39 protein-coding genes and 3 tRNA genes (1 of these 42 running past the window's edge) are annotated in these 42522 nt (G+C 61.6%); 27 read left to right on the plus strand and 15 right to left on the minus strand.

What is annotated here, in order from left to right; all coding sequences use genetic code 11:
- On the plus strand, nucleotides 1–107 hold the 3' portion of the coding sequence (locus tag B3C1_RS06570) for a PH domain-containing protein (RefSeq protein ID WP_008483719.1). 1309 nt of this gene lie to the left of the window's left edge; 107 of the gene's 1416 nt are visible here — the last part of the coding sequence; its start codon lies beyond the left edge, outside the window; the stop codon is at nucleotides 105–107.
- Here the strand turns inward: B3C1_RS06570 and B3C1_RS06575 are convergent.
- The 3 genes from B3C1_RS06575 to B3C1_RS06585 are packed head-to-tail and all read right to left on the minus strand — an operon-like array spanning nucleotide 104 to nucleotide 2703.
- Nucleotides 104–583 (minus strand): prolyl-tRNA synthetase associated domain-containing protein, encoded by a 480-nt coding sequence (locus B3C1_RS06575; protein ID WP_008483720.1) that lies wholly within the window; start codon nucleotides 581–583, stop codon nucleotides 104–106. The genes B3C1_RS06570 and B3C1_RS06575 overlap by 4 nt on opposite strands.
- A 48-nt stretch (nucleotides 584–631) precedes the next feature.
- A complete protein-coding gene (locus B3C1_RS06580; protein ID WP_008483721.1) occupies nucleotides 632–1390 on the minus strand; it encodes a slipin family protein in 759 nt (252 codons plus the stop codon).
- Nucleotides 1387–2703 carry an NfeD family protein gene (locus tag B3C1_RS06585; protein WP_237750977.1) on the minus strand — a complete coding sequence of 439 codons (1317 nt, stop codon included), beginning with the start codon at nucleotides 2701–2703 and terminating at the stop codon, nucleotides 1387–1389. The genes B3C1_RS06580 and B3C1_RS06585 overlap by 4 nt, the downstream gene beginning before the upstream one ends.
- 157 nt (nucleotides 2704–2860) lie before the next feature.
- Between B3C1_RS06585 and B3C1_RS06590 the strand changes: the two genes are divergently transcribed.
- The 7 genes from B3C1_RS06590 to B3C1_RS06620 all read left to right on the plus strand — a co-directional run bounded on the left by B3C1_RS06590 (nucleotide 2861) and on the right by B3C1_RS06620 (nucleotide 13677).
- Nucleotides 2861–3877 (plus strand): LacI family DNA-binding transcriptional regulator, encoded by a 1017-nt coding sequence (locus tag B3C1_RS06590; RefSeq protein WP_192813351.1) that lies wholly within the window; start codon nucleotides 2861–2863, stop codon nucleotides 3875–3877.
- A 179-nt stretch (nucleotides 3878–4056) separates the two neighbouring features.
- A complete protein-coding gene (locus tag B3C1_RS06595; RefSeq protein ID WP_008483724.1) occupies nucleotides 4057–6804 on the plus strand; it encodes a TonB-dependent receptor in 2748 nt (915 codons plus the stop codon).
- Nucleotides 6805–6854: 50 nt separating this feature from the next.
- Entirely contained in the window at nucleotides 6855–9278 is a 2424-nt protein-coding gene (locus B3C1_RS06600; protein ID WP_008483726.1) for a family 20 glycosylhydrolase, read from the plus strand.
- Between the two features lie 15 nt (nucleotides 9279–9293).
- On the plus strand, nucleotides 9294–10193 hold the full coding sequence (gene nagK / locus B3C1_RS06605) for an N-acetylglucosamine kinase (RefSeq protein WP_008483727.1): 900 nt from the start codon (nucleotides 9294–9296) through the stop codon (nucleotides 10191–10193).
- Complete coding sequence (gene nagB-II, locus B3C1_RS06610) at nucleotides 10190–11185, plus strand: glucosamine-6-phosphate deaminase NagB-II (RefSeq protein WP_008483728.1); 996 nt, start codon at nucleotides 10190–10192, stop codon at nucleotides 11183–11185. The genes nagK and nagB-II overlap by 4 nt, the downstream gene beginning before the upstream one ends.
- Nucleotides 11185–12315 (plus strand): N-acetylglucosamine-6-phosphate deacetylase, encoded by a 1131-nt coding sequence (nagA, locus tag B3C1_RS06615; protein ID WP_008483729.1) that lies wholly within the window; start codon nucleotides 11185–11187, stop codon nucleotides 12313–12315. Before nagB-II ends, nagA begins: the two co-directional genes overlap by 1 nt.
- A 57-nt stretch (nucleotides 12316–12372) precedes the next feature.
- Nucleotides 12373–13677 (plus strand): sugar MFS transporter, encoded by a 1305-nt coding sequence (locus tag B3C1_RS06620; RefSeq protein ID WP_237750978.1) that lies wholly within the window; start codon nucleotides 12373–12375, stop codon nucleotides 13675–13677.
- A gap of 177 nt (nucleotides 13678–13854) precedes the next feature.
- Here the strand turns inward: B3C1_RS06620 and B3C1_RS19315 are convergent, their stop codons facing one another.
- Entirely contained in the window at nucleotides 13855–16251 is a 2397-nt protein-coding gene (locus B3C1_RS19315) for a putative bifunctional diguanylate cyclase/phosphodiesterase (protein WP_008483731.1), read from the minus strand.
- 91 nt (nucleotides 16252–16342) lie between these two features.
- Here B3C1_RS19315 and B3C1_RS06630 point away from each other — a divergent pair, with 91 nt between their 5' ends.
- The 5 genes from B3C1_RS06630 (at nucleotide 16343) to B3C1_RS06650 (ending at nucleotide 18176) form a co-directional block, all read left to right on the plus strand.
- Nucleotides 16343–17362, plus strand: coding sequence for a methyltransferase (locus B3C1_RS06630; protein WP_035481353.1), 1020 nt, complete (start codon nucleotides 16343–16345; stop codon nucleotides 17360–17362).
- 47 nt (nucleotides 17363–17409) lie between these two features.
- Nucleotides 17410–17496 (plus strand) — tRNA-Leu (locus B3C1_RS06635).
- Between the two features lie 164 nt (nucleotides 17497–17660).
- Nucleotides 17661–17747: transfer RNA gene (locus B3C1_RS06640), tRNA-Leu, on the plus strand.
- Nucleotides 17748–17817: 70 nt separating this feature from the next.
- Nucleotides 17818–17904, plus strand: a tRNA-Leu gene (locus tag B3C1_RS06645).
- A 53-nt stretch (nucleotides 17905–17957) separates the two neighbouring features.
- A complete protein-coding gene (locus B3C1_RS06650; protein WP_008483733.1) occupies nucleotides 17958–18176 on the plus strand; it encodes a DUF1289 domain-containing protein in 219 nt (72 codons plus the stop codon).
- On the opposite strand, the gene B3C1_RS06655 is transcribed toward B3C1_RS06650, so the two are convergent.
- Nucleotides 18173–19555 (minus strand): PhoH family protein, encoded by a 1383-nt coding sequence (locus B3C1_RS06655; RefSeq protein WP_008483735.1) that lies wholly within the window; start codon nucleotides 19553–19555, stop codon nucleotides 18173–18175. The genes B3C1_RS06650 and B3C1_RS06655 overlap by 4 nt on opposite strands.
- Before the next feature lie 166 nt (nucleotides 19556–19721).
- Here B3C1_RS06655 and rapA point away from each other — a divergent pair, with 166 nt between their 5' ends.
- Both rapA and B3C1_RS06665 read left to right on the plus strand, forming a co-directional pair.
- Nucleotides 19722–22592: an RNA polymerase-associated protein RapA gene (gene rapA / locus B3C1_RS06660; protein ID WP_008483736.1), complete on the plus strand. Its 2871-nt coding sequence runs from the start codon at nucleotides 19722–19724 to the stop codon at nucleotides 22590–22592.
- Nucleotides 22593–22605: 13 nt separating this feature from the next.
- On the plus strand, nucleotides 22606–23100 hold the full coding sequence (locus B3C1_RS06665) for a hypothetical protein (RefSeq protein ID WP_008483737.1): 495 nt from the start codon (nucleotides 22606–22608) through the stop codon (nucleotides 23098–23100).
- Here the strand turns inward: B3C1_RS06665 and djlA are convergent.
- Genes djlA through B3C1_RS06680 form a run of 3 tightly spaced genes read right to left on the minus strand, consistent with a single transcriptional unit; the run spans nucleotide 23078 to nucleotide 25457 of the window.
- Nucleotides 23078–23875: a co-chaperone DjlA gene (gene djlA, locus B3C1_RS06670; RefSeq protein WP_008483738.1), complete on the minus strand. Its 798-nt coding sequence runs from the start codon at nucleotides 23873–23875 to the stop codon at nucleotides 23078–23080. The genes B3C1_RS06665 and djlA overlap by 23 nt on opposite strands.
- Nucleotides 23875–24528, minus strand: coding sequence for an N-acetylmuramate alpha-1-phosphate uridylyltransferase MurU (gene murU / locus B3C1_RS06675; protein ID WP_008483739.1), 654 nt, complete (start codon nucleotides 24526–24528; stop codon nucleotides 23875–23877). Before murU ends, djlA begins: the two co-directional genes overlap by 1 nt.
- Complete coding sequence (locus B3C1_RS06680; RefSeq protein ID WP_008483740.1) at nucleotides 24525–25457, minus strand: aminoglycoside phosphotransferase family protein; 933 nt, start codon at nucleotides 25455–25457, stop codon at nucleotides 24525–24527. The genes murU and B3C1_RS06680 overlap by 4 nt, the downstream gene beginning before the upstream one ends.
- Before the next feature lie 111 nt (nucleotides 25458–25568).
- Between B3C1_RS06680 and lptD the strand changes: the two genes are divergently transcribed.
- The 8 genes from lptD to B3C1_RS06720 all read left to right on the plus strand — a co-directional run bounded on the left by lptD (nucleotide 25569) and on the right by B3C1_RS06720 (nucleotide 34710).
- Nucleotides 25569–27827 carry an LPS assembly protein LptD gene (lptD, locus tag B3C1_RS06685; RefSeq protein WP_008483741.1) on the plus strand — a complete coding sequence of 753 codons (2259 nt, stop codon included), beginning with the start codon at nucleotides 25569–25571 and terminating at the stop codon, nucleotides 27825–27827.
- An 11-nt stretch (nucleotides 27828–27838) separates the two neighbouring features.
- On the plus strand, nucleotides 27839–29131 hold the full coding sequence (gene surA, locus B3C1_RS06690; RefSeq protein ID WP_008483742.1) for a peptidylprolyl isomerase SurA: 1293 nt from the start codon (nucleotides 27839–27841) through the stop codon (nucleotides 29129–29131).
- Nucleotides 29128–30105 carry a 4-hydroxythreonine-4-phosphate dehydrogenase PdxA gene (gene pdxA / locus B3C1_RS06695; RefSeq protein ID WP_008483743.1) on the plus strand — a complete coding sequence of 326 codons (978 nt, stop codon included), beginning with the start codon at nucleotides 29128–29130 and terminating at the stop codon, nucleotides 30103–30105. The genes surA and pdxA overlap by 4 nt, the downstream gene beginning before the upstream one ends.
- 4 nt (nucleotides 30106–30109) lie before the next feature.
- The gene (rsmA, locus tag B3C1_RS06700) at nucleotides 30110–30910 is read left to right on the plus strand and encodes a 16S rRNA (adenine(1518)-N(6)/adenine(1519)-N(6))-dimethyltransferase RsmA (protein WP_035481328.1); all 801 of its coding nucleotides are present in this window, start codon (nucleotides 30110–30112) and stop codon (nucleotides 30908–30910) included.
- Nucleotides 30910–31278 carry a Co2+/Mg2+ efflux protein ApaG gene (apaG, locus tag B3C1_RS06705; protein WP_008483747.1) on the plus strand — a complete coding sequence of 123 codons (369 nt, stop codon included), beginning with the start codon at nucleotides 30910–30912 and terminating at the stop codon, nucleotides 31276–31278. Before rsmA ends, apaG begins: the two co-directional genes overlap by 1 nt.
- Nucleotides 31278–32084 (plus strand): symmetrical bis(5'-nucleosyl)-tetraphosphatase, encoded by an 807-nt coding sequence (locus tag B3C1_RS06710; protein WP_008483748.1) that lies wholly within the window; start codon nucleotides 31278–31280, stop codon nucleotides 32082–32084. Before apaG ends, B3C1_RS06710 begins: the two co-directional genes overlap by 1 nt.
- Nucleotides 32085–32238: 154 nt before the next feature.
- On the plus strand, nucleotides 32239–34239 hold the full coding sequence (locus tag B3C1_RS06715; RefSeq protein WP_008483749.1) for a methyl-accepting chemotaxis protein: 2001 nt from the start codon (nucleotides 32239–32241) through the stop codon (nucleotides 34237–34239).
- Nucleotides 34240–34296: 57 nt separating this feature from the next.
- Nucleotides 34297–34710, plus strand: a complete 414-nt coding sequence (locus tag B3C1_RS06720) for a hypothetical protein (RefSeq protein ID WP_008483750.1) — start codon at nucleotides 34297–34299, stop codon at nucleotides 34708–34710.
- A 53-nt stretch (nucleotides 34711–34763) separates the two neighbouring features.
- Here B3C1_RS06720 and B3C1_RS06725 read toward each other — a convergent pair whose 3' ends face one another.
- The 5 genes from B3C1_RS06725 to rplU all read right to left on the minus strand — a co-directional run bounded on the left by B3C1_RS06725 (nucleotide 34764) and on the right by rplU (nucleotide 37639).
- Complete coding sequence (locus tag B3C1_RS06725) at nucleotides 34764–35150, minus strand: DUF3718 domain-containing protein (protein ID WP_008483751.1); 387 nt, start codon at nucleotides 35148–35150, stop codon at nucleotides 34764–34766.
- Nucleotides 35151–35241: 91 nt separating this feature from the next.
- A complete protein-coding gene (gene folA / locus B3C1_RS06730; RefSeq protein ID WP_008483752.1) occupies nucleotides 35242–35730 on the minus strand; it encodes a type 3 dihydrofolate reductase in 489 nt (162 codons plus the stop codon).
- Between the two features lie 68 nt (nucleotides 35731–35798).
- Nucleotides 35799–36965, minus strand: a complete 1167-nt coding sequence (cgtA, locus tag B3C1_RS06735) for an Obg family GTPase CgtA (RefSeq protein WP_008483753.1) — start codon at nucleotides 36963–36965, stop codon at nucleotides 35799–35801.
- Nucleotides 36966–37054: 89 nt separating this feature from the next.
- A complete protein-coding gene (gene rpmA / locus B3C1_RS06740; RefSeq protein WP_008483754.1) occupies nucleotides 37055–37312 on the minus strand; it encodes a 50S ribosomal protein L27 in 258 nt (85 codons plus the stop codon).
- Nucleotides 37313–37327: 15 nt separating this feature from the next.
- Nucleotides 37328–37639, minus strand: a complete 312-nt coding sequence (rplU, locus tag B3C1_RS06745; RefSeq protein ID WP_008483756.1) for a 50S ribosomal protein L21 — start codon at nucleotides 37637–37639, stop codon at nucleotides 37328–37330.
- 234 nt (nucleotides 37640–37873) lie between these two features.
- Between rplU and ispB the strand changes: the two genes are divergently transcribed.
- The 3 genes from ispB to B3C1_RS06760 all read left to right on the plus strand — a co-directional run bounded on the left by ispB (nucleotide 37874) and on the right by B3C1_RS06760 (nucleotide 40033).
- Nucleotides 37874–38842, plus strand: coding sequence for an octaprenyl diphosphate synthase (ispB, locus tag B3C1_RS06750; protein WP_008483757.1), 969 nt, complete (start codon nucleotides 37874–37876; stop codon nucleotides 38840–38842).
- A gap of 56 nt (nucleotides 38843–38898) precedes the next feature.
- Entirely contained in the window at nucleotides 38899–39588 is a 690-nt protein-coding gene (locus tag B3C1_RS06755) for a helix-turn-helix transcriptional regulator (RefSeq protein ID WP_035481359.1), read from the plus strand.
- A gap of 94 nt (nucleotides 39589–39682) precedes the next feature.
- Entirely contained in the window at nucleotides 39683–40033 is a 351-nt protein-coding gene (locus tag B3C1_RS06760) for a VOC family protein (protein ID WP_008483761.1), read from the plus strand.
- A gap of 40 nt (nucleotides 40034–40073) precedes the next feature.
- On the opposite strand, the gene mdh is transcribed toward B3C1_RS06760, so the two are convergent.
- Nucleotides 40074–41015: a malate dehydrogenase gene (mdh, locus tag B3C1_RS06765; protein WP_008483762.1), complete on the minus strand. Its 942-nt coding sequence runs from the start codon at nucleotides 41013–41015 to the stop codon at nucleotides 40074–40076.
- A gap of 120 nt (nucleotides 41016–41135) precedes the next feature.
- A complete protein-coding gene (locus B3C1_RS06770) occupies nucleotides 41136–41894 on the minus strand; it encodes a transporter substrate-binding domain-containing protein (protein WP_008483763.1) in 759 nt (252 codons plus the stop codon).
- Nucleotides 41895–42042: 148 nt separating this feature from the next.
- Between B3C1_RS06770 and argR the strand changes: the two genes are divergently transcribed.
- Nucleotides 42043–42501 carry a transcriptional regulator ArgR gene (argR, locus tag B3C1_RS06775; protein ID WP_008483764.1) on the plus strand — a complete coding sequence of 153 codons (459 nt, stop codon included), beginning with the start codon at nucleotides 42043–42045 and terminating at the stop codon, nucleotides 42499–42501.
- Nucleotides 42502–42522: the final 21 nt, after the last annotated feature.

Genomic DNA, 42522 nt, shown 5'->3' on the forward strand with positions numbered 1-42522 from the left:
CGGCGGCGGGGCACCTGACCCTGCCCTACCTGCCCTTGCGGCAGGCCTGTTACCTGCGCAACTGGCTGCTGGCCAAGGCCCAGCAGCGCCCGGAGCATTGGCTCTAACGGCTGGGCACCGCCAGCACTTTGGGGATGATGCCAAGATGGTCGCAAAAGCGCTCCACTCCGGTCTTGGGGATCACCAGGGTCTGGTGGCTGACCAGGGGGTGGCATTGAAAGTCCTGGCCCTGCCAAAGGGCTTCATCTATCCAGAGGGCAACGGTGCCTTGCGGGGCTTGGGCCAAGGCCAGCAAGGACACAGCCCCCGGCGCCACCCCCAGGTAACGTTCAAGACGCTCTGCAGATGCGAAGCCCAGCCGCGACAAACCGCTTTGGCGGGACAGGGCCTTTAGGTCCACCTGTTTGTCTGGGGTGGTGAGCAGCAAGATATGCTGACGGCCGTAGTTGTCCCGCAAGAAGAGGTTCTTGATGCGCTGGCCCGGCCTGGCCAGGCCAAAGCGGTCAGCGGCCTGGCAGTCGGGCAAGGGTGGGTGCTCCACCTTGTTAAAGGCGATCCCCAAACGGCTTAGCAAGGCTTCCATGGGCGGCTCCGCACAAAAGCCCCAGCCTAGCCAAAGCCCAACTGGGGCTCAATCCCCTTTATGGCGGGCAAAGACCTGCATCAGCTCCATGGGCAGGGGGAAGATGATGGTGGAATTATTCTCGCCGGAGATCTCGGTCAGGGTCTGTAGGTAACGCAACTGTATGGCCTGGGGCTGCTGGGCCAACACCTGGGCGGCCTCCAGCAACTTCTTGGACGCTTCGAGCTCACCGCTGGCATGGATCACCTTGGCTCGGCGCACCCTTTCCGCCTCTGCCTGGCGGGCGATGGCCCTGATCATGGAGTCATCCAGGTCCACGTGCTTTATCTCCACATTACTGACCTTGATGCCCCAGGCGTCGGTGCTGGTATCGAGGATGCGCTGCAGGTCGGCATTGAGGGTTTCCCGTTCCGCCAGCAGCTCGTCCAATTCGTGCTGGCCAAGCACCGAGCGCAAGGTGGTCTGAGCCAGTTGGCTGGTAGCCTCCAGGTAGTTTTCCACGTTGATGATGGCCTTTTGCGGGTCCACCACCCGAAAGTAGATGACGGCGTTGACCCTGATGGTGACGTTGTCCCTGGAGATAACGTCCTGGGTCGGCACGTCCATGGTCAGGGTACGAAGGTCTACCCGCACCATCTGCTGCACAAAGGGCACTATGATGATGAGCCCGGGCCCCTTCACCTTGTAAAAGCGCCCCAGCAGGAACACCACCGCCCTTTCGTATTCGCGCAGGATGCGAAACATGCTGGCGATGATGAACAGCAGCAGGACAAACAACAGCAGCGGAAAATAGGCAAGGGGTATCATGGCTTGCGCTCCTCTTGTGGTAATGGCTGAACCTTCAAGGTCAGCCCCTCGACGGCCTGCACCCGCACCCACTGGCCGGCAGCCAGGGGCTGGTCGCAGGTGGCCGTCCAAATCTCCCCCTGCACCCTGACCTGGCCTTCACCGGTAAAGGCCTTTAAGCACTCACCTTGAAGGCCAAGCAGCATGTCGTCCCCCGACGCTGGCGGGCGGTGGCGCAACTTGAGCAGCATCCTTGCCACCACCAGCAGGAACAGCAGTGACAACAGGGCAAAGGCGGCGATCACCGGCCAGGCCACCCGAAAGGCCTTATCCGGGCTTTCAAACAACAGCACCGACCCCAGCAGGAAGGCCACCAGCCCCCCTGCCCCCAGGATGCCGAAACTGGGCACCAGGGCCTCGGCGCTTAGCAGGGCCAGCCCCACCAGTATCAAAGCCAGGCCGGCGTAGCTGATGGGCAGCATCTGGAAGGCCAGCAGCGCCAGTAACAGGCAGATAACCCCTATGGTGCCGGACACCCCAAAGCCGGGGCTGTAGAACTCCAGCAACAGGCCATAAACCCCAAGCAGCATCAGTATGTAGGCGATATTGGGGTCGGTTATGACCATGATGAAGCGCTGGCGCCAGTCCGGGGTACGGCGCTCGGCCACCAGGCCCTGGGTAGCCATTCGCCACTTACCGGCTGTGGTCTCTACTTCACGGCCATCGAGCTTGGCCAGCAGTTCTGCTTCATCCTTGGCGACAAGCTCTATCACCCCCTTGGCCAGGGCCTGGCTGGCGGTCAGGGTTGCCGCGTCTCTCACCGCCGACTCGCCCCAGTCGCCGTTGCGGCCCCTGAGCTCGGCCAGGGCGCGGATATCCGCTACGGCATCGTTCATCTGTTTGCGGGCCAGGGTCTTTTGATTGTCGTCGGTATCGTCCTTTTCCTTGGCGCCCCCACCGGTCAACTGTACCGGGCTGGCCGCCCCCAAATGGGTAGCCGGAGCCATGGCGGCTACATGGCTGGCATAGAGCATGAAGGTACCGGCAGAGGCGGCCCTGGCCCCCTGGGGTGCTACGTAGATAACCACAGGTACAGGGCTGGCCAATATGGCCTGGTTGATATCATGGGTGGCGGAAGCCAGGCCCCCTGGCGTGTCCAGGGTGACCAGCACCAAAACCGGGGCCGGCTGTTGTTGCCCGGCCTCACGCAGTTGGCCAGCTAGATAATCGGCGGTACCGGGGCCTATGGCACCCTTGATGTCCAGCTGCCAGTAACTGCCCTGGGCCAGGGCGCAGCTGCAGAAAAAGAGCAGGGCCCAAAGCATTCTTGCCATAGCGGAATGTTCCCAGGCTCAGTATTCAAAGCGTAGTAGATAAGCGTTCCCTCACCTTCAAAGCCCCTGCGATCAGCGACTTGCCGCCCCCAACTGGGTTGAGACTTTGCACTTGTTGGTGTTAACTGAGTGCCAAGCCAACCTTAAGCTCAGCATCTTGAAGACAGCCACCATCAATGACGTTGCCCGCCTGGCCGGGGTGTCCATCAAAACCGTATCCAGGGTCATCAACCGCGAACCCAAGGTCAGGGAAGAAACGGTGGCCAAGGTCATGGAAGCGGCCCGGCAACTGGACTACCAACCCAACCAGGCGGCCCGCAGCCTGGCCGGTTTCAAGTCCTTTAACATCGGTTACCTCTACGACAACCCCAACGCCTACTATGTCATCGACATGCAAAACGGCCTCTTGGCCGCCTGCCGCGAACATGGCTATGAGTTGTTGATCCACCCCTGCGACGCCTTTACCGGCCATATCGTCGAAGAGCTGACCGCCACCGTCAAAAGGGCCCGTCTGGCCGGGGTTGTGTTGACCCCGCCCCTGTCGGAGCTGCCGGAAGTGCTCCATACCCTTAAGGATCTGGAGATCCCCTTCGTGCGCATCATCTCCGGCAGCAAGGCACCGGACCAACTCAGCCCCTGCGTCATGGTGGACGACCACGGCGCCGCCTTGGAGGTGACCCGGCATTTGCTGGAGCAAGGCCACCAGCAACTGGCCTTTTTCTGCGGTGACACCATCCACCACTCCACCGCCGAGCGCCAAAGCGGCTTTGAAGAAGCCCTGCGCCAATTTGGCCTGGACCCGGCCCAGGCGGCCATCTTGCCTGGCCGCTATGCCTTTGATTCCGGGGTAGCCAATGCCCGCCAGGTACTGGCCCAGACCCCCAGGCCCACCGCCATAGTGGCGGCCAATGACGAGATAGCGGCCGGCGCCCTCTTTGCCTGCCGCCTCGAAGGAGTCAGGGTCCCCGAAGACATCGCCATTGCCGGCTTCGAAGACTCGCCCTTTTCCCGCCAAACCTGGCCGCCCCTGACCACGGCCCAGCAGCCCAACAGCCTGATAGCACGCCGCGCCGCCGAGCTGCTGCTGGCCAGCCTGCGTGGGGACGCCAAAGATAACCAACTGATATTCAAGCCTAAATTACTGAAACGCGATTCCACCGCCCGCCCCGCCTGACCCTCCATCCAGACCGGCCTTGATGCTGAGATCAAGGTCATCTTTACGTAAAAAACCGTTTGCAACTTGTTCACAATTTGGCTAGCGTGACAAACGGATGACAACGCTGTCATATCGATAACAGAGCTCCAGCAGTAAGGAGCCGAAGCAGAAAACCAAGACATCAGGATGGAACTCCCATGGAAAATCGCAAACTGAGCTCGTGCGCTCTTGCTGTGAAATTCGCCTTGATAGTCGGAGGCGCAGTTGCCCTGCCCAGCTGGGCCGCCGATACCACTCCGGCCACCAGCACAGCGCCCGCCGCCGCGACCGAAACCGACGATATCGAGCGCATCGAAGTCACCGGCATCCGCGCCAGTATGAAAGCCTCGGTCAACACCAAACGCTTCAGCACTGCCGTCGTCGACGCCATCACTTCCGAAGATATCGGCAAGTTCCCGGACAAGAACGTCGCAGATTCCCTGTCCCGCATCACCGGCGTGTCCGTGACCCGCGACTTCGGTGAAGGGGAAAAAATCGCCGTACGGGGTACCGACCCCTCCCAGAACCGGACCCTGCTCAACGGCGCCGCCGTGGCGTCAGCCGACTGGTTCGTGCTGGACAACCCGTCCCGCGCCTTCAACTTCACCCTGCTGCCCTCCAACCTGGTGTCCTCCCTGGAGGTCTACAAGAGTCCCCAGGCCGACGTACAGGAAGGATCTCTGGGCGGCACCGTTTACCTGAAGACCTTCAAGCCCCTGCAGCTGGACGCCAACACCCTCAAGCTGAGCTTTGAAGAACAATATTCCGATAATTCCGAAGAATGGGATCCGCAGATATCCGGCCTCTATTCCTGGAAGAACGAAGACGAAACCTTCGGCTTCCTGGTGGCCCTGACCAAGCAAGACCGCACCTTGGTCCGTGAAGGTAAGGAAGCCCTCGGCTTTGTTGCCGCCGACAACGGCACCCCCAACGATCAAAGCGACGACTATTGGTATCCGCGCGTTATCGGTGATGCCCATTTCAGCCAGGAGCGGGAACGTAAGACCGGTTTTGCCTCCATTCAGTGGCGCCCGGCCGACGCCTGGGACCTAACCCTGAACGTGCTGGATACCAAGCTCGACGCCAACAACACCAACCACAACCTCTACACCTTCCTCAACGAAAACTTCGACCCGGCCAGTGCCACTTTCAGCGGCAATAACGTCATTGCCGGCACCGCCTACGACGCCACCTCCCAGCTCTATGTCATAGACCGGGTGTCCTATTCCGACTCCAAGTCCTATGACTTTGACGGCAGCTACAGCGCCGACAGCTTCAAGGTGACCATGCGCGCCGGCCACACCGAGGCCGAAGGCGGTACCAGCCGTGACCGCCACTACCAGTTCTCCCGGGTCATGGACCATGTGGATTTTGCTGGCCTTAACCACACCGACTACGTGGATGCCACCAACACCGAAAGCCGTGACATGCTGCTGGCCCGTCCCTTCGACTGGATGCAGGAAGGGGCCAGGGTGATGGAAGACGAGGAAAACTACGGCGGCCTGGACTTCGAATTCCCGGTCAGCACCGGTGTCTTTACCGACATCAAAACCGGGGTTTACTACCGCGACCACGACAAGAGCCAGCGCCAGAGCGGTACTCGCTTCCACTGGACAGCCGACTCCCAGCATAACGACCCGGCAAACGGCCCTTATGGCGATCTGAAACCCGGTGAAGGCTCCTGGGGCGCCGACGTGCTGGGTTGGGACGGCTCAGGCTACACCCTGGCCGATTTCGTCGGCGGCGGTTCCACCGCCTATTACCCGTTGCTGGACCTGGGTAAAGGGGCTGCCATCGCCTACCCCAATGCCGCTTATGCCAGCCCCACCGCCACCTTCCTGTTCCTGGCCGATACCTGGCAGGTCAACGAGAAGATCTACGCCGCCTATGCCAAGGGCGACTTCCAAGGCGACGGTTTCCGTGGTGACATCGGCCTGCGCTTTGTGAAAACCGAAGTGGAATCCACCGGTTATAAGTGGAACGGTGATGCTACCGCCGCCGCCATCAGCCTGCTGCCGGACTACCAGCTACTGGCCCTGGCCGTGGACCCCAACGGCAACTGGGATGTGCATCAGGAAACGGCCAAGCATGACTATGAAGACATCCTGCCCAACCTGAACCTGATCTTCGATTTGAGCGACGACACCCTGCTGCGCTTTACCGCAGCCCGGGTCATGTCCCGCCCGGATTACAAGGACATCGCCAACCACGAGTCCACCAACATCCCCACCGGTAACGCCGCCCTGGGTAACCCCTACCTGGATCCGATCCGGGCCAACCAGTACGACATCGCCTACGAGTGGTATTTCGACGACACCGGCATGCTGGCTGCCACCTTCTTCTACAAGGACATCGAAGGCCTGGTGAAGTATGAGGTGAGCGAAGTGCAGGCCTATGACGAGCAGGCCGGTGAGTACGTCACCCTCAACCGCACCAAGCCGGTCAACGGCGCCGGCAGCGAGGTCAAGGGCCTGGAACTGACCTACCAGCAGGAGTTTGGCAACTTCGGCCTGATGGCCAACTACACCTACACCGACGCCGACTCCAATGAAGAGCGCGATGCCTTCAACAACCCCGGTTCCGGCTTGACCCTGGGCGCCTCCAAGCACATGGCCAACCTTACCGGCTACTACGAGAACGACTGGTTGAGCGCCCGCCTGGCCTACAACTACCGTACCGAGTACTACGACGGCATCAGCGAGTACGGCGCCGAAGTCTATACCGACGACTACGCCCAACTGGACGGCCGTATCGGCGTCAAGGTCATGGAAAACCTGGAACTGACCGCCGAAGCCATCAACATCACCGACGAAGAGATAGAGCAGTACCACATCGACAAGTCAGCACCGTCCAAGCTTTACAGCAACGGTCGCCGCTTCTATGTGGGCCTGAACTACAGCTTCTAACCTGACCCACCCGGGCCCAAGGGCCCGGGTTCTTGCAGATGGATTTATCGATGAAAGCCCTTATTTCCCTGCTGGGCCTGCTGCCCCTGGCGGCGCAGGCACTGGACCAGACCGGCCTTGAGCGCATGGCCAACAACCTGGATGTCAGGTACGAGATACTGCGCGCCCTGCAAGGGGAGCCCTGCGATCCGGCCTTTGGCGACGGCCACTGCTATGAAGTGCGACTGACCCTGACCCTGCCCTACGACCAGGTCGATACCGACTGGCAGCTTTACCTTGGGCTGGTCAACCCGGTGCAGTCCTTTAAGAGTGATAGCCTGCGTATCAACCACCAGAACGGCGATCTGCACCAACTGACCGCCAAAGTCCCCTTTGAAAAGGGCCAGCCCCTGAGCATCGACTGGCGTGCCAACTTCTGGCAGCTGGGTTACACCGACACCCTGCCCAACTTCTACCTGGCCGCGCCCGGGTTGAAAGCGGTAGTGGTCAAGGCTACCCAGCCCCCGGCCGATGCTGTCCTGCCCAAGGACGAGTTGCCCTTTGTCAAAGGCGATATACCGCACCTGCGTACCGCCGACGATCACACCCCGGTAGCGGACGGCCAGTGGTATTTCAGCCGCTACCCCGCTGCGGCCCCGGCGCCACTGGAGGCGGTGCTGCCTGAGCCCAAATCCCTGAGCCGCCAACTCGGCGAGGTAAAAGCCACCGCCTTTGCCCTCAAGGCCCCAGGTTTTAAGCTGCCCAAGCTGGGATTGCCCCTGTCCCCTAACGGCCTGGCGGTCAGCATCAGCCGCCAGCAAGGCCCGGCCGAGTCCTACCGGCTCAAGGTCGAAGATAAAGGAGTAGCCATTACCGCCAGCGACGATGCCGGCGCCTACTACGCCCTGGTGACCCTGACCCAGCTCTTCGACGGCAGCCAGTTGCCGAAAGTGACCATAGACGACAGCCCCCGCTACCCTTTCAGGGGCCTGCATCTGGATCTGGCCCGCAACTTCCTGGGCAAAGACTTCGTGCTGCAACTGATCGACGAGATGGGCGCCCTCAAGCTCAACAAACTGCACCTGCACCTGGCCGACGACGAGGGTTGGCGCCTGGCCATTCCCGGCTTGCCAGAACTGACCCGGATGGCCAGCAAGCGTTGCCATGACCCCCAAGAAGAGCGCTGCCTGCAGCCGCAACTGGGCGCAGGCCCTGATGGCGCCGGCCGCGACGGCTTTCTAACCCCGGCCGACTACCAGGACCTATTGCGCGCCGCCCAGGCCCACCATATCGAGGTTATCCCCTCCTTGGACATGCCCGGCCACAGCCGCGCCGCCATCCGCGCCATGGAAGTACGCTTCCGGCGGCTCAGCGCCGACAACATGGCCGGCGCCGGCCAATACCGCCTGGTAGAGCCGGCCAACGGCTCCCGCTACCAGTCCATCCAATATTACGACGACAACACCTTAAACCCCTGCATCGACAGTACCTATGCCTTTACCCAGCGGGTGTTCAGTGCCGTGCAGGCCATGCACCAGCAGGCCGGGGTGCCCCTCAAGCGCTACCACATCGGCGCCGACGAAACCGCTGGAGCCTGGCATGACTCGCCGGCCTGTAAGGCGCTGATCGCCAACGGCGAAATCAAAGACCAGCATGACCTGCTGCCCTACTTTCTGGGCAAGGTCATAGGCCAGCTCCATGACCTTGGTATCGAAGCAGCGGCCTGGAGCGACGGCCTGGAACGGGTGGATCCCAAGACCCTGCCCGGCAAGGTGCAATCCAACGTCTGGACCCCGCTGTTCTGGGGCGGCGAGAAGGTGGCCCACCAGATGGCCAACCAGGGCTTTGAGGTGGTCTATTCCTTCCCGGACCTGACCTACCTGGACTTCCCCCAGGCGCCGGACCCACAGGAGCCTGGCTATTACTGGGGCAGCCGCTACATAGACGACACCAAGCTGTACCGTTTTATGCCGGGGCAGTTGGCCGCCAACGCCCAGCAGTTCAAGGACCGCCAGCAAAACCCCTATCAGGCCGACAATTGGCCCCTTGAAAAGCCGGCCAACATCCTCGGCCTGCAGGGCCAACTGTGGACGGAGACAGTGCGTAGCCCGGCCCAGGCCTGGTACCGGCTGTTACCGCGCCTGGCGGTGTTGGCAGAAAAAGCCTGGCACCAGAGTCCATGGGAAGGCCCCCAGCCCGATTGGGCAGGCCAGGCCCAAGGTTGGCAGCGCCTGGCCGCCACCCTTGGCAGCAAATGGCTGCCCCGTTGGGATAAGGAAGGACTGCATTACCGCCTACCACCGGTGGGGGTACAGAAGGAAAACGGCCAGTACCACCTGCGCCTGCCCTACCCGGGCCTGACCATAGAAGTGCTGCCCCAGGGCGCCAGCCAATGGCAACAATGGCACCCCGGCATGGCGCTCAAGGCCCCCTTTAAAACCAGAGCGAAAAGCCGCCAAGGGCGCCCCGGTCGCGCCATAGAGATCAGCGAATAACACGAGGTTGGTTGGATGACGTCAGTTGACGAAAAGCCCCTGTTCCTGGGGATAGATGGCGGCGGCAGCAAGTGTCGCGCCCTGCTGTACAGCAAGAACGATGGCATCCTGGGGGAAGGATTGGCTGGCCCGGCAAACCCGGTTCAGGGCCTTCAAAGGGCCCAGGGTGCCATAGTGGCCAGCGCCCAACAGGCCTTGGCCAGTGCCGGCCTGTCGGCCAACCTGCTGGGTCACCTGATAGTGGGGGCCGGCCTTGCCGGTATCAATGCCCCCAGAACCAGGGGCCTGATGGAAGCCTGGGCCCATCCCTTCGGCGCCTTTTACCTGACCACGGACCTGCATATCGCTTGCCTCGGTGCCCACCAGGGTGAAGAGGGGGCGGTGATCATCACCGGCACCGGCTCCAGCGGCTTTGCCCAGGTGGGGCAGGCACAACAATTTCTGGGCGGACACGGCTTTCCCCTGGGTGACAAAGCAAGCGGCGCCTGGCTGGGGCTAGCTGCAGTGCAAGCCACCCTGCTGGCCCTGGACGGGCTGGGCCCAGAAACCTCTCTGGCCGGCGCCGTGCTGGCCGAAACCCAATGCGCCGACAGCACGGCACTGATGGACAGCTATTCAGGCCAGGCCTCGGCGGCCTTTGCCAAGCTGGCCGCCCTGGTGTTCGCCCAGGCCCAGGCCGGCGATCGGGTGGCCGAACGGATTGTCGAAGACGGCGCCGCCTACCTGAGCGCCATGGCCGAGCAACTGACCCGGGTCGGCAGCCCCAGGCTGACCATGATAGGGGGCCTGACCCAGCTCTGGCAGCCCTACCTGGCTCCCAAGGTGGCCGCCAAGCTGGCCCCGGCCCTTCAAACCCCGGAAATGGGCGCCGTCTACTTCGCCCAGCAGGTCTACGCAGGAGGAAAAGCAGCATGACCACCCTGATGGCCACCGAAGCCCGCGACAGCGCCCAGCGCATCGCCGAACAACTGAGCCACAACGCCACCCTGGCCACCATGCTGGGGGAGCGCATTCGCAAGCTTAAGCCGCACCTGGTGATGATGGTGGGCCGGGGGTCTTCCGACCACGCCGGCGTTTACGCCAAGTACCTGATTGAAATAGAGACCGGGGTGCCGGTCTGTGCCTCGGCCCCTTCGGTAACCAGCGTTTATGGCCGCACCCTGCAGCTGGATGGTGCCCTGGTACTGGTGATCTCCCAAAGTGGCCGCAGCCCCGACATCCTGGCCCAGGCCGAGACGGCCAAGAAGGCCGGTGCCTTTGTGGTGGCCCTGGTCAACGACGAGGCCTCACCCCTGGCGGCCCTGGCCGATGCCGTATTGCCCCTCAAAGCCGGCCCAGAGCTGGCGGTGGCCGCCACCAAGAGCTATCTGTGCACCCTGTCGGCAGTGGCCCAACTGGTAGCCGCCTGGACCCGCAACAAGACGCTGCTGGCAGCCCTGGACAAACTGCCCCAGGCCCTGGACAAGGTCTGCAAGGGCGAGCCCCAGCTGACCCTCAACCACCTCCAAGCACTGCGTCATTGCATCGTGCTGGGCCGAGGCCTTGGCTATGGCATCAGCCGCGAGGTGGCGCTCAAACTCAAGGAAGTGTGCGGCATCCAGGCCGAAGCCTTCTCCAGCGCCGAATTCCTGCACGGCCCTGTGACTCTGGCGTCCCGGCCCCTTAGCGTGATTGACCTGCACATCGAAGACGAGACAGCTCTTAACCACCGCAGCCAGATTGAAGACGTACAGAGCCGGGGCGCCAAGATCATTCCCCTGCGCCTGGACGCTGTCGAGGTCCACCCCAGATTGGCACCTTTATGCCTGCTGCAACGTTTCTACCTGGATATCGCCGAAGTGGCGGTGCAGATGGGCCTCAATCCCGACGCGCCGGTAGGCCTCAACAAGGTCACGAGGACCCTCTGATGGTCAGCAGCTACCGCGTTGCCAAGCTTTTCGACGGCCATCACTGGCACCAGGACTGCACCCTGACCCTCAATGGCGACCGCATCGTGGCCATGGGCCTGGACCACTCGGACAACGCCGAGCTCCTGGACGGTATCCTGGTGCCGGGCTTTATCGACATCCAGGTTAACGGTGGCGGCGGCGTGCTCTTTAACGAGGCCCCCAGCGTCGAGAGCCTGGCCACCATGGTGGCGGCCCATGCCCGCTTTGGTACCACCGCCATGCTGCCCACCCTTATCACCGACAGCCTGGCCAAGATGCAGCAAGCCGCCGACGCCATGGCCCAGGCCCTGGCCAAGGGCCTGCCGGGGGTGCTGGGTATCCACTTTGAAGGGCCGCACCTGTCGCTGCCGAAAAAAGGCATCCACAAGCCCGAACATATCCGCCGCCTGAGCGCCGAGGAAATGGCCCTTTACTGCCGGGAGGATTTGGGGATCCGCCTGGTGACAGTGGCGCCGGAAAACGTCCACCCAGACGATATCCGCCAGTTAGTCAGGGCCGGGGTCAAGGTTTGCCTTGGCCACTCCGACGCCGACTTCGACACCACCCAAAGGGCCCTCGAGGCCGGCGCCAGCGGCTTTACCCACCTCTTCAACGCCATGTCGCAGCTGGGGTCCCGGACCCCCAACATGGTAGGGGCGGCCCTGGCATCCGACAGCGCCCTGTGCGGCATCATCTTAGATGGCCACCACCTGCACCCGGCCTGTGCCCGTCTGGCTTTCAAGGCCAAGGGTCCGGACGGCCTGATGCTGGTCACCGACGCCATGGCCGCCGTCGGCAGCGATGGCGCCAGCTTCAGCTACTTTGGCGAAAGCCTGTATCGGGACGGGGATCGCATGACAGATGCCGACGGTCGCCTGGCCGGCTCGGCTTTGGATATGGCCAGCGCCGTGCGCCAGGCCCAGCAGCAGATGGGGGCCAGCCTGGAACAGGCCCTGGTGATGGCCAGCCGCACCCCGGCCCGGTACCTTGAACTGGGGACCCGGGGCCTGCTGATGCCGGGCATGAAGGCCGACATGGTGCTGTTGGATGAACAACTTACCGTCAAACAAAGCTGGATCGGCGGGCAACCCTGCCTGCAGGCCCAATAACGCCCACCCGGGCCCAGGGCTCCGGGATAAGAAGGAAGCTAACCGATGGATACAACAATGAGTGCATCACAACAACAACGCAGCAGCCTGATGCCGATGGCAATCATTGGCACTCTGTTCTTTATCTTCGGCTTTGTCACCTGGCTGAACGGAGCCCTGATCCCCTTCCTGCAGATCGTCTGCGATCTGACCAGCACCCAGGCGCTGTTCGTGGCCTTCTCATTCTATATCGCCTACACGGTAACGGCCCTGCCCATGGCCTGGATCATGGAACGCACCGGCTACAAGAAGGGCATGGCCCTGGGCCTGGGGCTGATTGCTCTTGGTTGCCTTGGCTTTATACCGGCGGCCATGAGCCAGACCTTCGCCATCTTCCTGGTGTCCCAGTTCGTGGTGGGTACCGGCCTGACCATACTGCAAACCGCCTCCAACCCCTACATAGTGCACATAGGCCCCCAGGAAAGCGCCGCCGTGCGCATCTCCATTATGGGCCTACTGAACAAGGGCGCCGGCGTAGTGGCGCCTTTGGTGTTCACCGCCTTGGTGCTGGGGGATTTTGAAGGCATTACCGCCAAGACGGTGGCTACCCTGGCCCCGGCCGAGCGGGCCGCCCAGGTGGAACAACTGGCCCATGGCCTTATCCTGCCCTACCTGGGCATGGCCCTGGCCATGGTGCTGCTGACCATCGCCATGGTCTTCTCACCCCTGCCGGAACTGGCCCTGGACACCGACGCCGATGACACAGAGGATGACAAGCGCTCCGTCTTGCAGTTTCCGCAACTGGTACTGGGGGCCGTCGGCATCTTCTGCTACGTGGGGGTGGAAGTGATCGCCGCCGACACCATAGGCCTGTTCGGCTCAGAGCTGGGGGTTGCCAATGCCACCTCCCTGACCTCCTACACCATGGCCTTTATGGTCATCGGCTACCTGCTGGGGCTGGTCTTGATCCCAAGGGTACTCAAGCAGAGCCTGGCCCTGACCCTGTCTGCGGTGCTGGGGTTGGTGTTGAGCCTGGCGGTGGTGCTGGGCAGCCCGGAGCAACACTGGCTGTCTGACACCCTGTGGGGTTGGTTGGGGCTGCCAACCGTGCCCAACACCGTGGCCCTGGTGGCACTGCTGGGCTTTGCCAATGCCATGGTTTGGCCGGCTATCTGGCCCCTGGCGTTGGACGGCCTTGGCAAATTTACCGCCAAGGGCTCGGCGCTGCTGATCATGGGTATTGCCGGCGGCGCCCTGCTGCCGCTGCTGTACGGCTACCTGTCCGATGTGGCAGACCACCAGCAAGCCTACCTGATGATGCTGCCCTGCTACCTGTTCATCCTTTACTTCGCCCTTGCTGGCCATAAGAAGCGCCGCTGGTAACGCAGCCAGCCCCCTCTTGCCGGGCTGTTGCCGCCCAGACAACCCTGGGCCGGCGGCAACTGCCCGGTGGGTATGGGCTTGCCTGGTCACCGCCCGTTATGACCGGCAGCCCCTGGCGGCGGCGCGACTCAGCCGCCGCCCGTAGTCCTCCTTTGCCCGGCTTTGCCGGGCACTTTTTTAGGGCTTGGAACCCTGCCTGGGCTTGGCCGCCCTTACCCTAGGCCACTCCAGCAGGTTGGGCCCCTGGCGGCGTAGCAACTCGGTCTCTGGCACCGCAGGCCCCAACAGCAACCCCTGGCCCAGATCGCAGCCCAACTCTTGCAGCTGCTGCAGTTGCTGGCGGGTTTCGATACCCTCGGCTACCACTTGGCCCCCCAGGTTGTGCACCAGGTCCACCAGGCTGGTGACGATCTGTTCAGAGGCAGGGTCTCCCAGGCTGGCCACAAAACTGCGGTCAATTTTCACTACATCAAAGGGCAGGCGGCGCAGATAACTCAGGCTCGAATATCCGGTGCCAAAATCATCGATGGCGATGGTGACCCCCAAGGCCTTCAAGGCATTAAGGGACGCCATGGCGTTGTCGAAGTGATCCACCAGGCTCGACTCTGTCACCTCCAGTTCCAGTTGGCTGGGGCTGAGCTGGTGCCGTTGCAGGGCGGCAGACACAAAGGTGGGTAAGGAAGCGTCCAAGAATTGGCGGCAGGCCAGGTTGACCGCCAGGTGACAATGACCGAAACCGGCCGCCTCCAGGCGGGTGAGAATGGCCAGGGCCTCCTCGATGATCCAATAGCCCAGATCGATGATCCTGTCGGTACCCTCAAGCTGGGGAATAAAGGCCTGGGGGCTGACCAGTCCCTTGCGGGGATGGTGCCAGCGGATCAGGCCTTCGAAACCCACCAGTTCCCCGTCATCGAGCCGGTACTTGGGCTGCAGGTACAGCTCGAACTGTTGCAGCTTGAGTGCTTCTATCAGGTCCCGCTCCAGGGCCAGGCGCGCCTGCAGCCGGTCCTGCATGGCCTGGTTGTAGTAACCCAGGGCCAAGCCCTGCTCTTTGGCATGGTGCAGGGCCAGGTCGGCCCGGCGCAGGGCCTCACCAGGCCCAAGATCGGCGTCCTTGAGGCAGGCAACCCCCAGCACCGCCGACACCTGGCATTGGCTGCCCGGCAGCGCCACCGGCACCTGCAGCTGCCATTGCAACTGGTCAAGCAGCAGCTGCAGCCTGGCCCGATCGCGGAATTTCAGCAGCACCACGAACTTGTCACCACTGAAACGGCCAAGCCCCTGGCAAGCCTTGGCCGCCTCCCTGAGGCGCCCCGCCACTTCTCTCAGCAGCACATCCCCCTGCTCGTAGCCCAGGCTGTCGTTAACGGCTTTGAATTGTTGGATGTCCACGAAGATGACCGCCAGCTCCTCCCCTTCCAGCAGGCTCAGCAGCAGGGCAATCTTCTCTTCCAGATAGGCACGGTTGGCTAGGCCGGTAAGGGGGTCGTAGCGCAGCCGATATTCGAGCATTTCCAGCTGCCCTTTCACCTGAACCTGCATCTTGTCCAAGTGCAGGGCCAGATCGGCGGTTACCTCTTCAAGATCATCGAGTTGGTCCCGCCATAGCCAGCCGGAACCTGGCTGTGGCGCCTGCTGGGGCCGTTCGGCCAGGTGCGGTAGCGCCTGGATTTGCGCTTCCAAGCGCCCGGCCAGGCGCCAGCCCCCCATCCCAAGTAGCAGGCAAACCAGGCCGCCAAGGCCCCACCAGGCCAGCAATGCCCGGTTCCTAAGCCCCAGCAGGCTGTCATCCAGTTCGCTGATATCCGCTACCACCACCAGGCCGGCAGAGAGCTCCTCCAGGGGCTGCCACCACAGCAGCCAGCGCCTGTCGTCAATTGCCAATACCTGGGACTGAAAAGGCTGGCCCTTGTCCAGGCGCGCCAACTGGCCGACAAAGCCGGGCCTGGTGGCGGTCTGGGCTATGCCGAGGCCCCAAAGACGCTGCCCCGGACCGGGGCGCAGCAGCGCCAGATCCAACCCTAACCCCTGGTGCAACTGCTGCAACACCCCGGACAGGCCCAAGGTCAGCTCCAGCTGCACACTGTCGGTCAATTGCAATGACAGCTGCTGGTAGCAGGCATTGAGGCAAAACAACCGGGAAAGGTCTCCTCTGTCCCGGTCAGGCCAGGGAGGCACCTCTCCCAGGGATACCAGTTCCCGGCCCTGCTCACTGAGCCTGAGCCCACGCCATTGCCAGTCTTGCTGCAAGACTGGCCAGCGAGCCAACAGCCTGGCCGCTAGCACTTCCGGCAGTAACGGCTGGTCGCGACTCAGGGCTGCCACCTGGCTGGCGGCATGGCGCCGCTCCTGGGCCAACAGGCTTAGCAGCAGTTGTTGCAGCTCCTGGCTGCGGCTGGCCTGGAATTGATGCTGCTGGGCTTTGAGTTGGCCAGCCCCCTGTTGCCAGATAAGCAGCCCGCCCCCAAGCAACAGGGTGCCAAGCAGCACCAGCAGCTTGCTTTGCAGGCTAAGGTAGGGTTTGCGGTTTCCCTGGCGGCGGGAAACGAAAGGGGGCGCCAAGCGCCTGGGCATGAAGTGCAAGCCTCCCTGGCTGGGGCGGGAATACGGTCAAATTGAGTATAGCCAGTGCTATACTGGCCGCTTGTTTTCCAAGGCCCACACCATGCTTCATAACATCAGCCAGCTTCTGCTTCGCAACCAGGACCACCTCGCCGAGGGCAGCCTCCTTATCAGCCAGTCTCCCAGGGACCAACTTGCCCAGGAATGGGACGGCGACCTTTACAGCCACCACACCGATTTTGTCGCCTGGCAGCTGGCCCAGCGCGCCTTGGGCGACAAGGCCCAGTTCGCTCCTGCTCCCACCGGCCTGACGGTGGACCAGGCGCTGCTGGTGATGCCCAAGAGCAAGGACGAGGCACGGATGCTGCTGGCAGCTATGGCGGCCCTGTTGCCGGTAGGCGGCAAGCTGCTGCTGGCCGGGGAAAACAAGGCCGGCATCAAGTCCGCCGTGAAATTGCTGGAGCCCTATGGGGAGCCGGTCAAAATCGACAGCGCCCGCCATTGCAGCCTCTTTGAGGTGGTACTGACCCAGGCCGCTCCTGCCTTCAACCTGGAAGACTACCAGCAGCGCTTTGAATTGACCGTGGCCGGTGAGCAGCTGACCGTGGTGAGCCTGCCCGGGGTGTTCAGCCACGGTGAGCTGGACGACGCCACCGCCCTGCTGTTGGAGAACCTGCCCCGCATCAAGACCGGCCGCCTGCTGGACTTTGGCTGCGGCGCCGGCATCATCGGCACCTATCTGGCCAAGAAAGCCCCCCAGGCCCAGGTGGAGATGCTGGACGTCTCGGCCCTGGCCATCAAGGCCTCCGAGCTGACCCTGGCCGCCAACGGCGTTACCGCCAAGGTCACCCCTTCTGACGGCCTCTCGGCCCTGACCGGCCGCTTCCACCAGATAGTGACCAACCCCCCTTTCCATACCGGGGTCGGCACCGATTACAGCGCCACCGAACAGCTGCTGGCCGAGGCCCCCAAGCGGCTGGTGCAGGGGGGCGATCTGGTGCTGGTAGCCAACCGCTTCCTGCGTTACGAGCCGCTGCTGGCCGCCGGTTTTAACAACAAGGTGGACACCCTGGCCCAGAGCAATAAGTTCAAGGTGCTTTACTGCCGGGGCTCCGGCCGTTAAAAAGGGCTTGACCTTTGGAGCTGCATCCATAGAATGCAGCTCCACATGCAGATGTGGCGGAATTGGTAGACGCGCTAGCTTCAGGTGTTAGTGGCTTAACGGTCGTGGGAGTTCAAGTCTACCCATCTGCACCAAATACGAGAAACCCCGCTTAGGCCGGGGTTTTTTTTGCCTTTTCGCCGGCGCTGCTCAGCTTTCGTGCAAACAGTCCAAGGGCTTTAAAAAAACCGTTGACGAGGCAGTCTGGATGGGTAGAATGCCTCCCCGTGGAAAGCAAAGCTTCCCACCTAAAATTTGTGCAGATGTGGCGGAATTGGTAGACGCGCTAGCTTCAGGTGTTAGTGACTTAACGGTCGTGGGAGTTCAAGTCTCCCCATCTGCACCACAAATTTTAAGACCTCGGTGAGCCGAGGTTTTTTTAGCCTGGGACGCGGCTTAAAAAGGTCCGACAATTTGCAGATGTGGCGGAATTGGTAGACGCGCTAGCTTCAGGTGTTAGTGACTTAACGGTCGTGGGAGTTCAAGTCTCCCCATCTGCACCACCTTCGAGAAAGGTCGGCTTTTTAGCCGGCCTTTTTTCGTCTAAGCTGCTGCCATGGAGCAGCTTGAATTCTTCGCCATCCCCTCCCCCTGCATCGGGGTCTGCCAAACAGACAACCGGGGCTACTGTCTGGGTTGCCTGCGCTCCCGGGATGAACGCTTCGGCTGGAACCAGATGAGCGACGCCGAAAAGCGCAAGGTCATCGAACTGTGCCAGCAGCGCAAAAAAAGACGGGCCCTCAAGGCCCGCCTCCAGCAAGACGACGAACTCTAAAGATTCTCCTCCGCAAAAGACGCCAGGCGCGACCGCACTACCCCGTCCAGGTAGACGTTGGCCGAACCCGGGAAGTCCTTGAACCTTTCCACTATGTAGGTCAGCCCCGAGGTCACCGGGCTCAGGTAGTTGGAGTCTATCTGCGCCAGGTTGCCCGAGCAGATCATCTTGGTGCCCTCACCGCAGCGGGTCAGGATGGTTTTGAGCTGGCTGGCGGTGAGGTTTTGGCTCTCGTCAATCAGCACTATGGCGTTCTGGATGGAGCGCCCCCGCATGAAGTTGACCGACTTAAACTGGATATTGGCCTTGTCCATGATGTATTGCAGGCTGCCGGACGGGTGGGCGTCCGAGCCGTGCAGCACTTCCAGGGTGTCGGTGATGGCTGCCAGCCAGGGCAGCATCTTTTCTTCCTCTGTGCCCGGCAAAAAGCCGATGCTCTCGGCGATCTCCGGGGTGTTGCGGGTGACGATCACCTTGTCGTAAAGGCCCCGCTCGATCACCAGCTCCAGGGCGGCAGCCATAGCCAGCAGGGTCTTACCTGAGCCGGCCGGGCCGGTCAGCATCACCAGGTCCAGGCTCGGGTCCATCAGGGCGTGCAGGGCCAGGCCCTGGTAGATGTTCTTGGGGGATATGCCCCAGGCGTGTTGGGCCATCAGCCGGTCAAAGCCCAAGTCCAGCAATTTCACTTCCTTGTCGCCGTGGGACAGCACCCGGCCGGCAAACTCGTGGCTGTCATCGAGGATGTACTCGTTGGTGTAGAGGTTTTCCAGCACCCCGGCCGCTATGGTCTGCACCGTATCCCGGCCCTGGGTTTCGCTTTCCACCTTACCCACCTTGTCCCAAAGCCGCCCTTCCACTTCCTGGTAGCCCTTGGCCAGGTAGCGGATGTCGTCCACCAGCTGGTCGGTGCGGTAGTCCTCCACATGGCGCAGCCCAGCCCCTTTGGCCTTGAGGCGCATGTTGATGTCTTTGGTCACCAGCACCACCTTGGTGGGGGCCTTTTCCTTTTGCAGGTGCAGAGCGGCGTTGATGATCTTGTTGTCCGCCTCCGAGCCCGGCACATGGGCCAGCTCGCCCTTGATCTCGTGGTCGGCAAAGATGGAGATGTGGCCCCTGTTGCCTTCCAGATCGGTGCTGGGCAAGGGGACACCGGCGGTGATCTCCTCCGGGCTGGTGTTCTTGAAGACTTCGTCCAGGGCCCTGATGGCGGCACGGGCGTCCCGGGAAATGTCACTGCGCCTGTCCTTGATGTTGTCCAGCTCCTCTAGGACCGTCATCGGGATCAGTACGTCGTGTTCGTCGAAAGAGTAGATAGCGAGGGGTTCGTGCAGCAGGATATTGGTATCGAGTATGTAGACTTTCTTTTCGTCTGGAGCCATAGCGCTCTCCCTAACTGACTGCCAAATAAGGTGCTGTGTCACCTCGATGTCACTTTAAACATAGTTGGATGACAAAAGAGAGACCAAGATCAACTCTTCTGGCTTTTGCCTCCCTGAGTCCTCTTGGGTAACATACGCCGCCTTTCCCCGCCTTCGGAGCTTTTTGATGTCTCTTGCCCTTGGCCAACGTTTTATTGCCGACGCCGAATCCGACCTGGGTCTGGGTACTGTGGTTGCCCTGGATAACCGCACCCTGAGCGTCCTTTTCCCTGCCAGTGGCGAGACCCGCCTCTACAGCCGGATTGACGCCCCCATTACCCGCGTCACCTTTCGCCAAGGGGACAATGTCAAAAGCCACGAAGGCTGGAGCCTGACGGTCGACAGCATCGAAGAACAAGAAGGGCTGATGACCTACCACGGCCCGCGCCAGGACAACGGCGAAACCGCCAGCCTGCGGGAAACCTTTATCGACGGCGTCATCAACCTCAACAAGCCCCAGGACCGCCTCTTTGCCGGCCAGCTGGACCGCACCGACTGGTTCACCCTGCGCTACCAGACCCTGGAGCAGATGCATCATCTGTCCCAGAGCCCTCTGCGCGGCCTGGTTGGCGCCCGCATGGACCTTATTCCCCACCAGCTCTACATCGCCGACGACGTGGGCAACCGCCAGGCCCCCCGGGTACTGCTGGCCGACGAAGTGGGCCTGGGTAAGACGGTGGAAGCAGGCATGATAGTGCACCAGCAGCTGCGCGCCGGCCACGCCGAGCGGGTGCTGCTGTTGCTGCCGGAAAACCTGATGCACCAGTGGCTGGTGGAAATGCGCCGCCGCTTTAACCTGCATTTCGCCCTCTTTGACGAAAGCCGCCTGGAAGAGGCCGAGCACGACTCGGACAACCCCTTCGACACAGCCCAGTTGGTGATGGTGAGCCTGGAGCTGATCGCCAAGCGCAAGACCCGCTTTGACCAGTTGCTGGAAGCGGACTGGGACATGCTGGTGGTGGACGAAGCCCACCACCTGGTCTGGGAAGAAAACAAGGCCAGCCGCGAATACCAGGTGGTGGAAGCCCTGGCAGAAAGTATTCCCTCTGTGTTGCTGCTCACCGCCACCCCCGACCAGTTGGGGCACCAGAGCCACTTTGCCAGGCTGCGCCTGCTGGACGGCGAGCGTTTCCACGATTACCAGGCCTTCTGCGAAGAAGAAGCCCAATACAAACCCCTGGCCCAGGTTGCCCAGAAGCTGCTGGACAACGAGCCGCTGGATGAGGGCGACAAGGCCCAGTTGGCCGCCTGGGGCGAAGATCTGGCCGCCCAGGCCGACGGTAGCGACGGCGACCGCCAGCAATTGGTGCGGGCCCTGATTGACCGCCACGGCACCAGCCGGGTGCTGCTGCGTAACACCCGCGCAGCCGTCCAGGGGTTCCCTGGCCGCCAGTTGGTCAACCTGCCCCAGGTCCTGCCCACCGCCTACGCCACTGCCATTCGCGTCGGCAAGATGATGGCCGGCCGTAAGAGCGAGAGCGAAAAACTCGAAGAGCTGCTCAACCCCGAACTCATCTACCAGGCTTTCGAAGGGGATGAAGGCAACAGCTGGTGCCAGCACGACCCCAGGGTGCAGTGGCTGGTCAAACACCTTAAGCACAACAACGACGAAAAAGTGGTGCTTATCGCCCACAGCCGCCGCCAGGTCCAGGCCATCTGCGACTACCTGCGGGAAAAAGAAGGGGTCCAGGCCGCCGTCTTCCACGAAGACTTGTCGATCATCGAGCGTGACCGCGCCGCCGCCTTCTTTGCCGACGACGAAGGCTCGCAGATCCTGCTGTGCTCGGAGATCGGCTCCGAAGGCCGCAACTTCCAGTTTGCCCACCAGTTGGTGCTGTTCGATCTGCCCCTGAACCCTGACTTGCTGGAGCAGCGCATCGGCCGCCTGGACCGTATCGGCCAGGAAATGGTGGTAAAAATTTACGTGCCGCACCTGGCGGGCACCGCCCAGGAAAAACTGGTGGCCTGGTACCACCAGGGCCTGAACGCTTTTGAGACCACCTGCCCGGTGGGCGGCGCCATCTTCGAAAGCCAGCAGCAGGCCCTGCTGGCGGCCCTGGTCAGTGACGAAGAGGCTGGCATGGACAGCCTGATCGCCGAGGCCGCCGAGCGCCGCCTGGCGCTGATGGCGGAAATGGAAGCGGGCCGTGACCGCCTGCTGGAACTGGCCTCCCAGGGCGCCGGCCGTGGCGAGAAGCTGGCGGCGCAAATTGCCGCCCTGGACTACGACCCCAAACTGCCCATCTTCCTGACCCAGGTGCTGGACGTGTTCGGGGTGGACCAGGAAGACCTGGACGACTTCACCCAGTTGCTGCGCCCCGGCGAGCGCATGCTCACCGCTCTGCCCGGCCTGGAAGAAGACGGTATCCAGACCACCTTCGACCGGGAATACGCCCTGTCCCGCGACCACGTGCAGTTCCTCAGCTGGGACCACCCCCTGGTGCTGTCCAGCATGGACGCGGTGCTGACCGGCGATATGGGCAATGCCTCAGTGGCGCTGCTAAAGAATAAGGCGCTGCCGGCCGGTACTACTTTTGTGGAGCTGGTTTTTGTCACCGAGCACCAGGCACCCAAGCACCTGCAGCTGGACCGCTACCTGCCGCTGACGCCGCTGCGCATGCTGCTGGACAAGACCGGCAAGGACCTGGCGCCCAAGGTGCCCTTCGACAACTTCAACCGCCAGCTCACCCCCATCAAGCGGCATACCGCCGCCAAGCTGGCGGTGGCGTCCCAGGGCCTGATCCACGGCCTGGTACAGAAGGCAGAAGCCGAAGTGGCGCCGAGCCTGGCCGGCCTGGTAGCAGAAGCCAAGGCCCGTATCGACGAGCAGGTGGGTGGCGAACTGGCCCGCCTCAAGGCTCTTAAGGCGGTGAACGACAGTATCCGCGACGACGAACTGGCGGCCCTGGAAGACAAGGCAGCCGAACTGAACAAGCATGTGGCCAGCGCGGCCCTGCGCCTGGATATGGTGCGGCTGGTGGTGGTGGTTAACGACTAGGAAGGATAACGGGATGAAAAACTGGCTGGCTTTACTGCTGTTGACGACCGCCACCACCCAGGCGGAGGTCCGCGAGTTTCAGCCGGCCGGGCAGCCCCAAGGCCAGATCCTGGCCCTGGGGCTGCTGCCCCCCGACCTGCCAAAAGCCCTGGCCGCCGACGGCCTGGCGGTAAGCTGGCAGCAGGGAAGCGACCAGCCGTCCCCTAACGGCGCCCAGATCCTGCTGACCAGCGATGGCAGCCAGTTTGACGCCTGCCAGTCAGGCCCTTACCGGGCCTGCATCTTCCTCAACGCCCAGTTCAACCCCCAAGCATTGACCAAGCCGGTATTGGATCTGGTCAATGCCCCGCGCCTGCCGTTGGCAGAAGACCTTGGCCTGCGCCAGACCCTGCTGCGCAAACCCAGCCGCTTTTACAGCCTGGCGCTGCGGGAGGCCACCAAGGGGGAGGAAAAGGAACTGGCCGCCATCATCAAGGCCTGGGTGGTCAAGCTGAACGCTGGGTCTTGATCTGCTGGTAAGCGGCCTGGATAGCCTGGGCCCTTTCCTTAGCCAGCTCCTGCATCTCTGCCGGTAAGCCCTTGGCCATCAGTTTGTCCGGGTGGTGTTCGGCCATGGCCTTCTTGTAGGCCCGGCGCACCGCCTGCATGTCGGCGTCAGGCTCCAAGCCCAGCAGGGCATAGGCCTGGCCCAAACGGGCGTAGCGGGACTGCTCCGGCGCCTGGGTAAAGGCCTGACCGGCCTTGGCCATGCGAATAAGGGCGTCCAGCAGCCGCTCCGGCAACCCCAGGCTTTTGCGCACCCGCTCCAGCACCCGCCTTTCCGCCACCAGCAACTTACCGTCGGCCAGGGCCAAGGCCACCTGAATTTCCATAAAGAGCTGCAGCAGGTCTTGCTGGCCGGCCAACCCTTCCCGCAGCGCCTGCACCGAGGCTTCCAAGGGGTAGCCGGCCGCCTTGCCTTCCCGGAAGGCTTCCTGGGCGGCGCGGCGTTTCTCACCGCTAAGATGCAGCCTGTCCATCAGGGCGCTGGCGGCATGAATGTCCTCTTCCCGCACCCGGCCCTTGGCCTTGGCCAGATGGCCCATCACCGCAAAGCTGGTGTGAAAGAACAATTGCTCGCGGCCGGCCTCGTCCAGGCGATGCCAATGCTTACCAAAGCCGGCACCGCGAAAATCACGGGCCAGGGCCCGGTCAAACCACCAGCCCACCACAAAGCCGAGAATGGCCCCCGGCAGGCGGGCAAAGGCCAAGCCTAGCAGCAGGCCGACAATACGCCCCCACATCAGCCTTGGCTCCGCAGATCAGCATCGAGACGGGCCAGGCGCTCCGGGGTGCCCACATCCTGCCAATAACCCTTATGGTGCAGGCCCTGTAACAGCCCTTGCTCGCTCCATTGGCGTAGCAAGGGGCCAAGGGCGCCGTGGCCGTCGGGCAGGGCTTCAAAAAGGTGGGCCTGGAGTTTGGCAAGGCCAGCGTAGGTGTATTGGCGGGGGCTGTTGACCACCTTTGGGCTCACCAGGCCAAAGTCGCCCTGGGGGTGCTGGGGCGGGTTGTCCACCAGCACCAGGCAAGGGGCCGGCTGGGCTGCCAGCAACGCCAGGTCCAGGTCACAATAGACGTCGCCGTTTAGCAGCAGGAACTCCTCCCCCAGCCAGGGCAAGGCCCGGCGAATGCCGCCGGCGGTTTCCAGGGCGGTGCCTTCGTGGGAGTAGTGAATGTGAAGGCCAAAGGCGCTGCCGTCTCCCAGAGCCATGGGCAGCTGCTCTGCCAACCAGGCGGTGTTGATCACCACCTCACGGATGCCGGCCGCCGCCAGCCGCTGCAGGTGGTAGGTCACCAGGGGCTGGCCGGCCACCGGCAGCAGGGGTTTGGGGCAGTGATCGGTCAGGGGCCGCATCCGCTCGCCGCGGCCAGCCGCCAGTATCATGGCTTTCATTGATGTTCGTCCAAGAGCGCAACCAGGGGCGCCAGCTCCTCGTATTGCCTGGCTACCCGCAGCAGCTTGTCCCGGGTAGGCGCCAGATCCTTGAGGTAGCCGGATTTGCCGTCCTGATAATGCAAGCGACAGAAGATCCCCAAAACCTTGAGCTGGCGCAGCACCCCGGTCAGGTCCAGCCAGCGCCGGTACTGGGCCAAGTCGCCAGTATGGGCCTGCTGGGCAAAGCCCTGCTGAATCAGTGCTTGTTCTTCGGCCGGGCTCAGGGCCACGTAGCTGTCACGGATCAGGGAGACGGCGTCATAGGTCAGGGGCAGCAGCTGCAGATCCTGGAAATCGATGACCGCCAACTGGTCGCCGACGCAGTGCAGATTGCGCCCGTGATAGTCCCGATGAGCAGGCACTGCGGGCTGTTCAAAGAAGTTGTTGAACAACAACTGGAAGATCCCATCCAACTGCCCCGGTGCCAATGCCACGCCCAGGTGCCGTTTGAGGTACCATTGTTGGAACAAATCCTGTTTTCGTTGGACAAAAGGCTGGCCGGCCCGGTCCAGGGGCACATCCAGCCCTTGCAGCTTGCCAAGTAGCGCTATCGCCTTGGCATACCAGGCTGGCCGCTGGTCCGCCGCCAGGCCGCTCAGCAGCCGTTCGCCCAGGTCAGGCAGCAGCATCCAGTTGCCCTGGCGCGCCAGGGGCAATGGCACCTTGATGCCTTGGCCTGCCAACCAGGTAGCGCAGCTCACGAAGCGGTCGGCTTGGCTGGTTTCGCTGTCGGGGTAAAGAACGGCAATGACTGTGCCGCCAGGATGAGTGATACGCCAGTAGCGGCGCGAACCGGCATCGCCGGCCAAGGGAGAGAAGGTCAGGTCCGGCTGGCCCAAATGCTCGCCAGCCCAGATTTTCAGGGCTTCGACAGTATTATCTCGCATAGTGGCGGCCACTATAGCTCAATAGCCCGAGCGGGAAAATTGCATTATGATTCGCCTCTCGGATAAACCGGCCGAGAGGGCCAACAGAGCGAGAGCGACATGGGAAGGAGCGTGACCAAAGTCCGCCATTGGTTGCTGTTATCAGCCGTAGCTGCCAGTGTCAGCCAGGCCCTGGCTGATGAACAAATAGAAAAGACCTGTACGCCCCCGCCCGCCACCACATCGGGGGCCAGTGCCAAACCGCTGAGCCAGGAAGCCATTCAAACCTCGGCCAAGAAGACCACCATGGAAGGCCGCGACGCCGCCCTACTGGAGGGTGACGTGCAGCTGCGCCAGGGTGACCGGACCCTGAGCGCCGACAAGGCCCTGCTGGACAGGGCCAGGGGCCAGATCCAGGCAGAAGGCAAGGTGGTCTTCGACGACGGCAAGTTGCGCCTGACCAGCGATCACCTGGAAGCCAGCACCGCCGATGAAAGTGCCCAGTTGCAGGAAGTGGAATATCGCATCCTTGGCACCAACGCCAGGGGCAAGGCCAACAAGCTGGATGTCTCCAAAGAATCCGGGCTAAGCCTTAGCGGCGGCAACTTCACCACCTGTCCGGCCGAAGACCCGGTATGGGCCCTGGAAGCCAACGAAATCAACGTCAACCCCGACGACGGTTGGGGCGAAGCCTGGGGCGCCAAGTTCAAGTTTTACGACGTGCCCGTCTTCTATTTTCCTTACCTGACTTTCCCGGTCACCGGGGAGCGCAAGAGCGGCCTGCTCTACCCCACCTTCGGCACCAGCGACAAGCGCGGCGTGGAATACGCCCAGCCCATCTACTGGAACATCAGCCCCAACTTGGACCTGACCTTCACCCCCAGGTACATGTCGGACAGGGGTACCCAGCTCAACACCGAATTTCGCTACCTGTTCGGCGGTGACGACCAGGGCGAGCTGAACCTCGAATACCTAGGCAATGACAGCAAGTTCACCGGTGAAGACAAACGCCGTTACCTGTTCAACTGGAAACACAACGGCAGGCTGGACGACAACTGGCGTTACCAGGCCGACTACACGGCGCTCAGCGACGATGCCTACTTCGTGGATATGGACTCGCACCTGGGTTCGGCCACCGATACCCAGATCACCCGCAGCGGTGCCATCGCCTACCTGTCGGACAGCTGGAACTTCACCGCCGAGGTCAAAGACTTTGAAGTGCTGGGGGATTATCCCGAGCCGTACCGGGCCCTGCCACGCCTGACCATGTCCCGGGAAGACAGGGACTTTTTCGGTGGCCTGGACTTCGCCTTCTATTCGGAGATGACCGCCTTCGACAACCAGGACCCCAGCCGCCCCACCGCCGAGCGTCTGCACCTGGAACCGACCCTGTCATTCCCCCTGACCAGCCCGGCCGGCAGTCTGACCACAGAGCTCAAGCTCTACCAGACCTTCTACCAGCAGCATGACCCCAGCAACCAGTTGGAGGACAGCGTCAGCCGTTCCCTGCCGCAGCTGCGTATCTACGGCCAGCTCAACTTCGAGCGGGAACTGCTGTTTGATGGTCGCCACTATCGCCAAACCCTGGAGCCCCAGTTCCAGTACCTGTACCTGCCCAAGGTCAACCAGAGCGATATCGGCCTCTATGACACCACCTTGCTGCGGGAGGACTACCATGCCCTGTTCCGCAACCGCCGCTATTCGGGCCTGGACCGCATCACCGACGCCAACCAGGTCACCCTGGGTGTGACCAGCCGCCTGTACGACCAGAAAAACCAGGAACGGCTGCGCTTCTCCATCGGCGAGGTGTTTTACCTGCAGGATGCGGAAGTGGGCCTGGACAGCACCACAGGGGTGGTCACCCGTTCCACCTCGGCCCTGGCCGGGGAACTGGATTTTCGTATCGACGAACACTGGGGGGTGTCAGGCACCCTGCTTTACGACACGGACGAAAGTGTGACCCGCCGTGGGAACTTCACCCTCGATTACAGGGTCAGTGACAACAAGTTGGTGCAGTTCACCCACCGTTACGTGCGGGACATCACCGACGACCAGAACATCGACCAGGCCGGTATCAGTGCCGCCTGGGAGCTGAACCACCAGTGGCAGCTGTTCGCCTCCCATTACGAGGATTTGAACCTGCACCGGGCGGCTGAAACCTTTGCCGGCTTCGAATACGAGGCCTGCTGTTTCGCCGTACGCCTGACGGCCAGGCGCCGCCTGAACCCCATATTGTCGGACGGCCCCGAGTTCTCCGGGCAGTCCATCTACGACAACAGCATCAACCTGGAGTTTATCTTCAAGGGGCTGGGGGGCGGCAACAGCAGCGGCGACAAACTATTAAGCAAAGGGCTTTTCAGCTATCGTGAGCCCTATAACCTGAGTTACTGATAACCATGAGAATGACCTCGAAATTCCTTGCCGCCATGGCCGGTGGCGTCCTGATGTTGAGCCAGGCTCAGGCCAAACCTGAGATGCTGGACAAGGTGGCCGCCATCGTCGACCAGGGGGTGATCCTCGAGTCCGACGTGTCCGACCTGGTCCGTGAAATCAAGACCGGCGCCCTGCAGGCTAACCAGACCCTGCCCTCCGACCGGGTGCTGCGCACCCAGGTATTGGAGCGCCTGATCGCCCAGGAACTGCAAATGCAGGCGGCTAAGCGTATCGGCCTGCAAATCTCCGATGCCCAGCTCGACCAGACTATCCGCAACATCGCCCAAGATCAGAAGATGTCCGTCGAGCAGCTCAAAGCCAAGATTGAGCGCGAAGGGGGCAACTTTGAGACCTACCGCGAGCATGTCCGTACCGAACTGACCACAGGTGAAGTGCGCCGCATCGTGGTGGGCCGCCGTATTCAGGTAACGCCCCAGGAAGTAGACGCCATGGTTCGCCAGCTCAACGAGCAGGGCAACGAGAACGTCGAACTGCACCTGCGCCACATCCTGATTGAAGTGCCCCAGGGCGCCAACGCCGAGCAGCTGGCCGACGCCAAGGACAGGGCCGACAAGGTCCTGGCCCGCCTGGACAAGGGTGAAGACTTTGCCCAGTTGGCGGTGATTGCCTCCTCCGGCAACAAGGCCCTGGAAGGGGGCGATCTGGGCTGGATCAACGCCAACGAAGTGCCCACCCTGTTTGCCGACGCCCTCAAAGGGGCCGGTAAAGGCAAGGTGATCGGGCCCCTGCGCTCCGGCGCCGGCTTCCACATCGTCAAGGTCGAAGATATCCGTGGCCAGCAGACAGTGGAACTGACCGAGGTCCACGCCCGCCACATCCTGGTCAAACCCTCCATCATCCTCAGCGAGGACAAGGCCAGGGCTGAACTCAACCAGTGGCGCCAGGAGATCCTGTCCGGCAAGAAGACCTTTGAAGAACTGGCCGAAGCCAACTCCGAAGATCCGGGCTCTGCCAGCCAGGGCGGCGATCTCGGCTGGGCCGACCCCAATATCTATGTCCCGGAATTCCGTGACACCCTCGAGCGCCTCAAGCCCGGTCAGATCTCTGAGCCCTTCCGTTCCACCCACGGCTGGCACATCACCCAGGTGATCGAGAAGCGCACCACAGACGCCACCGCCAAGGCCAAGGAAGACCGCGCCTACCGCATCCTCTTTAACCGCAAGTTCAACGAAGAAGCGGTTGCCTGGATGCGTGAAGTCCGTAACCAGGCCTACATCGATATCCTGGACGACAAGGCATGATCCAGCGTGTTGCCCTGACACCGGGGGAGCCGGCCGGTATAGGCCCGGATCTGACGGTGATGCTGGCCCAGCAGGATTGGCCGGTGGAAGTGGTGGTATGCGCCGATGGCGACTTACTTAAAGCCCGGGCCAAAAGCCTGGGCTTGCCCTTGGCGCTGCGCCCCTACGAGCCCTGGGCCCCGGCCCTGCCCCAGGAAAAGGGCACCCTGACCCTGGCCCCTTTTGGCCTGCGTGAAGACGTGGTGCCCGGCGAGCTTAACGAAGCCAATGCCCATTACGTGCTGGAGACCCTGGCCTTTGCCGGGGAAGGCAATATGGATGGCCGTTTTGCCGCCGTGGTCACCGGTCCTGTGCATAAGGGCATCATCAACAGGGCCGGTATCGCCTTTTCCGGCCACACCGAGTTCTTCGCCCAGCAGGCCAATGCCAGCGATGTGGTGATGCTGCTGGCCACCGAAGGGCTGCGAGTGGCCCTGGTGACCACCCATATCCCCCTGGCCTATGTGGCCAAGGCCATCACCCCTGAGCGCCTGGACAAGGTGATCCGGGTGCTGCACCGGGACCTGGTGGCCAAGTTCGGCCTGGCCCAGCCCCGTATCTACGTCTGTGGCCTCAACCCCCATGCCGGGGAAGGCGGCCACCTGGGCCGGGAAGAAATTGACGTCATCAGCCCAGCCCTGGACTTGCTCAGAGCCGAAGGCATGGACCTGGTAGGCCCCCTGCCCGCCGACACCCTTTTCCAGCCAAAGTATTTAGATGACGCCGATGCGGTGCTGGCGATGTATCATGATCAGGGATTACCGGTGCTCAAATACAAGGGCTTCGGCAATTCCGTGAATATCACCCTTGGGCTGCCTTTCGTCCGCACCTCGGTAGACCACGGTACCGCCCTCGATTTGGCCGGTACCGGCCAGGCCGACGCCGGCAGCATGAAACTGGCCCTCTCCCAGGCCATAGCCCTAGCCAACCGTTGATTTGATGACTGACAATGTTCATATGGGCCACCGCGCCCGCAAGCGCTTCGGCCAAAACTTCCTCAGCGACATGGACGTGATCGCCAATATCGTCCGTGCCATCAACCCCAGGGCCGATGACGTCTTGGTGGAAATAGGCCCGGGCCTTGGCGCCCTGACCGAACCGGTGTTGGAAGCCGCCGGCCACCTGCAGGTGGTGGAGCTAGACCGGGACCTGGCCGCTCGCCTGCGCGAGCGTGACGGCATCACCGTCAACGAAGCCGACGCCCTGAAATTCGACTTCGGCACCCTGCACCAGCCCGGCAAACCCTTCAAGGTGTTCGGCAACCTGCCCTATAACATTTCCACGCCGCTGCTGTTCCACCTGTTCCGTTGGTCAGCCTGCATCGACGAGATGCATTTCATGCTGCAAAAGGAAGTGGTAGAGCGCATGGCGGCCGGCCCCGGCAGCAAACAGTACGGCCGCCTGTCGGTGATGACCCAGTATTTTTGCCAGGTGATCCCGGTGCTGGTGGTGGGCCCCGAGTCCTTCAAGCCTGCCCCCAAGGTGGACTCGGCCGTGGTGCGCCTGGTGCCCCACAAGGTCAAGCCTTACCCGGTCAAGGACGAGAAGCGCCTCAGCCAGTTGCTGACCGAGGCCTTCAACCAGCGTCGCAAGACGGTACGTAACACCTTCAAGCAGCACTTTACCGGTGAGCAGCTCGAAGCCCTGGGTGTGGATCCGGCGGCCCGTCCGGAAAACCTCAGCCTGGCCCAGTACTGCACCCTGGCAGACGCCCTCACCGATGCCCTAGCGGAGGATTGATGCTGCGTTTTCAGATCCACGTGGACAGCCGCTACCTGGACGACAGGTCACTGCCGGAAGAGAACAAGTACGTCTTCGCCTACACAGTGACCATTCGCAACCTGGACACCCAGCCAGCCCGCCTGGTCAACCGTTACTGGTTGATCACCGACGGCAACGGCAAGACCACCGAGGTGTCCGGTGCCGGCGTGGTGGGCCAGCAGCCCACCATACAACCGGGGTCTGAATACAGCTACACCTCCGGCGCCGTGCTGGAAAGCCCGGTGGGCACCATGGAAGGCCATTACGAAATGGAAGCCGAGGGCGGTTCGCTGTTCAAGGCTGCCATTCCGATCTTCCGCCTGGCCGTGCCCAAGGTCGTCAACTAGTGCACTACATTGTCGGCGACATCCAGGGCTGCTTTGACGAACTGATGGCCCTGCTGGGCAAGGTTCGCTTCGACCCGGCCAAGGACAAGCTGATTGCCGTTGGTGACCTGGTGGCAAGGGGCCCAAAGTCCCTGGAGGTCATGACCTATTTCATGTCCCTTGGCGATGCGGCCTGCACAGTTTTGGGCAACCATGATCTGCACCTGCTGGCCGTGCTTTGCGGCCTGAAAAAAGCCAAGAAGAACGACAAGCTCCAGGGCCTGCTGGACTCGGACCGGGTGGCCGACATCGTCCATTACCTGCGCCAGCAACCCCTGGCCCTATGGCTGGATGAGACCAAAGTGCTGGTCACCCATGCCGGCCTGCCCCCCGGTTGGAGCAAGGACGACTGCCTGGCCGCCAGCAACGAGATTAGCCAGGCCCTGAAAAGTCCCGGCTGGCAGGGCATGTTGGCTGCCATGTACGGTAATGAACCGGACCGCTGGGACCCGGCCCTTGGCGATGACCAGCGGCGCCGCTATATCATCAATGCCCTGACCCGTATGCGCTTTTGCTACCCAGACGGGCGCCTGGAGTTGGCCCACAAGGAAACCCCGGCCGACGGCGAACAGGACGGCCTTATACCCTGGTATCAGTTCCACTCTCCCCTGCCCTTCACCCTGGCTTTCGGCCACTGGGCTGCCCTTAATGGCGAACTGGCCAGGCCCGACATCCGGGCCCTGGATACCGGTTGCGTCTGGGGCAACAAGCTCAGCCTCTGGTGCGTCGAAACGGACCAGCGTCACACTCAAGCTGCTTATTCCTAAAGCAATTCGACCAACGGCCGATACATCTCCATAACCCGAGTTATCACAACTGTTTCTAGTACGAAAACATCGTTACACTAGGCAGTCCTGAACATTCGGGCAAACCTTTTGCATAGAAGGTGGGGTCGTCAAGTTTTTGTCAGAGGGAGTGCCAATGAATCTCACGGTTGCCAAACGTATTGTGCTTGGCTTTGTGATCATCACCCTGCTGTTGTTGGGCAACGGTTTCAGTTCCTTTATCGGCTTCGACGCCGTAGAGAAGAACGTGCAGCGGGCCACCTCGCTGGCCGTAGGCGCCGTGATCAACGTCGGGCAGCTGGAACAAAGCAGTGCCACCCTGAGCGAACTGGGGCTCAAGGCCTATCACAGCGACGATATCGCTGAGATCCAGAAGTACCAGTCGAACGCCGACAGCACTGTTGACGAGCTGCAGGGTTCATTGACCAGCTTTAAAGACCTGATCCGTGACGAAGCGGCCATGCTGGAAACCACCAAGGAAGTGGAAGCCAGCTTCGGTGGCCTGCAAGGGGCCCAAAGCCGCTTGTTCCAGGCCAAACTGACCGGCCTCAAACTGCGCGACCAGATCAAGAAGCAGCAGTCCAACGTGGCCGACACCGCCGATGACGCCAGCACCGACATCCTGGATCTTACCGACTCCGGTGTCGAAGATGCTGCCTTGGCCACAGCCAACAAGCTGGAAAACATGTTCCTGGCTCTGTCCACCAACATCATCGATTTCACCAAGACCACAAGCCTCACCAAAGCTGACACCATAGCCGGGGAGATCACCTTCGCCCTTGGGGACATCGACTCCAACCTGGCCTATGTTGGCCGCATCACCGGCAACAATAAGTATGTCGCCTCTCTCAAAGAGAAGGCGGCAGCACTGCGCAAAGACATTACCGACCCCGCCAACGGCGTCATCGCTCGCCAAAAAGCCCGCCTGGAAGAAAACCAGAAAGCCAGCGGTGCCCTGATGGAAGAGCAGATCAACCTCAAAGGCCTGCGCACCGGCCTGCAGAAACTGCAACAAGGCTCCCAGCAGATCGCCGAAGACACCAAGCAGCAAATTGACGCCTCGGTCAGCACCGCCAACAGTGCCACCGGCCTGGTGATGCTGGTCTGCCTGGTGGCGGCAGCGGTGATCAGCATCTACGTGGTGCGCTCCATCACCCGCCCCCTGGACAAGGTCAACGAGATGCTCAACATCCTGGCCTCAGGGGACCTGAGCCGCCGCCTGGACGACAGCGCCAAAGACGAATTCGGGGTGCTAGCCCAGAACATCAATAGCCTAATCGATTCCTTGCGCAGCCTTATCGACGGCATCTCACAAGGGTCGACACAACTGGCGGCCAGCGCCGAGGAAACCTCTGCCATCACTACCCAGGGCAAAGCGGCCATCCAGCAACAAAAAGGCCAATTGGAACAGGTGGCCACCGCTACCACCCAAATGTCCGCCAGCGCCGACCAGGTGACCCACAGCGCTGCCGATACCCTGTCTTCGGTGCTGCGGGCCGAAACCGAGGCCGAGCGGGTACGCCAGCTGTCTGCCGATACCAAGAGCACCATCCAGATGCTGGCCGCCGAAGTGGAATCGGCGTCCCAGGTCATCAACAAGCTGCACCAGGACAGCGCCAATATCGGCTCTATCCTCGATGTTATTCGTGGTATCGCCGAGCAGACCAACCTGCTGGCCCTGAACGCTGCCATCGAGGCGGCTAGGGCCGGCGAGCAGGGCCGGGGTTTCGCCGTGGTGGCCGACGAGGTACGGACCCTGGCGTCCCGTACCCAGCAGTCTACCCAGGAGATCCAGTCCATGATCGAGGCCCTGCAGCAGGGTGCCGAGCAGGCGGTCAGCGCCATGGAGCAGGGGCAATTCCAAGCCGAGAGCTGTGTGTCCAAGTCCATGGAGTCCGACGTGGCCCTGACCCACATCACCGAAGCGGTGCACGAAGCCCGGGACAAGAGCGAGCACATTGCCCAGGCAGCCAAGGAACAGGGCATCGTGGCTCAGGAGATCAGCGAAAAGCTGTCTTCCATCGTAAATATCGCCGAGGAAACCGCCCAGGGCGCCGAGCAGACCGCCATCTCCAGTGAGGAAGTGGCCAGGCTGTCCGAGGAGCTGAAGAACTCGGTACGCCGCTTCCGGATATAATGCCGGGGCAAGGTAGCAAGAACGCGGCCATGGCCGCGTTTTTTTATGGGAGTAGCCATGCGTTTTATCATCTTGATTGGGTTGCTGGTGTTGTTGGCCGGTTGCGGCCCCAGGCCGCCAGACCAGGGGGAACTCCAACAAGCCCTGGCCCAGCACTTGGGCGCCGTGGGAGAAGACAGCTTTATGGCCGTAGAGCAGGTTCGGTTGCTGGACAGCCAGAATGAAGGCCAGGGGCGATTGCGGGTACAGCTGGGGTATGAGCTGGTTTTCCTGGTGGACTTTCCCGAGGCGGCCCGGCGCCTGACCCAGGCCGAGCCCGATCTGTTCGCCCGCTTCGGCTCCAGCTTTGGCGCCATGGCCCTGACCATGGAATTCGGGGTCTTTCGCCAGGGCGACCGCCAGGCGCGCCAGCAGGAGCTGCTGCTGGTGGAGGACGACGGCCACTGGCATCTTACCGAGCAGACACCATAAAAAAGCCCCGCACAAGGCGGGGCTCTTAGGCGACTCTGGCGTTATTGTTATCTTTAGAGACGCTCTTTAACGGCAGCTGCGGTAGCAGTGCCGCCGAAACCGTTGGCATCGGCCCAGGCGATGACGGTCTGGCCGTCGGCCTCCGGGGCACCCAGAGAAGAACCGGGCAGCTGTTTGGCGATAAACTCGCCGGTGTCGTCAGCGCCGGAACTCATGGCGAAACGCAGCAGGCTTTGGCCGTTGCATTTCACGCCGTCGTAGATGTTGCGCAAGCGGATGCCGGAATCGGACAGCTTGGAACGCAGGCGGTTCTTATCGTTGGATGCGACATAGTCGCAAATACTGGCAACCAATTGCTCGGCATTGGCGCTGGCGGGGGTGGGCTGATAGGCAAACGCCAACAAGAGCGTTACAGCACCCAGTTTTACTGATTTCAACACGTAAACCACTCCTAACAGGCAAGCAAGAACAGCCTGCAAATGCTAACAAGTTAGGCATATTCCCTCAATCATGATCCGGTGAAATGCCTTGTTAAGTGCGTTCAAAAGTGACAAAGGTCAAATTGTACTGGTTATCTAGATCGGCCAAAAAGTGGCTTTCCTGAACTTTTTTCCAGCAATTATTTTGCTGCCAGTCGGGGAAACGGGTGTCACCGTCCAGTTGAGCGTCGATAAATGTCAGGTAAAGACGGGCTGCCAGAGGCAGGGCCTGCTGGTAAATCTGTCCCCCTCCTATCACCATCACCTCTTCCATGTCGGCACAGGCGGCAAGGGCATCTTGCAGGCTGGTAAATACCTCCACCCCGGTCGGCTTGTAGCCTTGCTGGCGGCTTATCACCAAGTTGCGGCGACCTGGTAAGGGGCGGCCTATGCTCTCGAAGGTCTTGCGGCCCATTACCACAGGCTTACCCAGGGTAACTGCTTTGAAATGCTTGAGGTCGGCGGGCAGGTGCCAGGGCATGTCGTTCTCGCGCCCTATCACCCTGTCGTTGGCCATGGCGGCCACCAGGGAAAGGATCATGGCTGTTATCGTCTTGTCGCAAAAAAGCGAGCTTAACAAAAAGCCGCACCCTAGGGTGCGGCTTTCGCTCAACGCTCGTAGACCACTTCGACGTCGTAGTCGTCTTCGTCCCAGTCATCGTCGTCCAGGTCGTCATCATCATCTTGATGCTCGGCCAGGGTCTTCTCGTGGTAGTCGTCCCACTTGAAGTCGACGTTGACCTTGTCTTCCGGCTTGTCTTCTTCCGGCGGCAGGCTGTCGATGAAGGTCATCAGCTCACGGGCTACGGCCTGGGTGCCTTCGTTGAGCACGGCGCAGATACTAAAATGCGGGCCTTGGTGGTCCAGGGCTTCGATGATCTCGCTGATGCGCTCTTCCAGCTCGTCTTCTTCCAGCAAGTCGGTTTTGTTGAAAACCAACCAGCGGGGCTTGGCCGCCACCTTGGGAGAGTACTTGTCCAGCTCATCGATGATCACCAGGGCGTTTTCCACCGGATCCGAGCCGTCAAAGGGGTTAACGTCGATGACGTGCAGCAGGATGCGGCAGCGCTCCAGGTGGCGCAGGAACTGGAAGCCCAGGCCAGCACCGTCGGCAGCACCTTCGATAAGGCCGGGGATGTCGGCGATAACAAAGCTCTTGCCCGGGTAGGGACTGACCACACCCAGGTTGGGAACCAGGGTGGTAAAGGGGTAGTCGGCAACCTTGGGCTTGGCCTTGGACACGGAGCGGATGAAGCTGGACTTGCCGGCATTGGGCAGGCCCAGCAGGCCCACGTCGGCCAGCAGCAGCAATTCGAGCATCAGGTTGCGCACTTCGCCCTTAGTGCCCAGGGTGCGCTGGCGGGGCGCTCGGTTTACCGAGGACTTGAAGCGGGTGTTGCCAAGGCCGTGGAAGCCCCCTTTGGCCACCATCAGGCGCTGGCCATGCTTGGTCACTTCACCTACCACTTCGCCGGTGTCGTCATCGCTAGCGCGGGTGCCCACAGGCACCTTGAGGATCAGGTCCTTGCCGCCCTTACCGGTACAGTTGGCGGCACCGCCGTTCTCGCCCCGCTCGGCCTTGTAGAAGCGCTCGAAGCGGTAGTCGATGAGGGTGTTGAGGTTGTTGTCGGCCTCGATATAGACGTCGCCGCCGTCGCCGCCGTCACCGCCGTCTGGGCCGCCATTGGGGACGAATTTTTCACGACGAAAACCGACAACGCCATTACCACCGTCTCCAGCTTCAACGCGGATAACGGCTTCATCTACGAATTTCATTGCTACTTATCTCCTGCCTGAGGCTTAAGCATAGGACGGCTCCAATAAAAAACCCCGCGCTGGGCGGGGCTTTCAAGTACGGCTTCAGCTTATTCGGTAACGATGCTGACGTACTTGCGGTTTTTCGGACCTTTCACTTCGAACTTCACCTTGCCTTCGGCAGTGGCGAACAGAGTGTGGTCTTTACCGATGCCCACGTTGTCACCAGCGTGGAATTTGGTGCCGCGTTGACGGACGATGATGTTGCCTGCCAGAACAGACTCACCGCCGAAACGCTTAACACCCAGGCGTTTGCTTTCGGAGTCACGGCCGTTACGGGTAGAACCGGCTGCCTTTTTGTGTGCCATGGTAAATTCTCCTTATCAGGCGCTGATGCCAGTGATCTTGACTTCAGTGAACCACTGACGGTGGCCCATCTGCTTACGGTGGTGCTTACGGCGACGGAACTTGACGATCTTCACCTTGGCGCCACGACCGTGGGAAACGATCTCGGCAACAACTTTACCACCGGCAACGTAGGGGGCACCTACTTTGACGTCGTCGCCATTGGCGACCATCAGTACCTTGTCGAATTCGACAGTGGCACCGGTTTCCAGATCCAGCTTTTCCAGACGAATAACTTCGCCTTCAGCTACACGGTGTTGTTTACCGCCACTTTGGATAACCGCGTACATGGTTTTTCTCCGTTATTCTCCGCACCGGCTAAAAGCGGGTGCGCAATAAACCTGACAATAGGGCGCGTATTCTAATGAAAAGGACCAGGCTGAGCAACCCGATCATCCATAAAAAGTAGAAAAAATGCGCAAACCCCTGAACCCAATGTGACTATGTCCTGGGCCAGGGCTTTTAGTGTAAGATCACCGCACCAGACACACAATACAAGGGCCTGGCGGCCATCGTCTTCTAATATGGATCTCGCCCAAATTCGTCAACTCTGCGCCACGGATATGGACTCGGTCAACGAGACCATACAGCAGCAGCTCAGCTCCGATGTGGCCCTGATTAACCAGCTCAGTTTTTACATCATCAACGCCGGTGGCAAGCGGCTGCGCCCCATGCTGACGGTGCTGGCAGCGCGGGCCCTAGGCTACGAGGGCGACAAGCATGTGCGCCTGGCCACCTTGGTGGAATTCATCCATACCTCCACCCTGCTGCACGACGACGTGGTGGACGAGTCCACCCTGCGCCGCGGCCGGGAAACCGCCAACGCCCTCTTTGGCAACCAGGCCTCGGTGCTGGTTGGCGACTTCCTCTATACCCGCGCCTTCCAGCTGATGGTGGGTCTGGACTCCATGAAGGTGATGCAGGTGCTGGCCGATGCCACCAACGTCATCGCCGAAGGGGAAGTAATGCAGCTGATGAACTGCAACGACCCGGGCACCACCGAAGAGCGCTACATGAAGGTGATCTACTGCAAGACCGCCAAGCTCTTCGAGGCCGCCACCGGCCTGTCGGCAGTGATCAGCGGCCAGCCCCACCTGGAGCAGGCCATGAGCGACTACGGCATGTACCTGGGCACCGCCTTTCAGCTGATTGACGACTTGCTCGACTATGAGGCAGACGCTGCCGAACTGGGCAAGAACCTGGGGGACGACCTGGCCGAAGGCAAGCCCACCCTGCCCCTGCTGCACGCCATGCATAACGGCAATGCCGAAGAAGCGGCTCTTATTCGCCGGGCCATCGAAGAAGGCAACGGCCGAGACAAGCTCGATGCCGTACTGGCCGCCATGCATCGCCTGGGCTCTTTGGACTACACCTACCAACGCGCCTTGGAAGAAGCAGACAAGGCCATCAGCGCCCTGGCGGTGCTGCCCGACAGCCCCCACAAGGAAGCCCTGGTAGGCCTGGCCAAGGTGGCCGTTGAACGCAAGAGCTGAACAACCCCACTTAATAAAGCCCGGCCATGCCGGGCTTTTTTGTCCTGGAGGATAGGATGTCCCGCGCCGAACGCCTACTGCAGTTGATGCAAGAGCTGCGGCTGCACCGCTACCCTGTAGCCGGCCAGATGTTGGCCGACCGGCTGGGGATAAGCCTGCGTACCCTCTATCGCGATATCGCCAGCCTCCAGGCCCAGGGCGCCGATATCCGCAGCGAGCCAGGCCTAGGCTACCAACTGACCCCAGGGCATCAGCTACCCCCTTTGATGTTCAGCGAAGAAGAAATTGAAGCGCTGATGCTGGGCGCCCGCTGGGTGGCCAACCAGAGCGATCCTGACCTGGCCAGCGCCGCCCAGCACCTGACCGCCAAGGTTGAGGCGGTGCTGCCGGACAAACTGCGTCATTACCTTGCCAGCGTTCCCCTGTTGGTGGCCCCCAGCCGCCAACTGCTGCCGGTACAGGCCGACATGGCCCTGGTCAGGCAGGCCATACGCCGCAGCCGCCGCTTGCACATCCACTACCAGGATCTCAAAGGCCTGCACAGCAGCCGTACCGTCTGGCCCCTTGCCATCGCCTTTTTCGATCAGGTCAGGGTGCTGGCCGCCTGGTGTGAGGAGCGCAGTGACTTTCGCCACTTCCGAACCGACCGCCTAGGCCAGGTCGAACTGCTGGACAGCCCCTACCCCGGTGGCCGCCAGGTTTTGATGCAACGTTGGCGTCGCCATCAGGGCCTTGACGGCTCCTGACAAAAACTGACAGTGCCCTCCCCTAATCTGCCTGCAGCGCCAACAAGGGCGCCCAGACGACAAGGAGAATAAGGTGCTAAATCCCGGATTTGTAATGTTTTACGTGGCTGACGTGGTCGGCTCTGGCCGCTTCTATCAACGCCTGCTGGGCAAGGCGCCAGTGGAACAGTCGGAAGGCTTCTGCCTGTTTTTGTGGGAAGGAGGCACCAAGTTTGGCCTGTGGCGCCAGGATCTGGTACAGCCGCCGGTCACGGCCCCCAGCGGTAGCGGCGAGATCGGCATAGCTCTGGGCTCAAGGGCCGAAGTGGATGCCCTCTATCAGGATTGGGTCCAGCTGGGTCTTGAGATACTGCAAGCCCCCGAGCTACTGGGCTTTGGCTACAGCCTCACTGCCGCCGACCCGGACGGTAACCGTATCCGCGCTTATCATTTGGAAAACCAATAAAAAAGGGAGCCTGATGGCTCCCTTTTTTGGTCACGGCAGCTTATTTGCCGTTGACGAACTCTTCACCCAGGGTGATGTCGCCTTTGAGGGTGGCCAGCATGCCATCCAGAGCGCCTTGTTCGAAGGCAGAGATGTCGCCGCAGGGTAGGATCTCTTCCACACCGTTTTTACCCAGGCGGATAGGCTGGGCAAAGAAGCGGGCGTGCTCGGAGCCGCCGTCAACATAGGCGCACTCAACAACGTTGGCTTCGCCGTTCAGGCCACGGATCAGGGACAGGCCGAAACGGGCAGCGGCTTGGCCCATGGACAGGGTAGCGGAACCGCCACCGGCCTTGGCTTCAACCACTTCGGTACCGGCGTTCTGGATACGCTTGGTCATGGCGGCGATTTCGTCGTCAGACAAGCTCAGGCCTTCAACCTGGGACAGCAGCGGCAGGATGGTGACGCCGGAGTGGCCGCCAATCACGTTGATTTTCACGTCGGCCGGGTTTTTACCCATGGCTTCGCCGATGAAGGTTTCAGCGCGGATCACGTCCAGGGTGGTCACACCGAACAGGCGGCTCTTGTCGTACACGCCTTTGGCTTTCAGCACTTCGGCAGCGATGGCCACAGTGGTGTTCACCGGGTTGGTGATGATACCGATCAGCGCCTTGGGGCAGTTGTCGGCAATGGCTTCCACCAGGGCGCGCACGATGCCGGCGTTGACGTTGAAAAGGTCGGAACGGTCCATACCAGGCTTGCGGGGCACGCCGGCGGGGATCAGCACTACGTCGGCGCCGGTCAGGGCGTCGGCCAGTTTTTCTTGGCCAAAGCCTTCTACCTTGACGGCAGTGGGGATGTGGCTGAGGTCAACAGCAACACCGGGAACAACCGGGGCTACGTCGTACAGGGCCAGTTCGGAACCGGCGGGCAGTTGGGTTTTAAGCAGCAGAGACAGAGCCTGACCGATACCACCGGCGGCGCCAAGAACGGCAACTTTCATCGCATTTTCTCCCTTGTGTCTGACCTGTTCAGGTGTGCGCAGCACCTTAGCCCAATGCCGGTCAAAAAACAATTGGAGCGGGTCTGAGCGGCGCCAGGAGCAGGGCCAATGGCGTCAAGATCAGTGCACTTTGAGGTAATGGGAGAGGATGCGGTCCAGTTGATTGTCCTGGCGTAAGGCCTCCAGGGCCTTGTTGATGGCGTCCAGCAGATGGTCGCTGGCATCATCCCGGGACAGGGCTATACCCATGCCACGGCCAAAGTAGCGCAGATCCCTGACCGGAGTACCCAGCAGCCGTAAATCACTGTTGCCAGGGTCTGACAACCAGGCGTTGGCCACCGCCGAGTCAAGGAAGATGGCGCTGATCTTGCCGGTGCGCAGCTCCACCAGGGCACCACTCAGCTCGTCGTAGCTGGTCAGCTGCCATTGGCGCTGGTCAATCAGGTATTGCTGGTGGCTAGACCCGTTCTGCACCCCGATATAGCCGCTGCGGGCCGCCCTGTCGTTGGCGTCTTTGAGGGTGATGTAGACGGCGCCGTTACGGTAGTAGGGATCGGAGAAGCGTACTGAATTGTCGTAATGGGAACTGATGTCCAAAGCCGCCACCACGGCGTCCAGTTCGCCGTCCTCCAGCTCGTCGAGGAGGCTGTCGAAGGGGTGTTCTATGATGATGCAGGGACGGGCCAGCTGCTCGCAGACCGCATGGGCAAGATCGATGTCGATGCCAACCAATTGGCCGGCATCGTCCCTGAATTCAAAGGGGGGATAAGTGGCTTCGGTGCCGAACACCAAGGGCTTGCCAGCATCGGGCTTTTCCTCTGCCCAGGCCGTTCCTAAAGTGCAGCAGTACAACAGGCCAAGCCAAACCGCTTCGCGCATCACCTTCAGATACCACTCCTATCTGATCAATTGCCCCAAGCCTGACAGCGAACGTAAAGGGATGCAAGCTGCCAAAGCACGGCGGCCATGCTACCATGACGGTTGTGCATGATTATGCAGGCTCCATCGCCTGTAGGACGCAAAGACGATGACCCAAAACAATCAAGAAGCCTTGATCAAATCCTTCAAGCAACTTCTCAAGGAAGAACGTTGCGGCTCCCAAAGCGAGATTGTCACGGCGCTGCAGGGCCAGGGATTCGAGAATATCAGCCAATCCAAGGTCTCACGCATGCTCACCAAATTCGGTGCCGTGCGGACCCGTAACGCCCGTCAGGAAATGGTCTACTGCCTACCGGCGGAATTGGGCGTACCCACCGCCACCAGCCAGCTCAAGAATCTGGTGGTGGACGTGGACCACAACGAGTCGATGATCGTCATCAAGACCAGCCCCGGCTCGGCCCAGCTGATCGCTCGCTTGCTGGATTCCTTTACCAAGGCCGACGGCATCATGGGCACCATTGCCGGTGACGACACCATCATGGTGATCCCCACCCGCCTCAGCCATATCCGCGACACCCTGAAGATGATCAACGACCTGTTCCGTTGAAAAAAGGGCGCCCAAGCGCCC

The sequence above is a fragment of the Gallaecimonas xiamenensis 3-C-1 genome (assembly GCF_000299915.1).
Classification (GTDB): Bacteria; Pseudomonadota; Gammaproteobacteria; order Enterobacterales; family Gallaecimonadaceae; genus Gallaecimonas; species Gallaecimonas xiamenensis.

Excerpts from the sequence above, each read along its gene's own strand:
- nagB-II (WP_008483728.1), top strand. The coding sequence starts at position 10,190 with ATGACCACCCTGATGGCCACCGAAGCCCGCGACAGCGCCCAGCGCATC.
- surA (WP_008483742.1), top strand. The coding sequence starts at position 27,839 with ATGACCTCGAAATTCCTTGCCGCCATGGCCGGTGGCGTCCTGATGTTG.
- B3C1_RS06575 (WP_008483720.1), bottom strand. The coding sequence starts at position 583 with ATGGAAGCCTTGCTAAGCCGTTTGGGGATCGCCTTTAACAAGGTGGAG.
- argR (WP_008483764.1), top strand. The coding sequence starts at position 42,043 with ATGACCCAAAACAATCAAGAAGCCTTGATCAAATCCTTCAAGCAACTT.
- B3C1_RS06585 (WP_237750977.1), bottom strand. The coding sequence starts at position 2,703 with ATGGCAAGAATGCTTTGGGCCCTGCTCTTTTTCTGCAGCTGCGCCCTG.
- apaG (WP_008483747.1), top strand. The coding sequence starts at position 30,910 with ATGCTGCGTTTTCAGATCCACGTGGACAGCCGCTACCTGGACGACAGG.
- B3C1_RS06630 (WP_035481353.1), top strand. The coding sequence starts at position 16,343 with ATGCTTCATAACATCAGCCAGCTTCTGCTTCGCAACCAGGACCACCTC.
- B3C1_RS06755 (WP_035481359.1), top strand. The coding sequence starts at position 38,899 with ATGTCCCGCGCCGAACGCCTACTGCAGTTGATGCAAGAGCTGCGGCTG.
- B3C1_RS06665 (WP_008483737.1), top strand. The coding sequence starts at position 22,606 with ATGAAAAACTGGCTGGCTTTACTGCTGTTGACGACCGCCACCACCCAG.
- cgtA (WP_008483753.1), bottom strand. The coding sequence starts at position 36,965 with ATGAAATTCGTAGATGAAGCCGTTATCCGCGTTGAAGCTGGAGACGGT.
- B3C1_RS06680 (WP_008483740.1), bottom strand. The coding sequence starts at position 25,457 with ATGCGAGATAATACTGTCGAAGCCCTGAAAATCTGGGCTGGCGAGCAT.
- rsmA (WP_035481328.1), top strand. The coding sequence starts at position 30,110 with ATGACTGACAATGTTCATATGGGCCACCGCGCCCGCAAGCGCTTCGGC.
- djlA (WP_008483738.1), bottom strand. The coding sequence starts at position 23,875 with ATGTGGGGGCGTATTGTCGGCCTGCTGCTAGGCTTGGCCTTTGCCCGC.
- murU (WP_008483739.1), bottom strand. The coding sequence starts at position 24,528 with ATGAAAGCCATGATACTGGCGGCTGGCCGCGGCGAGCGGATGCGGCCC.
- nagK (WP_008483727.1), top strand. The coding sequence starts at position 9,294 with ATGACGTCAGTTGACGAAAAGCCCCTGTTCCTGGGGATAGATGGCGGC.
- rpmA (WP_008483754.1), bottom strand. The coding sequence starts at position 37,312 with ATGGCACACAAAAAGGCAGCCGGTTCTACCCGTAACGGCCGTGACTCC.
- rplU (WP_008483756.1), bottom strand. The coding sequence starts at position 37,639 with ATGTACGCGGTTATCCAAAGTGGCGGTAAACAACACCGTGTAGCTGAA.
- mdh (WP_008483762.1), bottom strand. The coding sequence starts at position 41,015 with ATGAAAGTTGCCGTTCTTGGCGCCGCCGGTGGTATCGGTCAGGCTCTG.
- B3C1_RS06720 (WP_008483750.1), top strand. The coding sequence starts at position 34,297 with ATGCGTTTTATCATCTTGATTGGGTTGCTGGTGTTGTTGGCCGGTTGC.
- ispB (WP_008483757.1), top strand. The coding sequence starts at position 37,874 with ATGGATCTCGCCCAAATTCGTCAACTCTGCGCCACGGATATGGACTCG.
- B3C1_RS06600 (WP_008483726.1), top strand. The coding sequence starts at position 6,855 with ATGAAAGCCCTTATTTCCCTGCTGGGCCTGCTGCCCCTGGCGGCGCAG.
- nagA (WP_008483729.1), top strand. The coding sequence starts at position 11,185 with ATGGTCAGCAGCTACCGCGTTGCCAAGCTTTTCGACGGCCATCACTGG.
- pdxA (WP_008483743.1), top strand. The coding sequence starts at position 29,128 with ATGATCCAGCGTGTTGCCCTGACACCGGGGGAGCCGGCCGGTATAGGC.
- rapA (WP_008483736.1), top strand. The coding sequence starts at position 19,722 with ATGTCTCTTGCCCTTGGCCAACGTTTTATTGCCGACGCCGAATCCGAC.
- folA (WP_008483752.1), bottom strand. The coding sequence starts at position 35,730 with ATGATCCTTTCCCTGGTGGCCGCCATGGCCAACGACAGGGTGATAGGG.
- B3C1_RS06650 (WP_008483733.1), top strand. The coding sequence starts at position 17,958 with ATGGAGCAGCTTGAATTCTTCGCCATCCCCTCCCCCTGCATCGGGGTC.
- B3C1_RS06620 (WP_237750978.1), top strand. The coding sequence starts at position 12,373 with ATGAGTGCATCACAACAACAACGCAGCAGCCTGATGCCGATGGCAATC.
- B3C1_RS06580 (WP_008483721.1), bottom strand. The coding sequence starts at position 1,390 with ATGATACCCCTTGCCTATTTTCCGCTGCTGTTGTTTGTCCTGCTGCTG.
- B3C1_RS06655 (WP_008483735.1), bottom strand. The coding sequence starts at position 19,555 with ATGGCTCCAGACGAAAAGAAAGTCTACATACTCGATACCAATATCCTG.
- B3C1_RS06770 (WP_008483763.1), bottom strand. The coding sequence starts at position 41,894 with ATGCGCGAAGCGGTTTGGCTTGGCCTGTTGTACTGCTGCACTTTAGGA.
- B3C1_RS06595 (WP_008483724.1), top strand. The coding sequence starts at position 4,057 with ATGGAAAATCGCAAACTGAGCTCGTGCGCTCTTGCTGTGAAATTCGCC.
- B3C1_RS06760 (WP_008483761.1), top strand. The coding sequence starts at position 39,683 with ATGTTTTACGTGGCTGACGTGGTCGGCTCTGGCCGCTTCTATCAACGC.
- B3C1_RS19315 (WP_008483731.1), bottom strand. The coding sequence starts at position 16,251 with ATGCCCAGGCGCTTGGCGCCCCCTTTCGTTTCCCGCCGCCAGGGAAAC.
- B3C1_RS06715 (WP_008483749.1), top strand. The coding sequence starts at position 32,239 with ATGAATCTCACGGTTGCCAAACGTATTGTGCTTGGCTTTGTGATCATC.